The following is a 57,671-nucleotide window of genomic DNA, read 5'->3' as shown; positions in this document are numbered from 1 at the left end:
GTCTCGCTATCCTCAAGGCGCGGCGGGCCGCCATCAGGACGGCGGCGAGACGAGCTTGCGAAGTTGCTCGAGCAAGGGATCAATCTGGCTGTCATCCAGTCCAGAGAGAAGCTTCTGGACTTCCCTCCGCCGCGGGTCGGGGCTCGTTGGCTGCGGCGTTGGCCACCCTCGCCCATCATCACGCTTCCACAGCGCCTTCGCGCCAGCGAGGTTGAATTTGGGCAGATAGACGAGTCGCCGCTTGGAGTACACGTCGCGCGGCAGCTTGCTGGTTGTGCCAGCGACATCGAACTCTTTCGAGTTTGTGGAAAGCACGGCTGCCTCTGGCACGCGATTGAGATCACGATCGGCCAGGATGGCGCTGATGATGTGGAGATCGACGACGTCGGTTCCCCGCATTCCCACGCTGGGGAGGAGCGCATCCAGCGCCGCTTGCTCCTCTTGTGGATGGTGAATCATGAAGGACTTACACCTGGCGGTCAGATTCTCCAGCTCCCGCTGTGGATCGGGAAGGTGGTAGGATGACTCCGCCTTGACGACGTCTCTGGCGACGGCGAGGAGCGCAGGATCGTTCAGGTTCCGTGCGGCGGCGGATAGACCTTCGGACACGGCCTTCACCGCCCTGGCATGATCCTCCGTCTCCCTCTGAACCACATGTCGCGCCTCGAGAAATGCGGCGACTGGGATGCGCAGCTTGCACTCGCCCCGCTCTGCCGCGTCAAGAAGCGAGCGAGCTTCGCCCCTCCACTGATGGTGCGGCAGAATGAACGAAACTAGCCAATTTGTCTCCAGGTACACGAAGAACATGCTCATGAATCTTCGTCACGCTGCGTCAGACAAGTCCTCGTACTCCTCGAGGTCGGCCTCGGCGAGCCCGATCATGGCAGGGAGCATCATCGCAAGCGCCTCGTCCGGCACAGAGCTCCACCATGAGCGCCCCACCGCCTCGAGCCACCGCCTGACCTGAACGTAGAGCCCTTCGCCATGCTCGACGTCATTATCGATTCGACTGAACAGCTTGCCAGTCGGTAGCACCTTGACGTCGTATGACTCGCTGGAAAATTCAACGGATGTAAACGAGTCGCAAATGAAATGCGCAACTCGAGGCGTGATGAGCAGGCCCGCGTGAATGTGACGCTCGTAGAGCCGGTGCTTGAACCGTTCGATGTCGGCAGGAGCCGCCCCGTCGAGCAGGTCGGGTCGCACCTCGATCAATGCCTCGTGCTTGCCCGAGCGCGGGTCGGATGCGATGAAGGTGCGCGCCATTCCAGGCAGTTAGCACGATGGCGCTGTCCCATCAAGAACACCACGGCTGGAAGAGCGCGCGCGCTCGTCGAGGCTCGCCGCGGCGCCGCCAGCGTTATCGCTCTCCTCCGCCGGCCCACGCGGCGACGAGCCGCTCGAGCTCCCGGTCCGGCGCGTCGAGCGGCGCCTTGCCGCGCCACGCCGGCGGGAACAGCGGCATCACCGCGCTCCGGAGCACCGGCGCGAAGCCGGCGATCTCGGCCGGACCGCGCGGGATCCGGATCAGGGGCACGCGCTCGCCCGGGAAGGCCGCGAGGCGCGCGAGCGCGTTCTCGCGGATCGGCGCGAGCTCGCCCTGGCTCACCTCGGCGGCGTGGACGGCCTGGTAGTGGCGCAGGAACGACGCGGCCCGGGCGCGCGGGATGTCGTCGCGCCCCTCCTCGCCGACCTGGCGCACCACCGCGAGCAGCGGCAGCGGCACCGGCGCCACGCCGAGCGCCGCGACGTCGCGGAAGTCGGGCTGCGCGTACGGGAGCACCGCCGGCGGGACGATCGCGAACCCCGCGCGGCCATAGGCGATGAGCCGCACCACCGAGTCGCGGTCGTCCGGGTCGACGGCCTCCATCTCGGCGGCGAGCATCACCTCCGCGCCGCCGCCGCCGAGCCCCGCGCCCTCGAGCGCGCGGCGCGCGAGCGCGACCGGCGCCGCGCGCAGCAGGGCGGCGAGGCCGGTGCGGCGGTACGCCGGCAGGACGAGGGCGTGCGAGAGCAGCATCACGCAGCGCCGCGCGGCGCGATCGAGCGTGACGTAGCCGTCGCGCACGCCGGCGAGGCGCCCGTCGTCCACGCTGCGCGCGAGCAGCATGTGGTACCTCGCCTCGATCGGCGCCGCCGGGTCCGTGTGCCGCCCGGCGAACCACGCCGCGAGCACCTCGCGCCGCTCGAGCTCGCCCTTCGGCCCGAAGACCTCGTCGAGCGCCCGGTAGCCCTCGTCGAACGCCGCCTCGTCCCGCGCCTCGTCCACCGAGAACCGCGCGAGCGCCCACGCGACCTTCTCCGGCCCCTCCCCCGGGCGCACGTCGCGCGGGTCGACGATCATCCGGCCATCTCGCGCAGCACGGCGTCGAACACCGAGGCCGCCTCGTCGACGTCCGCGGTCGTCGTGATGAGGTGCGGCCGGAGCCGCACCGAGCGCGTCCCCGTGTAGCTCGCGAACACCCCGCGGCGGAGCGCGCGCGCGAGGAAGTCGTCGCGCGCCGCGGTCGTCGGCAGGTCGAACGCGAGCAGGAAGCCGCGGCCGCGCGGCTCTGTCGCGAGCGCGGGGTAGCGCTCGCAGAGCTCCTCGAGCCGCGCGAGGAAGTGGCGGCCCGTCGCGCGCACGTTGGCGAGCAGCTGCTCGGACTCGATCGCGCGGAGCGTCGCCAGCGCGACCGCGGCCCGCGCGCGGTCGCCGTTGCGCGTCTGGTACATGCGCCCGAACTGCGCGACGTCGTACGCCGACGTCGCGAAGAACCCGCCCATCTGCATCTTCTTGCCGAAGCACATCAGATCGGGCGGGCGCGGCAGGTCGAGCTGCTCGTGCGCCCACAGCGTGCCGCTGATCCCGAGGCCCGTCTGCACCTCGTCCAGGATGAACGCCGCGCCCGCCTTGCCGGCGAGCTCCTGCGCGCGGCGGAAGAAGACCGAGCTCGCGTGCCGGTCGCCGCCCTCGGACTGCACGGGCTCGACGATCACGGCGGCCACCCTGCCCTGGTGCGCGTCGAGGATCCGCTCCAGGGCGGCGAGCGCCTCGACCTCGGCGCGGTCGTTCTGGTCGGCGAAGCGCGCGAGCGGGAAGCGGCTCGCGGGGAAGGGCGCCGTGGGCCACGGGAACGCGGGCAGGTCGGCCTTGTGGATGACCTTGGAGTGCGTCGCCGACATCGGCCCGAGGCCGCGGCCGTGGAACGCGCCGGAGAACGACACGACCACCGCGTCGGTCCCCGCGTTGTCGAGGATGCGCTGCTGCTGCTCCTCCGGCAGCTCCAGCGGGTTCCTCGGCAGGCCGGCGGCCTCCCGGCGGCGCTCGCCGTGCCGGATGAACGCCGCCTTGAGCGCCGACTCGACGCCCTCGCCCCCCGCGTCCACGCAGAAGACGCGCGCCATGCCGCGCGGGGCGTACCGCTGCTCGAGCGCCTCCACGAACTCGAACCACGCCGGCGTCGTCACGAACGGCGTCGACGTCGGGTTCGCGACGGCGCGGATGAACGCCTCGCCGTGGGCCGCCTCGACGAGCGCGGGGTGGTTGTAGCCGAGCGCGCCGAGCGCGAAGTTCGCGAACAGGTCGAGGAACACGTTGCCGTCCACGTCGACCAGCGAGCACCCCCGGCTCGCGGAGTCGTCCATCACGACGGCGCGGTAGCGCGACTGCATGTCGAAGCCGCCGCGGGCCATGAAGGCGCGGGCCTTCGGCCCCGGCAGCTCGGTGACGACTCTTCGCGGAGGGACGGACGGCAGCGTGGGGCGGTCGGAGAAGTCCATGGGCAGGGCGAGTATCCCGCACGGCAGGGCCCGTGTCATCGCCGCTTGCCGCGCCCGGGTGCGCGGGTTTACGACGAGGGCATGCCCGAGACGCGCGAGACGGTGAAGAAGCTCTGGATCGACAACGCCGACAGGGAGGCCCTCTCCGGCGAGACGTTCGAGACCGCGAACCCCGCGACCGGCGGGGCGCTCGCGCAGCTCGCCCGCGGCCGGCGGGAGGACGTCGACGCCGCCGTCGCGTCCGCGCGCGCGGCGTTTCCGCGCTGGGCGGCGATGGATCCGAACGAGCGCGCGCGCATCCTGTGGAAGGCCGGGGAGCTGATCCTCGCGCGGTGCGAGGAGCTCGCGCGCCTCGAGGCCGTGGACACGGGCAAGCCGATCACGGCGGCGCGGACGATCGACGTGCCGCGGACGGCGGACACGTTCTTCTATTTCTCCGGGTGGGCGACGAAGCTCGGCGGCGAGACGATCCCGGTGCGCGGCCCGTTCCTGAACTACACGGTGCGCGAGCCGCTCGGCGTCATCGGCGCGATCATCCCGTGGAATTTCCCGCTGCTGCTCGCGGCGCGGAAGGTGGCGCCGGCGCTAGCGGTGGGCAACACGGTGGTCGTCAAGCCGCCGGAGGAGGCGAGCCTGACGACGCTGGAGCTCGCGCGCATCCTCGCGGAGGCGGGGGTGCCGCCGGGCGTCGTCAACGTGGTCACGGGGCACGGCGAGGAGGCGGGCGCGGCGCTCGTGGAGCACCCTGGTGTCGCGAAGATCTCGTTCACGGGCGGCACGGAGACGGGCCGGACGATCATGCGCGCGGCGGCGGGCACGCTGAAGAAGCTGTCGCTGGAGCTCGGCGGCAAGAGCCCGAACATCGTCTTCGCGGACGCGGACGTCGAGAGCGCGGCGAAGGCGGCGGTGACGGCCATCTTCTACAACCAGGGCGAGCTCTGCACGGCGGGGAGCCGGCTCCTCGTGGAGCGGTCGGTGCACGATCGCGTGCTGGAGACGGTCACGAGCGGCGCGCGCCGGCTCGTGTCGGGCGATCCGCTCGATCCGTCGACGCAGATGGGCCCCCTCGTCTCCGAGGCGCACTTCACGAAGGTGCTCGGCTACATCGATCGGGGCGCGGCCGAGGGGGCGCGCCGCGAGATCGGCGGTCGCCGCGAGGGGCCGGGGTTCTTCGTGGAGCCGACGGTGTTCTCGGCGGTGTCGCCGTCGATGAGCATCGCCCGCGAGGAGATCTTCGGCCCGGTGCTGGCGGTCATCCCCTTCGACGACGTGGAGGAGGCGGCGCGCGTCGCGAACGCGACCGAGTACGGCCTGGCGGCGGGCATCTGGACGCGCGACGTGGGCAAGGCGCACGCGCTGGCGGGGCGGCTCGCGGCGGGGACGATCTGGATCAACACGTACAACCGGTTCGACGCGGCGAGCCCGTACGGCGGATACAAGCAGTCCGGCTTCGGGCGGGAGAACGGGCGGGCGGTGCTTGACGAGCTCACGCAGCTCAAGTCGGTCTGGGTGGCCCTGGGCTGAGCCGAGGGGGCGGCGTCGCCAGAGCTCTCCTGAGAGAAGCCACCTAGAGAGGAGAGACCGCAAGGGCGCAAGAGGCGCAACCGGACAGAGATGGAGTTGTATTCTTCTCTTCCCCTGCGTCCCTTGCGCCCTGGCGGTCCTCTTCTCATGAATCGATGTTCGCCGAATTTCAACGTGATCGTCGTTTAGTACCGCGGGGCGGAGATCCCGCCAGGGTCTGCCTCGCGAGCGAAGAGAATTTCAACGTAAAGACGCATAACATTTGTTCTTTTTGCCCCTTTGCGTTGGACTCTCTCCGGATCCCTGGCCGGATTCTTGGTGGGTGGACGTCGATGTGGAGAGGAATTCTCCTCTCACGTCTCGTTGTCCAGGTGATTCGACATCGAGTCCGCTCCGGGCCGATACCGCAGAAACGGCGACGCGCGCAGCCGGTCGATGGACCCGCTGCGCGCGTCTCTTCAATCGCCACCCGGGGCGCGCGATCGACGCCGCGCGCCCACCTTCGCGACGCCGTGGGCCGCGGGGACTACTTCGTCCCGGCCGAGGCCCCCTTCATGCCGGCGCCGGCGCCGGCGGCCGGGGTCGCCGCCGGCGGCTGCACGCCGCCCTGGCCGCCCGGGCTCCCCGCCGTCACGCCGGTCTGGCCGGCCTGGTGCCCCGACTGCGCGCCGGCGGCGTGCTGGCCGCCGCTCGCGGCCCCCTGGGCGCCAGCGCCCATCGCGCCGGTCGCCCCCGCGGGGCCGAGCTTCTGCGCGAGCGCCTCCGCGTCCTTCAGGTGCTTCTCGATCGTCGGCCGGAGATCCTTCTCGAGCAGCGCCTTCAGGTCGGCGTTCTTCGCGTCCTGCAGGATGCGCCGGTCGATGAGGTCGAGCGTCGTCTGGTGGTCCTTGACCATGATCTGCACGAACTGCTGATCGAAATCGGCGCCCTGGAGCGCCTTCAGCTGCTCGACAGCCTGCTGCGTGTCGGTGGCGAGCTGCTTGCTCTTGTCCGACTCGGCCGCCGCGATGCCGAGCTTCTTGACCAGCTTGGCCTGCTTCGCCTTCGCGTCGTTGTGGTGCTGGACGATGACCCTGGCGTACGCCTTCACGTCCTTGTTCTTGGCCTTGGTCTGCGCGAGCTGCGCCTCGTCGATCTCCTTCTTGTTCGCGGCGTCGAGCACGGCGACGATCTGCTCGTCGGTGAGCGGCGCCTCGGCAGGCGCGCTCGGCGTCGTGCTCGTGGTGGCATCCGGCTGCGTCGTCCCCGCCTGCGCGTCAGCGCTCGGCGGAGGGGCCGGCGCCGTCTCCGGCGGCGTGGTCGGAGCCGGGGTCGGGGCCGGCGGCGGCGGTGCGTTCACCGTGCTCGGGTCGCTCGCCGCGGGCTGGTTGGAGCAACCGGCGCCGAGAGCAAGACCGAACGCCAAGACGAGAACGTTGCGCGATACGACCATAGATAAGGACCTCCTCAGGTGTGTTCAGGTGCCGGGCCGTGTGCAAGATCGGTGCACAGGACGACACCACGTTTTCCCCGGAAATCCTCACGACGGTTGCCGCCCAACCTGTGGCAACTTGCTACGGCCGTGGCGAATCTGCTTTGGAAGCCGCTTCGAGAGCCGCGCCGTTCATCCCACAGGATGCCGAATTCGCCGAATGGGTGATCCCGGCACGCACAACCGTGCTCTAACCGCGTTCCGCGGCCCCGGAGCTCTGCTTGGCGCTCGCCAGCGCGGGGCTCGGCGAGGGCGTGAGTTGCGGCGGGTTCATCTTCCGGATGCAGTAGCTGAGGGCGGCCCGCAGGTTCCGCTGCGTGACGATCTGCGAGAGATCGAGCCCGAGCGCGACCATCGTCTGGGCCACGTTCGGCTTGATGCCGGCCACGATCCCCTCCGCGCCGAGGAGCCGGATCGCCGTCACGAGCTCGATCAGGTGGCTCGCCACCCGCGTGTCCACCATCTCGACGCCGGTGAGGTCCAGGATGGCGAAGCGCGCCTGCTGCTCGACGATGCGCTGGAGCACGCTGTCCATCACGTCGGCGGTCCGCACGCTGTCCACGATGCCGACCATCGGCAGGGTGAGCACCCCGCTCCACACCTCGATGATCGGCGTCGAGAGATTGCGGATCACCTCCTGCTGCTTCTCGATCTGCCGCAGCCGCGAGCGGAGCTCCTCCTCGGCGGATTTCGCCGGCGAGATGTCGAGCGCCACCCCGACCGCCCCCTCGACCTCGCCGTCGCCGCCGCGGAGCGGGACGACCCAGCTGTCCCAGTGAGCGCCCTGCACCTCATCGCAGGTATGGATCGGCTCCCCGGCGAGCGCTCGCTTCACCTCGCCGGCGAGCTCGCTGCCCTCCTGCGCCTCGAAGAGGCTCACGCCGTCGCACTGGTGCGGCGCGAGGCAGAGCTTCTCGAGCGCCCTGCCGTCCTGGTAGCCGAACCTGCCCTCGCGATCGACCGCCCAGAGCGCGATGGGGAGGTGAGCGACCACCTGATCCAGGATGCGCTCCTTGAGCGACCGGCTCGCCTCCGGCGCGGGCGCGCCCTGGAGCGAGCCGTAGATCGCGTCGCCGTCGGGCGACAGGGTCGCGCTGCACGTCAGGGCGTGCTCGGCGCCGCGCGCGTCGCGGAAGCGCAGGGCGAGCCGGAGCGGCTCCACGCGCTGCTGCAGCCGTGACCAGGCCGCCGCGAGCGGCTCCCGATCGGCCTCGGCGACGAGCGAGGCGAGCGTCGCCCCAGGCGCCGCCGTCGGCCCCAGGGTGCGCCGCAGCGCTCCGCTGACCTGCTGCAGGCTGCCGTCCGGTCCCGCGACGAACAGCATGTCCGGGCAGGAAGCGAAGAATGCTTGAAGTGAATCCTTGGATGATCCCTGGTCCGCCACGTTCCCTCCCAGCGCACGCGAGCGTCGAGGTCGGGTTGTAGCAGAGCCCCGTCTCGCTTGAGAAGCGCGTTCGCTCGGGCGACGCGAGCGCCTCTTCGCCAGTCCGCGCTCCGTCTGTCATCGCGGATGCGACATCGTCGCTCGGGCTACAGCGCTGTCAGGCGACTCAGGATGTGTCTCCGCGGGCGCGGGTCATCGGAGCTTCCGTGCTTCCGTTGCGGCGGCGCGCGCTTGCCGTCACTCAGGTCGAGGCGCCTCGCGGCGAGCTCGACGGGGCGGCAGGAGCGTTGTCGCGCAGGAGCCCCGGGAGCGCCGCGCGGCAGGGGGCGACGACCTCGGCGAGCACCTCGCGGCGCAGGGCCCCGAGCGTGGGCGCGGGGAGCAGGCCGAGCGCCTCGTGCGCGGGGAGCCCCGGCGCCGGGTCGACCGCGAACCGCGCGGCGGCGCGGGAGAACGCCCGCTCCGCCGCGGCGCGCGCCGGCTCGCCGAACGTCGCGAGCATCCACGACAGCGCCCGCCACGAGAGCGCCGCGTGCCGCTCCTCGTCGGCGGCGATGCGCGCGAGCGCGGCCGCGAGCGCGGGGTCCGCGGCGATCCGCGAGAGCTCCCGGCCCTCGGCGGCGCCCAGCGTCTCGCCGACGCAGCCCTCCTCGACGAGCGCCTCCACCACCTCCGCGACCGCGGCGCCGACGGGCGCCGTGGCCGCCTCGAGCAGCGGCCCCGGGCCGAGCGCCCGGCCCGCGAGGCGCGAGGCGATGTCGTAGGCGAGGCGCGCGTGCTCCAGCTCGTCGAGCGCGGCGCGGTGCGCCTCGCCGACGAGGGCGGCCGGCGCGCCGAGCGCGAGGAGCTGCAGGGAGAAGCGGGCGAAGCTCGCGATCGACGCGTGCTCGAGCGCGGCGACGGCGGCGTAGTGCGCCGCGGCGCGCTCGCGCACCTCGGGCGGGAGGGACGCGACGTCGAGCTCCGCGGGCGCCGCGGGCGCGCGCCAGTCGTCGCGCGCGGCGCGCTGCGCGGCGCGCGGCGCTCCCTCGACGACGAGGGGGCGGCCGATGGCGCAGGAGATCCCGGCGCACTCCCAGCGCGCGCTCTCTCCCTCGATGTCGGGGACGACGCAGGCGGCGCCCGGGTTCGCGTCGGACGCGCAGTCGGCGTCGCTCTGGCAGGCGTCGTCCTTGGTCCGGCAGGCGAGCGTGACCTGCTCCCAGCACCCGTTGAAGTACGCCGACAGGCCGCAGGTGCTGCCGGGGCAATCCGCGTCGACCGAGCAGAGGGCCTTCGCGCAGACGGCGTGCTCCTCTCGGAGCGCGCCGGTCCCCTTGCACACGCACACCTCGGACGCGCCGCACTCGGCGTCGGTCTCGCAGGCGTACTCGCAGCCGCAATAGGCGCCGATCTGCCCGAAGGAGCTCACGCACCTGCCGCGGGGGCCCTCCGTGCAGTCGGCGTCGGTCTTGCATTGGAATGATCGCTCGGTGCCGGCGCACGCGCGCTGCGCGATGGTCGCGTCGCAGCGGACCGGCGACGCGCGGTGCACGGTGCCGTCTGCTTCCTGCACCCAGCCCGCGCTGCGCTGCGGCCGGGGCGCGGGCGCCGCCGGGTCGTCCGCGGCGCCGGCGTCGTCCCCCGTGGCCTGCGGCTCGGCGAGCGTGACGACCGCGATGTCGCGGCTCTTCGCGCTGGAGCAGCCGGCGGCGCCGGCGGCGAGGAGGAGGGTCATGCGGAGCGAGCGGTGGCGGTCCATGCCGGGAAGGTAGCAGAGCGGCGCGAGCGGCCGGCGGTCGGGCGCACGGCGCGGCGAGAGGTGCGGTGGACGCCGAGGACGTCGAAGCGCACGGCATGCAGCAAGAGGAGAGACCGCAAGGGCGCAAGGGGCGCAACGGGACAGAGATAAATTTGCATTCTTCTCTTCCCCTTGCGTCCCTTGCGCCCTTGCGGTCCTCTTCCCATGAATCGATTTTCGACGGATTTCGACGCGATCGGTGTTCTCGGGAGAGCAATGCGAGCGAGAGCCGGATCATCTCTTGCCGTCAGCCTGCCGCCCTGTGTGCCTTGGTGGTCTCGCGGCTTTCGTATTCGGCAGAGGCGCGCGCATCGCTGGCTCCTGAAAGCGCGGCTCGTCGACCGAAGGGACCAGCGACGAGTCCTGCACCACCTGCGGCGAAGCCCCGCGCACTTCCCGCAACGTCCTGCACCACCTGCGGCGAAGCCCCGTGCACTTCCCGCAGCGTCCTGCACCACCCGCCGCTAAGCCCCGCGCGCTTGCCGCAGCGTCCTGCACCACCTGCGGCGAAGCCCCGCGCACTTCCCGCAACGTCCTGCACCACCTGCGGCGAAGCCCCGCGCGCTTCCCGCAACGTCCTGCACCACCTGCGGCGAAGCCCCGCGCGCTTCCCGCAACGTCCTGCACCACCTGCGGCGACCCCCCGTGCGACCTCCCCCCGCCATCCTGCAACCGCACGACGATATTCATGAATCGCGTCCTTTTCGTGCTCGCTCGCGGCATTCTCGCCGGCGCGACTTAGTCCTTGCGTCCATGTCCAAACCCAAGAACCCGAACAAATCAGGGACACCCGCCGTCGAGCCCACCCAGCTCCATATCGCGGAGGCGGCCTTCCAGCGCGTGAAGCCCGACCTGGACGCGATACCGCTCGCCGGGCTGGACACGCCGCGGATCGATCTCCAGGCAGCCGCCGTGCAGGCCATCGGCGTGGCCCAGACGCTCGCCGCGCCCGAACTGCGCCAGCGCATCGCGGCCATCGCCGCGGCGGGCGCGCTCGACGCCGCGCTCATCGACGGGCTCGAGAGCGTCGCCTGGGCGACCTGGTTCGCCCGGCACAAGCTCCTCCTCACCTCGGCCACGCACTCCGGGGCGGCGCTCCCGGCCACCCTCGTCGAGCGCGCCTACGAGATGCGCGCGCGCATGCTGAAGACGCTCGAATACCACCTCGACGGCGACGCGGAGGCCACCGCCCAGCTCGCGCACCTGCGCGCGGGCAGCGGCCACCTCGACCTCGCCAACGACCTGTCGGGCGCCGCCGATATGTACCGCAAGCACCGCGACGCCATCCAGGACGATAAAAGGAACTTCCGCAGCGAGGACGAGCAGGACGCGAGCGCCCTCGCGGAGCAGATCCTGCGCCTGCTCGGCGCCACGTCGACGCCCGAACAGATGCTCTGGAAAGGCTACCAGGCGCGCGCCGCCAAGCTGCTCTTCCGCCATTACGACGAAGCCGTCCGCATTGGCCGGTTCCTCTTCTATTATGACGATCCCGAAGGCCGATTCCCCAATCTGTACACGGCGACGCGCGCCACGCACGCGTCCCCTCGGCCCGACAAGAAGCCGGATGCCGGCCCCGTGAAGCCCGAGCCCGCTCCCGTCGAGCCGCCCGTCGCCGGCATCGCCTGATCCGGCCAGACGCTCACGCTTCCCCGCCCGCACCTCATCCCCTCCACCGCGGCCGCTCGCGCCCGCCGGCCGCATGCGCTACTGCGCCCTCATGCGCCTCTACACGTTCCGCCACTCGCCCAACGCGCTCAAGGTGCGGCTCGCCCTCGCCGAGCTCGGGCTCGCGTACGAGCCGGTCGAGGTCGACCTGTTTCGAGGCGAGCAGCGCGCCGAGGCGTTCGCCCGGCTGAACCCGCACCGGAAGGTGCCCGTCCTCGAGGACGGACCGCTCGTGCTCCGGGAGTCGAACGCCATCATCGCCTACCTCGGCCGCACGCACGGGACGACGCGCTGGCCCGACGTGCCGACGTCCGAGGCCAGGGCGCTCCAGTGGCTGTTCTTCGACAGCGCGCACCTGACCCCGCACTGCAGCGCGATCTGGTGGACCAACGTCGTCGCGCCGAAGACAGGCCTCCCCGCCCTCGCCGAGGCGGTCGTCAAGCGGGCCAGCGACGAGGCGACGCGCTCGCTCGATCTGCTCGAGGCGGAGCTCGAGGACCAGTACCTGCTCAAGAGCTCCATGTCGCTCGCGGACTGCTCCGTGGGCGCCGCCCTCTCGCTGCTCCGCGGCTCGCACCTCGACGACGCCGGGCGCTGGCCGAAGGTGATCGCCTACCGCGAGCGGCTGCGCAGCCGCGACAGCTGGACCGAGGCGGGCGGCGACGCGGTCGCCGACCTCGGCTGAGCGACGCGGCAGGCGCGGCGCGCCCGCGGCTAGCGCCTCGCCCTGCGGCCGATCCCGCGCGCGTCCCGCCCGATCGGCTCGCCCAGCTCGAACGCCGGATCGCCGGCCGCGGCGGGCAGCTCCCGCGGCTCTCCCGGCTCGAGCGGGCCGTGCGCCCGCTCGGCTTCGGCGATGGACGGGTAGAGCTCCACGTCGCCGTCGACCCGGAAGCCGCCGGCGCGCGCGGGGCGCACGACGCGGCCGAGGACGAGCCCCTCGTCCCAGATGCCGCCATGCTCCACCGCGATCGCCGCGCCCACGGCCACCTCGGCGAGCCGCGAGAGCGCGCCGTCCGGCCGCTTCGGCGTGGGGCGCCACCGCAGGATCGCGTCCTCGTGGAGCACCACCACCGCGTGCTCCCCGGGCAGCTCGGACACCCCGAGGGCAAAGCGGACGCGGCACCCCGGCGCCCCGGCGCCCTCCGCGCCGCCGGCGGCGCCCTCCGCCTCTTCGACCGCGGCGAGCGGCTCCGCACCCTCCGCCTCCTCGACCGCGGCGAGCGGCTCCGCACCCTCCGCCTCCTCGACCGCGGCGAGCGGCTCCGCACCCTCCGCCCCGCGCTCCGCGCCGGCGGCGCCCTCCGCCTCCTCGAGCGCGGCGAGCGGCTCCGCACCCAGTTCCTCGAGCGGCGCCATGCGAAGTCCTCCCCGGGAGATGTCGGCCGAGCGCACGACGACGTCAAGGCCGCTCGGCCCGTGCCCCGCGCTTGACGGCCGGAGACCTCCGCTGATGCCATCGGCCGATGACGTCGTTCGATCCGTTCCCCGTCCTCGCGACGCCGCGCCTGACGCTCCGCGCGATCGCGTCGAGCGACGCCGAGCGCATCTTCCGCATCCAGTCGGATCCGGAGGTGGTGCGCTACGCCGGCCGCGCGCCCGACGGCTCGCTCGCGGACTCGGAGCGGCGCATCGCCACCATCCTCGCCGGCGTCCGAGAGAACACCTCGATCCGCTGGGGCATCACCCTCGAGGACAGCGGAGAGCTCGTCGGCACGGGAGGCTTCTGGCGCTGGAACAAGCCCCATCGCTGGGCCGAGATCGGCTACGACCTCCTGCCCGCGTTCTGGAACCGGGGGATCATGACCGAGGCGCTGCGCGCCGTGATCCGCTTCGGCTTCGCGTCGATGGAGCTCCACCGCGTCGAGGCGCAGATCGATCCGGAGAACCGCGCCTCCGCGCGCGTGCTCGAGCGCCTCGGCTTCGCGCGCGAGGGGCTGCAGCGCCAGAACTGGTACTACGACGGGCGGTACACCGACACCGCGCTCTACGGCCTGCTGCGCGGCGAGCTCGCGGCCGCCGCGACGTGACCCGCGCTCGCCGGCCTCCGCCGCCGCGGACGCCCTCGCCGCGCCTCCCCGGTCGCCGCGCCGCCGCCCGCCCCCGCGGCTACTTCGCCGCCGGCGCGCTCCCGCTGCCCGGCGGCGCCGCGGCCCCGGGGCCGGCCCCGCCCCTCGGCTCCAGGTCGATCTGGATCCGCGCGGGGGACTCCGACGTGATCTCCACCGTCTGCGAGACACCGTCGCTCGACCGCGCCTCCACCACGAGCGACACCCCCGGCTTCGGCCGGGCGATGACCTGGCTGCCCACGCCGAGCACCACGCCGTTCAGCTTCACCACCGCGGCGCTCGGCTGGGTCTGCACCGCGATCGGATCCACGAGCGGCCGCGGATCCCTCGGCCGGCTCAGCGCGACGAACATGAGCGACGCCACCGCGACGCCCGTGGAGACAGACGCCACGAGCCACGGCAGCGCCACCGGGCGCAGCGCGTCGCTGCCGGCGCGCATCAGCCCGCCGATCCCCCGCCGCGGCGCCGTGCGCGCGTTCCGCGAGCGGCCCTCCGACGGCGGCCCGACGCTCAACGTCGCCCCCGGCTTCGGCCGCCACCCCGGGCGCTGCTGCGGGACGATCGCGTCCGCGATCCGCTGCCGCTCCTCCTCGAGCTTGTCCCCGCAGCGCGCGATCAGCAGCTCCGCCACGTGCGCGGTCGTGATCACGCCCGACCGGCGCATCAGGAAGTCCTCCAGCGCGCTCGCCATCTCGCCCGCCGTCTGGAAGCGCTCGCGCGGGTCGCGCGCGAGCGCCTTCAGGATGATCTCCTCGAGATCCCGCGGGCACTGCGGCGCGATCAGCGTGGGCCGCGGCGGCTCCGACGCCCCGGTCTGCGGCAGCACGAGGTCGTGCAGCACCTGGAACGGGAGCGCCCCCGTCACCGCCTCGAAGAGCACCACGCCGAGCGAGAAGATGTCCGAGCGGCGGTCGACCGGCTGCCCCTGCGCCTGCTCGGGCGACATGTACTCGCCCTTGCCCTTGATCTCGCCGGTCTGCGTCGTGTCGCCCAGCCGCTCGAACGCCTTCACGATCCCGAAATCGGCCACCTTCACCGTGCCGTCGCGATCGATGAGGATGTTCTGCGGGCAGACGTCCCGGTGCACGATGCCGAGCGGCACCCCGCGCTCGTCGTGGAGCTCGTGCGCCGCGTGCAGCCCGTGCGCGGCGTCGGCCACGACCCGCGCGGCCATCGCCGGGGAGATCGGCATCGGGCGCAGGCCCGGCCGGAGCAGCCGCTGCATCGTCTGCCCGTCGATCCACTCCATCACGAGGAAGAGCACGCCGTCGGAGTCGCCGAGGTCGAGGATCTCGACCACGTTGCGGTGGTGGATCTTCGCGGCGAGGTTCGCCTCGTCGAGGAACATGCGCTGGAACTGCGGATCGCGCGCGAGCGCCGGGATGAGCGTCTTCAGCGCGACGACCTTGTGGAAGCCGCGGGAGCCCTCCATGCGCGCGGCCCAGACCTGCGCCATCCCGCCTTCGCCGATGAGGCGCAGAAGCTCATATCGCCCGAGACGCTGCCCCGGTGCGGGGTCCTCGGAGATCCGCATGGCTCACCAGACACTTGTGCTCGGGGAGCCGCGCCGCGGTCCCCAGGAGCAGCCCGGGCCGCGGGTCGCGGCCCCTTCTCTCTCCAGGCGCTCACCATAGCCAAGCGCGACCGCGCAGCAAAGGATCGTGTGGATCGAAGGCCGCCCGCGGCCACCCCCGGACCGTCGCGCCGTCCCTCCTCCGGCCCCCGCACCGCGCGCCCGACGCGCCGCGACGCCGCGCGCCCGGCGACCGCGACGCCGCGCGTCCGGCGCGCGGCGACCGCGGCGCCGCGCGCCCGGCGGCCTCGATCCGCGTCGCTCCCCCGCCCTGCCCCTGCTATGGCCCGGAGCACATGACGAACGAGAAGAGCGCTCCTCCGCCCGCCCGCGGGGGCCGAGCCCCCGCCTCCAAAGCCCTGTTCGACCGCGCCGCCGCCGTCCTGCCCGGCGGCGTGAACAGCCCGGTGCGGGCCTTCCGCGCCGTCGGTGGCGACCCCCTCTTCATCGCCCGCGCGCAGGGAGCGCGGCTGTTCGACGCCGACGGCGCCGAGTACATCGACTACGTCGGCTCCTGGGGGCCGGCCATCCTCGGCCACGCGAACCCCGCCGTGGTGGAGGCCGTCCGCGAGGCGGCCCTCGGCGGCCTCTCGTTCGGCGCCCCGACCGAGCTCGAGGTCCGCTTCGCCGAGAAGATCCGCGAGCTCTACCCGAGCATCGACATGCTGCGCTGCGTCTCCAGCGGCACCGAGGCCACGATGAGCGCCATCCGCGTCGCGCGCGGCTTCACCGGCCGCGACGCCATCATCAAGTTCGAGGGCTGCTACCACGGCCACGCCGACCACCTGCTCGTCAAGGCGGGCAGCGGGCTCGCCACCTTCGGCGCGCCCGACTCCGCCGGCGTCCCCGAGAGCGTCGCCCGCGCCACCCTCTCCCTGCCCTACAACGACCCGGCCGCCCTCGAGGCCGCCTTCGCGGCGCGCGGCGGCGACATCGCCGCGGTCATCCTCGAGCCGGTGGTCGGCAACATGGGCTGCGTCCCGCCGGAGCCCGGCTTCCTCGCCCTCGTGATCGACCTCTGCCGCAAGCACGGCGCGCTCTCGATCTTCGACGAGGTGATGACCGGCTGCCGCCTCGCCCGCGGCGGCGCGCAGGAGCGCTTCGGCCTCCGGCCGGACCTGACCACGCTCGGCAAGATCGTCGGCGGCGGCATGCCCCTCGCGGCCTACGGCGGCCGCGCCGACGTGATGCGCGTCGTGTCGCCGCTCGGCCCCGTGTACCAGGCCGGCACGCTCAGCGGCAACCCGCTGGCGGTCACCGCCGGGCTCGCGACGCTCGAGCGCCTCACGCCCGACCTCTACGCGCGGCTCGAGCAGCTCGGCGCGTCGCTCGAGCAGGGCCTCAGGGCCGCCGCCGAGGGCGCCGGCGCGACCGCGTGCGTCCAGCGGGTCGGCTCGATGATCACGCTGTTCTTCACGAAGGGCCCGGTCCGCTCCTGGGCCGACGCCGCGACCTCCGACACGAAGCGCTTCAGCGCCTTCCACGCGGGCATGCTCGCGCGCGGCGTCTACTGGCCCCCGTCGCAGTACGAGGCGGCGTTCCTGAGCGGCGCGCACACCGAGGAGGACGTCGAGCGGACGGTCGCCGCCTGCCGCGAGGCGCTCGCGGCCTGAGGGCGGGCGGGCCGGAACGGCGAGGGGCCGGCCGCCTGTGCGATCGGCCCGTCGCGCGAGTGCCCGCGCCGGGGCCCGCGCGGGCGCGCGAGGGGCCCGCGCGGGCGGGCCCCGGAGGCGCGCGTCAGTCCGCGCGGACCCAGCCGTTTCTATAGAGGTTGCCGCGGGCGGTCGGCCAGAGCAGGCAGTTCGTCGACGACCGCGGCACCGTGTACACGTACGTGTTCGGCTCCGGGGTCTGGCCGTCGATCCAGCCGATCTCGCGGAGCGAGACGACGATCTCGATCGTGCCGTCGCCGTTCACGTCGGCGAGCGTGGGCACGGGCATCGCGCCGAGCCGCGGCAGCGGGATCTTGTGGAGGAGCTTGCCGCCCGCCTCGAGGACGAAGAGGTGGCTCCTGTTCTCCTCGGTCGAGTAGGTGTTGAACACGACCTCGGGGATGCCGTCGCCCGACAGGTCCCCGACCACGACGCCGCCCGTGAGCACCTGCGTGTCGTCCGTGTACTCGACGTCCCAGTACTCGCTCTTGTCGGCGTAGACCGCGTGGATCCGCCCGTCGAGCCCCGCGAAGATCATCTCGGGGCCGGGGTGCGTCGCGTCGAGGTCGGCCACGGTCACCTGCTGCGTCGCCGCCACGATGTTGCCGCCGAGGTCCTCGCCGCCGGACAGGTAGTCCGGCGCGTAGAACGGGCTCTCCCAGCCCTGGATGCGGCTCGCGTCGTTGCGGACCACCCACAGGCCGACGCCCCGGGACTGGTCCGACATGTCGACGTCCTCGGCCGCCGCGAGCATGATGACCTCCGGCTTGCCGTCGCCGTCCACGTCCGCGATGGCAGGGGCCGAGTTCTTGAAATAGGCTTGCAGGTCGCGGCTGTCGCCGAAGCCCTGCTGCGCGAGCGCGAGGTCGTGCATGTACCGCACGCCCGGCGTCTTCGGGCGGCCCTTGAACATGGGATTCGCGTCGAAGGCCTCCCCCGTGCCGTGGTAGAACCCGGCATAGGAGTTGTCCATCGGCGAGACGATGTCCTGCGCGCCGTCCCCGTCGAGGTCGCCGATGGCCAGGTTCTGGTCGTAGACGCCCACGATCCAGCACTCGGCGTCGTCGCTGCGGCGGGCGTCGCACCCGATCGTCTTGCTCGAGATCGGCGGGAAGCCGGCGACCGGCGCCCCGCTCGCGTGGAAGGCCATCAGGACGTCGGGGGTCCTGTCGGTGCTCGCGGCCACGACGTCGAGCTGGCCGTCGCCGTCGACGTCGCCGGCGGCCAGGGCGCGGATCTCGTCGTTCCAGGCGACGGGCCAGCCGTCCACCACCCGGCCGCTCGCGTCGAGCATGTAGATCCGGGTGCGCGCCGCGAAGACGACCTCGAGCTGCGCGTCGCCGCGGAAATCCGCGACGATCGGGCTCGCCCAGATGCGGCCGTACTCCCGCGAGTCGTCGAACCGCCACTTCTGGGCGCCGTCCGGCCCCCAGGCGACGATGTTGCCGTTGTGCGTCACCAGGATCTCGTTCTCGCCGTCGCCGTCCAGATCGGCGACCGCCGGCGACCCGAGCCACGCGCTCTCGTCGTCGTCGGAGAGCTGGAGGAGGAGCTCTGGCTCCGCGACGTCGGCGGAGCCGCTGCCGGCCGGCGCGCACGACGCGGCGGCCGGCAGGGGCTTGGAGCCCCCGGGCACCGGGCGGGGGTGGGACCAGGAGCCGCTGCTGCCGCCGCCGTCGTCGTCGGGGAGGGTGCCGTCGACGTTGCCGAGCTGGCCCTCGCAGGCCGCAAGGGCGAGGACGCTGGTCAAGAGAGCGATTCTACCGGGAATTACAAAACCTCGGTTGCAGACAAAGGACTTCATCATGGCCTGGGAGCTTACCAGCGCTTCGAGGCCGAAGAAGAGGTGAAGCGGAAATTTGACGCGGTCGCGGATGCGCTGAACGGTACGTTACGCTCCTCCTTCAGGAGGGGAGGTAGGCTGCATGTCCCCGACGTGGCGCGCGCCCGTCGACCTACCGATCATCGTCCTGTTGCCGGTATGGGTGCGGGTAGGTGCTGTGCTAGGCTCCGCCGCCATGAACGTATCGCGACGGCTTTGGATTGCCGGCGCCGCCTGTGCCCTGCTGCTGGGGACGACGGCGCTGGGCTGCAGCTCGACCCCCGCACCGAAGACGGCCAAGGTGGAGGCCGGGGACATGCCCGAAGGAGGCGACTGGACGGGCGTCTATTACAGCGAGCTCTACGGTTACCTGCACCTCGTCCGGGACCCGAACTCCGACTCCATCGAGGGCCGCTGGATCCGTCCCGTCAAGGACCGGTGGGGCGAGCTGCACGGGTCGGTGGCGGGCGACCTCATCAAGTTCACGTGGACCGAGCACGTCATCGGCGCCATCGGGCCCAACTCGACCAAGGAAGGCCGGGGGTACTTCAAGTACACGCGGCCGGAGGGCGAGAACATCGACGACAAGGTCGTGGGCCAGATCGGCCGCAACAAGGATGAGGTCGGCGAGCCGTGGGAAGCCGTCAAGCAGCGCAACATGATGCCGGACCTGCAGTCGATCGGGGGCACCGGCAGCTCCGACATCGGCGGCGGCGACTGGGACGGCGACAACCAGGAGTCCGGGAAGCCCGAGCCGCCCGCCTCCCCCTCCGAAGAAGCACCTGCCGAGCCCCCCGGCCTCTGACATAACTGCCCCCGATGACCCAGCCGCAGCCGCGAGGCATTCAGTTCCGCGAACCCCCCATCTTCGAGCGAGGCACGCCGGGCAGGACCGGCGCGTCGCTCCCGCCGCTCGACGTGCCCGACGTCGATCCCGGCGCCCACTACGGCGCGCTCGCGCGCAAGGAGCCGGCCGGCCTGCCGGAGGTGAGCGAGCCGGAGGCCTTCCGGCACTTCGTCCGGCTCTCGCAGTGGAACTTCTGCATCGACGGGCAGATGTACCCGCTCGGGTCGTGCACGATGAAGTACAACCCGAAGATCAACGAGTGGGCCGCGCGCATCCCGGGCTTCGCGAAGCTGCACCCGATGACGCCCGACGAGCTCAGCCAGGGCTCGCTCGAGGTGATGTGGCGCCTGCAGGAGGCGCTCTGCGAGGTCAGCGGGATGGACGGCTGCTCGCTGCAGCCGTCGGCGGGCGCGCAGGGCGAGCTCGCGGGGCTGATGATGATGCGGGCGTTCCACGAGTCGCAGGGGCGCTCGCCGCGGAAGGTCTTCATCCCGGAGAGCGCCCACGGCACGAACCCGGCGAGCTGCGCGCTCAACGGGCTCGTCGCCGTCAGGATCGAGAAGACCGCCGACGGGATCACCCACCCCGAGCAGGTCCTCGCCGCGATCGAGCGCGAGGGGTCGGACGGCGACGTCTGCGGGCTGATGATCACGAACCCGAACACCCTCGGGGCGTACGAGACGCACCTGCCGGCGATCATCAAGCTCATCCACGACAAGGGGGGGCTGGTCTACGGCGACGGCGCGAACACGAACGCCATCATGGGGCACGCGCGGCCGGGCGACGTGGGGATGGACGTCATCCACATCAACCTGCACAAGACGTTCACGACGCCGCACGGCGGCGGCGGCCCCGGCGCCGGGCCGGTCTGCTTCAAGAAGCACCTGGAGCCGTTCCAGCCCGCGCCGGTCCTCGTGCGGCGCGGCGACGGGCTCGCGTGGGACCGCGATCGGCCCCAGAGCGTCGGGCGGCTCCGGGCCTTCACCGGCAACTTCGGGATGTTCATCCGCGCGTACGCGTACATCCGGGAGATGGGCGGCGAGGGGCTCACGGCGGCGAGCAGCCTGGCCGTGCTGAACGCGCGCTACCTCTGGGCCAAGCTGAAGGACCACTACCTCGCGCCGGTGCCGCAGCCGTGCATGCACGAGGTGGTGCTGTCCGACAGCCAGATCGAGAAGGAGACCGGGGTCAAGACGCTCGACATCGCGAAGCGGCTGCTCGACTACGGCTTCCACGCGCCCACGGTCTACTTCCCGCTGGTCGTGCCGGGCGCCCTGATGATCGAGCCGACCGAGACCGAGACGCGCGAGACCCTCGACGAGTTCGCGGCCGCGATGCTGAGCATCCTCAAGGAGGCGCAGGAGACGCCGGACGTCGTGAAGCAGGCGCCGCACGGCACGGTGGTGGGCCGCCTCGACGAGGCCCGGGCCGCGCGCCAGCCGCGCCTGCGGTGGTCGAGGACGTGACCCGCCCGGAGGAGGCGGCCGGCGCGCGGCCTCCTCCGGCGGGCCGCGCCGGCGGGCCGCGCGCTCCAAATTCGCGAATCTCCGCCGGACGCGTCTACAATGAGCGCCGAGGTTCCGTGGTGCGGGGCCTCACGGGACGAGCGACGCGTGGCCGATACCGTTGAGAACGAGGGCGACATCGAGACGATCAGCCAGACCATCCCGGTCTCGGTTGGAGACACCGTGCGCCTGGTGTTCCGCGCCTACGACGAGGCGACGCCGCCGTTCAACATCAAGATCCGGTCGCCCTCGGGGAAGATCATCATCGAGCGCGTGCTGCGCGACCTGCCCACGGGGAAGCCGCAGAGCGCGTCGCCGGTCGAGTTCAGCGCGTCGTCGCCGGGCGAGTACAAGATCGAGATCAAGCAGCTCTACGGGAAGCAGAGGGGCACGGCCGTCCTCCGCGTGAAGCCCTGACGGGCGAGCGCCCATCCCAGGGCTATCTTGCGAAGCCCGGCATGAGCATGCTCGTCATGCGGTCGGGGCTCACGATGCCCTGATCGTGCATCCAGCCGTTCGCGGCGGCGACGGCGGCGCGGCCCTCGTCGCCCTGGAGCAGCTCGCCGTGGCGGCGGCGCGCCGCCGCGGCGTAGAGGGCCATGCCGGCGGCCTCGAAGCCGCGCACGGCCTCGGCGAGCTGCTGCGCCGCCGGCTCCGACTCGCCGCGGGCGGCGGCGACCGCGGCGCGCACCGCCGCGGCGAACGGGTCGGCCCAGGGCACGTGCTCGGCCTCGATCTTGCGGGCGGCGCGCGTCGCCTCCTCGTAGAGCGGCTCCGCGTCGGCCGGCGAGACGGCGGCGGCGGCGGCCAGCGCGGCGCAGGCCCGGAGGTGGGTGATGATGATGCGCACGGCCTGGATGCGCAGGACGAGCGAGCTCTCGAGGCCCGCGCGCTGCTCGGCGAAGAGGCGGTGCGTGGCCTCGCCGTCGCCCCGGTACAGGCCGATGTGCGCGCGGGCGACGAGGTCGAAGTAGCTCTGCAGCTGGAAGCCCGCCTTGGACCAGCTCCGGATCGCGTCCTGCGCCTGGCGCTGCGCAGCGTCGGGGTCGTCCCCCACCAGCCAGTAGGCGTTGCTCTGCGAGGAGCGCAGGCTCGTGGCGAGGTAACGGTCGCCGCGCTCGTCGGCCGCCTGCAGGTACATCGGGACCCGGCGCATGAACTCGCGCGTCTCGCCGCCGTACCAGAGCGCCCAGGCCGAGAACGTGTGCGTCCAGCTCCGCTCCCACGTGACGCCGGTGCAACGCTCGCGAAAGATGACGTCCGCGCGATCGAGATCCGCCACGCCCTGGTGCCAGCGGCCGAACAGCGTGGACGTGACGCCGCCGACGAACCCGACGAGGCCGAGCGCATGCGGCCGGCCGATGCGCGACGCGATCGCGCTCGCCGTCGAGAGCAGGTCGGCCACGCGGGAGGCGGACGGGCCGCCGTCGATCGCCAGGTAGGTCGCCTCGAAGGCGAGGGCGCGGGTCACGCGGTAAGGCTCCCCCGCCTTGAGCGAGAGCAGCAGGTTGCGCGCCTGGAAGTCGGCGCCGCGCGTGGGATCGACGATCGCGAGCCCCATCGCGGCCGACCAGCAGACGTCGATGCGCATGAGATCCTCCGGCGAGACCTCGTCGGCCGGCCGCTCGACGAAGTTCAGCCCGCGCAGGCGGACCTGCGCGCGCCGCAGCATCAGCGACGCGACCGCGAGCTCCGGCGTCTTCGGCACCTGCATGCCCACCGCGCCGAGCACCGAGCGCAGGCCCGCCATGCCCGCGTCGACGTAGCCGGCGCGGAGGAGGTTCTCGGCGGCGCGGCGCCCGAGATCGATCGCCTCGGCCTCGGGGGCGCCGTCGCTCGCGGCCATGTAGGCCTCCGCGGCCTTGGCGCCGCGGCCGGCGCTGCTCAGCGCGTCGCCGAGCTTGGCGAGCACGACCCGGCGCTCCGCCCCGCCGGGCAGGTGGAGATCGATCGCCATCCGGTAGAGGCGCGCCGCGTGGTCGAACGCGAACGCGGCCTCGGCCTGCTCGCCCGCGCGCACCGCGTAGCCGGCGGCGCGCTCGGAGTCCCCGGCGGCGCGCCAGTGCTCGGCCAGCGCCTCGAGCTCGGCGCGCCCCGAGGCCTCCAGCGCCAGCGCGAGCCGGCCGTGCCAGCTGCGCGCCGTCTGCTCGTCGAGCCGGCTCGTGACGGTCTCCCGGATGCGGTTGTGAAACGGCTCGACGAACTCGTCCTGCCCCGAGCCGCCGGTCCGCACGAGGTTCGCCCCGCGCAGCACCGAGAGCACCCGCGTGAGCTCCGCGAAATCGGCCGCCATGGCGTGCGCGGCCACCGACGTCAGCACCGGCGCGCCGGCGCAGACGACGAGCTCGAGCAGCTGGCGCGCCCGCGGGTCCAGCCGGCTGATCCGCGCCCAGAGGACGTCGTCGAGGCGCACCGGGCCGCCGTCGTTGTCCTGCGCCATCCGGTGGCGCAGCAGGGCGTCGATGAACAGCGGGTGGCCGCCGGCCTCCTGCGCGATCGCCTCGATGCTGAGCGGCCGGCCTACCGGCGCGCCCCGGAGCAGCAGCGCGCAGAGCTCCTGCGCCTCCGCGAGCGACAGGCGGTGGAGGATGATGTGCCCGAGCGCGTCGATCGGCACCCCGAGCTGCCGCGAGACCGGCGGCGCCGTCTCGGAGGCGGTCCGCACCGCCGCGACGAGCATCATCGCCCGCGGGCGCGCGGGATCGACGGGCGACGCGCCCGCGCACACGGGCCCGTCGAGGCCGGCGAACGAGCCCGGGCGGGCCGCGGCGCTGAGATCGGCCTCGGTCCACGGGCGCATCACCTCCGAGAGCAGCGCGACGCTGTCGGCGTCGGCCCACTGGAGATCGTCGATCGCGAGCACGAGCGGCCGCTCGGCCGCGAGCCGGCCGAGCAGCTCCCGCAGCGCGGCGAAGACGAGGGCGCGGATCTCGGGCGGGTCGATCGCCTTACGCCGCGCGCGCGCCTCGGTGATGGCGGGGACCGTCCGGAGCACCGGGAACACCGTGCCGAGCAGGCCCGCGTTGGGCGGCAGGAGCGCCTTGACCTCCTCGGGGGGGCGGCGCACGAGGTGTCGGCTCAGCCCGTCGATGAGCTCGTCCACCGCCTTGTAGGGGACCGCCTCGCGCTCGTAGCAGCGCCCGGCCAGGACGAGCGCCTCCTTGTCGATGCGCTCCAGGAACCGGCGCAGGAGCGCGCTCTTGCCGACGCCCGACTCGCCCTCGAGGAACCGCGTGACGGAGCGGCCCATCTTCGCCTCCGCGAACGCGCCCTCGAGCGCGGCGAGCTCGCTGTGCCGGCCGACGAAGCCGATGCGCTGCGAGAGGACCGGCGGCTCCTCGATGAGCTCCTGCACCCGGAGCCGCCGCAGCACGTCGCGCGCGGTCGGCCGGGCGGCCGGGTCGATGCGGAGCATGTCCACGCAGAGCTCGTCGATGTCCTGCGGCATGTCCTCGACGAGGCGGCTCGGCGGCGGCGGCTCGGCCCGCCGCATCATGTCCATCGTCGCCTTGGGCGCCGTCTGGAACGGATAGACCCCGGTCAGGGCGAGGTAGAGCATGACCCCCGCGCTGTAGATGTCCGCCTCGGGCCCGGCCGCCTTCCCCTCGGCCTGCTCGGGCGCCATGTAGTGGAGCGTCCCGACGACGGCCTGCTCGCGCCCCTGGCCGCTCGCGTCGGCGACGAACCCGAAGTCGAGGAGGACCACCCGCTCTTCGGCGGTGACGAGCACGTTGGAAGGCTTGATGTCGCGGTGGACCTTGTAGGCCGCGTGCACCGCCGCGAGCCCCTGGGCCAGCTGGGCCAGCGCCGAGCGGAGGCGGGCCTCGTGGAAGGGGCGCTTGATGCGGGGCAGTTGCTCGGGCGCGGCGCCCGGCGCGTGCCAGAGGGGGATGGACGGCAGGGTGGAGCGCCGGCCGCCGCCCGCGGGCTCGCCCCGCGGCCCGGCGTCGCCCTCCTCGTGGAGCCGCACGTGCACCACGAAGTCGACGCCCCGGATGAGCTCCATCGTGAAGAAGAGCTGCCCCTCTTCCTCGTGGAGCTCGCCGAGGCTGACCAGGTTCGGGTGCTGGATGTCCTGCAGCGAACGGAACTCGTTCTTGAACCGGAGGCGCGCCTCGGCGCTCAGATTGCGGAGGATCTTGAGCGCGACGCGCCCCTTCCGCTCGCGGTCGAAGGCCTCGTAGACAACCCCCATCCCGCCGACGCCCACCACGCGAACGACCTGGAAGCGACGCGTGCCTCCGAACTCGGGTCTCGCGTTCCTCAGGCCCATGCGTGGACCAAGAAATCACCGGCGCCGAGCGGTGGCAAGCTGCGCGTGGAAGCGCGTGGGAAGCGCGCAAGAAGCGCGGGAAGCGCGTGGCCCGCGCGCAGAAAACGCGCCGACTGCGCGCGGGAGGCGCGGCGAGGGTGCGGCGGAGCGCGCAGCAGCCGCGCGGGGCGCGCCGGGCCTGCGTGGCGCGCCGGGCCTTCGCGGCGCGCGTCCGGCCTGCGTGACGCGCGCGTCACGCCGCGAGCAGGATCGGCAGAAAGGTGGCACGCCCAGGGGAAGGGCGGTAGCGTACCCGGCCTGCGAGCGACAAGAACCCGGTCCGGCGCGCGCCGCTCAGCCGGTCAGCCCGGCGCGCACCCAGTTGACAACGGGAGGGCATCATGGTCTGCGTAGTACGCTCCGAGGCTTCGGAAGCGGTTCCGAGAGCGCCACGCGCAAAGGGTTTGCTGGGGTGATCCAGAGGTTGAGAGACTTCTTCTCGTCGTCGGCGCGGCGCATCACGAGGCCCCCGAGCGAGAGCGCGGCCGAGAGCAACCCGGGATGCAGCCTCGTTGTAGAGAATGTCAGCAAGAGCTTCGGGAAGACACAGATACTGAACGACGTGTCGTTCAAGGCGGAGGCCGGCGAGTTCGTCACGCTCCTCGGGCCGTCCGGCTGCGGAAAGACCACGCTGCTCCGCATCATCGCGGGGCTCGATCGCTCCGATCGGGGGCGCATCCTCCTCGCGGGCAGGGCGGTTGACCACCTGCCGGCGAACCGCAGGCCCGTGAACACGGTGTTCCAGAACTACGCCCTGTTCCCGCATCTCACCGTGTTCGAGAACGTGGCCTTCGGCCTGAGGTCGCGCAGCATCCCTGATCCCGAGGTGCGCGAGCGCGTGCGCTCGAGCCTCTCGATGCTCAAGCTCGATGATCTCGCGGAGCGATATCCGCACCAGATCTCGGGCGGTCAGAAGCAGCGAGTCGCGCTCGCGCGCGCGGTCGTCAACGAGCCTGAGGTGCTGCTGCTCGACGAGCCCATGTCGGCCCTCGACGCGAAGCTGCGCGCCGAGGTCCAGCTCGACCTGCGCCGCCTCCAGCGCGCGCTCGGGAAGACGTTCGTGCTCGTCACTCACGATCAGGACGAGGCGATGACCGTCTCGGACCGCATCGTGCTGATGAACAAGGGCCGCATCGAGCAGCAGGGCGCGACGGCCGAGGTCTACGAGCGGCCGCAGAGCCGCTTCGCCGCCGAGTTCTTCGGCGCGGCCAACCTCATCTCGGCGCAGCGCGTCGGCGCCACGCTCGTCTTCACGACGGTGGGCGCGCTCCGGGTCCAGACCACGCCTCAGTGGGAGTTCGGCACGCTCGCGATCCACCCCGAGTGGATCGAGCTCTGCGACAGCGAGCCGCCGGAGAACGGCGTGCGCGGCGTGGTGCGCGAGAGCTTCTACCGCGGCGACCACGTCGAGCTCATCATCGAGCCCGGGCCGCTGCGCGTGCAGCTCAGCCCCCGCTCGATGCTGAAGCCCGGCTCGTCGGTCTGGCTCGCCCTGCCCGCCGAGCGGCTCGAGGTGCTCAGTGACTGAGCCGACGGTCTGGTATGGCCAGCTGACCACGCGGCGGCGGCTGCTCGCGCGAGGCTTCCTGCTCATCGCGGGCGGCGTCTCGTGGCTGTCGGTGTTCCTCCTCCTGCCGAGCCTCGCCCTGCTCGTCGTGTCGTTCGTGAAGCGCGACGCCGACGGCGCGCTGATCTGGGAGCTGACGCTCGAGTCGTTCGCGCGCATCTTCGGCTCCGCGTCGGGCGAGAACGCGCGCATCCTCATCCGGAGCATCATCCTCGCGCTGGTCGCCACGACCGCCTCGGTGCTCCTCGCGTATCCGATGGGCTTCTTCATCGCCCGCGGCTCGCAGCGCCGGCGGTTCTTCTGGCTGGCGCTCGTCTTCGTCCCGCTCTGCACGAACCTCGTCATCCGCACGTTCAGCTGGAAGCTCCTCCTCTCGGCGCAGCTGCCCCCCGCCAAGCTCGCCGCGTGGCTCGGCTGGGTCGACCCCGGCCGCGACATCTACCCCAGCTGGGTCGCGGTCACGCTCGGCCTCGTCGCGGCCTCGCTGCCGTTCGCGGTGGTCCCCCTCTACACGAGCATCGACCGCCTCGACTGGTCGCTCGTCGAGGCGGCGCAGGACCTCTACGCCTCGCGGCTCCGCGTCTTCTTCGCCGCGATCTTGCCCCAGACCCTCCCCGGCCTCAGCGTCGCCGTGATCCTGACGTTCGTCCCTGCGATGAGCGTCTTCGTGGTGAGCGACATGCTCGGCGGCGCGAAGCACTGGCTGATCGGCAACCTGATCCAGCACCAGTTCGGCCCCGGCCGGAACATCCCCTATGGCGCGGCGCTGAGCCTCCTGCTCATCGCCATGACCCTGGGCGGCGTCTCCCTGTATCGCCGCAACGGGCGCTCCGTGGAGCTCCTGTGAACAGCGATCGCGGTCCCTGGCGCGCGCTGACGACGATCGCCGCCTTCCTCGGCTTCGGGCTGCTCTACGTGCCGCTGCTCGCGGTGGCCATGTACTCGTTCAACGCCGCGGAGCGGGGCCTGGTCTGGACGGGCTTCTCGGTGCGCTGGTACATCGATCTCTTCGCCGATCCGGAGACCAGCCGGCGCGCCCGGGAGATCCGCGAGGTGGCCGTGAATACGCTGCTGCTCGGCGGCGCCTCCACGCTCGTCTCGACCGTCCTCGGGACGCTGCTCGCGCTCGGGATGCGCTTTCCATGGACGAGCTCCGTGAGCCGCCTGCTCGAGTCGATCGTGGACATCCCGGCGGTCGCGCCGGACATCACCTTCGCGGCGGTGCTGGTCATGGCGTTCAACCTGCTCCGCCGGCTGGTGGACTGGTTCGACCTGGGCATGACGACGATGATCATCGGCCACGTGACGTTCGAGATCGCGTTCGTCACGCTCATCGTCCGCAGCCGCCTCATATCCATTGGACCGACGCTGAGCGAGGCCGCGATGGATCTCTACGCCTCGCCCTGGATCCACTTCCGGAGGGTCACGCTCCCCCTCCTCTGGCCGGCCATCGTGGGGGGCGCGATGCTCGCATTCACGATGTCGCTCAACGACTTCGTGATCAGCTTCTTCACGTCCGGCCCCCGCTCGGTCACGCTCCCGCTCTTCGTCTATCACTCTCAGGTGCGGGGGATGCGGACGGACCTGTTCGCGATTTCGACGATCCTCGTGTTCGGGGTGATCGTGTTCATCATGGTGCTGGAGCGGCTGACCCGCTGGCGGAACGATTGAGCCGCCGCCGCCGCCCCACGGCCGAGGTCGAGTCGCGCCACCGATGAGGGCGCGCGCCGCCGCGCCGCGCGAGCGCCGGCGCCTCACGAACACTTATGCATGTGGCGGCGGCGCGAGCCGGCGCGCCGCGGCCCGGCGCGGGCGCGGCGGCGCGCGGCGCGCGAGCGAGCCCGAGCTCGGACGCTTGCCTTCCGGCGCGGAAAGCGCGCGCTGTTCCCGGGAGATCCGCGCGCGCGGCGAGCTCCGCGCGCGGGGCTCGACCGCGGCCCGCTCACGCTGTCACGCGGCCCGCGCAGAAGCGCCTACACAGCGGCGGCGACGTGGACGCGGGGGCGTCCGCCGCTTGTGCGAACAGGTTGGATCGGCTCACGGCTTACGGTAAGCTGACCCGGCAATGCGGCTGTTCGTCCGAAGCTCGCCGTGTCTCAGCGTGACTGCTAGGCCACGGCGGACGGCGCCTTGCGCTCCACTACGACCGCTGGGAATCGAGATCGAAAGATGAGCTTTCGTCGTTCCGCACTCCTACTCATACTCGTTTCACTCCTCACATTCTCCGGTCGGCCTGCCTGGGCGGACGATCTGGCCGATGAGGCCGATCTACACTTCAGGATCGCCACGGAGCGTTACGCCAAAGCCGATTACCGGAGCGCCCTGGAGCACTTCCTGGTGTCGAACCGGCTCGTGCCGAACCGCAACGTCATCTTCAACATCGCACGAACGTACGAGGCGCTCGGGGAGTACCCGGACGCGTTCCGCTACTACGTTCAGGCGCTCGAGCAGGAGCCCAACGCGGCGCGCCGGCCCGCCATCGAGGAGGCGCTCGCGCGCATACGGCCGAACGTCGCCGTCATCAAGGTGACGACGGACCCGCCGGGAGCGACGGTGTACATCAACCGCCGTGATCTCGGCGGCCGCGGCAACACGCCCCGCCTCCTCGGCTTCCCGCCGAACACAAAGCACAAGATCATCGTCGATCTCGAGGGGTACGAGCCGGCGGAGGTCGAGAACGTCGAGGCGAAGCTCGGCGAGCAGACGAACGTCGAGGTCAAGCTGAAGCGCATCATCGGGACGGTGCGCGTGGTGGGCGAGACGGCGGGCACGACGGTGCGCGTCAACGACGCGAGCGGCCCGCCGGCGTGCACCGCGCCGTGCGACCTCACGCTGCCCCCGGGCCGGCACCGCCTGTACCTCTCGCAGGAGGGGTATCAGCCGTCGGAGCAGGACGTGAACGTCGCGGCCGCGAGCACGGTGACCGCGCGCTACCGCCTGAACCCGCTCACGGGCAGCCTGGTGGTCAACGCGGACGAGCGCGACGCGCTCGTCGAGGTCGACGGCAAGCCGATGGGCTTCACGCCGGCGGTCCTCAACGTGCAGAGCGGCCAGCGCCGGGTGCGCGTCTCGCTCCGCGGCTTCCGCCCGGTGGAGCAGGTCGCGACCGTCGTGGCGAGCCAGCAGACCCGGATCGACATCTCGCTCCGGCAGCTCGAGGAGGTCGAGGCCGCGTCTCGTTCGACGGAGGCCGTCGAGGACGCCCCCGGCTCGGTCACCATCATCCCCGGGCAGGAGCTGCGCGCGATGGGCTATCCGACCGTCGCCGAGGCGCTCCGGGGCGTGCGCGGCGTCTACACGACGTACGACGGCGTGTACACCTTCGCGGGCATCCGCGGGATCAACCTGCCGGGCGACTTCGGCAACCGCATGCTGACGCTGCTCAACGGTCACTCGATGAACGACAGCTGGGTCAACCTGTCGTACTTCGACTACCTCGCCCGGACGGACCTGGAGGACGTGGAGCGGATCGAGATCGTGAGGGGCCCCGGCTCGGTGCTCTACGGTACGGGCGCGTTCTCCGGCGTCGTCAACATCGTGACCAAGGGCCGCCCGACGGCGAGCAGCGTGGGCTTCGGCGTGGGCACGGCCGACAACTCGCTGATCCGCGGGCGCGCGTCGTTCCAGCTGCCGCTCGGGCGCGACTCGGGCGTCTGGGCGTCCGTCGGCGCTGCGCGGAGCCTCGGGCGGGATTACTTCTTCGATGGTTACCAGGATCACTTCACCTCCAGTTATCCGCGGCCCAAGGGACCGGATCCGGACAACCCGCCGGCGGACGACCCGCTCCGTTACAAGTTCGACGGTCACTCCCGGAACAACGACAAGTTCACCGTGGGGACCTTCCAGGGGCGGCTCTGGCTGAAATCGTTCTCGGCGCAGTGGTACCTGAACTCCCGCGACAAGACGGTCCCCAACGGCGTCGCGACGACGCAGCTCGGCGTCGACAAGACGTACTACAAGGACACCCGTGGGTTCCTCGAGCTCTCGCTCTCGCCGCGCTTCGGGGACAAGCTCGCGACGTTGACCCGCGCGAGCATCAACATGTACCAGTTCAGAGACAGGCTCTGGTACTATCCTCCGTTTATCGCGGACGGCCTGTACCAGGTCTATGACAAGGAGGCCTTCGATGATGTCTGGTTGCTCGCCGAGCAGCGGGTCGAGTTCAGCCCGATCCCGCAGCTGAAGATCACCGCGGGTGCCGAGGCGCAGCTGCACTTCCTGGCCGCGCAGCAGGGCGTCGACACGGCCATCGACGGCACCGGTCAGTATGACTTCGTCTACCTCCCGCTGGGCGCCGGCGACGATACGAACGCTCTCGACAAGCACCCTTACCGGATCTTCGCTGCGTATGCGCTCGTCGACATCACGCCGTCGGAGCGGCTCCGCATCTCGGCGGGCTCACGCTTCGACTACTACTCGACGTTGGAGGATGCGACGCCGGTCCCGAGCCCCAGGATCGCGCTCATCGTCAAGCCGTACGAGCAGGGCAACCTGAAGATCACCGGCGGCCGCGCGTTCCGCGCGCCCTCCATCCAGGAGTTGTTCTACGGGTATGCTCTTCCTCCGGCCCCGGGGGAAACAGAGCCGCACGTGACCTACAGGCCCTCGCCGGATCTCCGACCCGAGAACGTCTGGTCGGGCGAGGTCGAGTTCACCCACCGGCTCTCCTCCACGGTCTCGGTGCTCGGCGCGGGGTACGTGAACCACCTGAGCAACCTGATCTTCCAAGAGGGGAGCAACGTTGAAGGCGACCCGACCGACTACAACAACACCGATGTTCCGATCTTGGTCGTCGGTGGCGAGGCCGAGCTGCGCCGCGAGTGGCGCCAGGGGTGGATGGCGTCGCTCTCGTACTCCTATGCGAAGGCGCGATACCTGGAGGACAGCGGCGTCAACGAGCGGCGCGAAGTCCCGAACTCGCCGGAGCACATGGCGTCGGCCCGCGGCGCGGCCCCGCTCTTCGGCAAGGCGGTCGTCCTGGCGTCGCGCTTGACGGTCGAGGCGCCACGGTTCGACCGCAACATCAGCACGGCCAGCTCGGCTCCCCCCCAGACCAAGACGGAGCCGGCCATGATCTGGGACATCGTCGTCTCCGGGCAGCTGGACGTCGGCAACCTCCGGTACAACGTCGGCGTCTACAACGTCGCCGACTGGCGCTGGACGGCGCCCACGGCCGCGCAGTACACCATCGCGAAGTTCCCGCAGAGCGGCCGTACGTTCCTCGCCTCGCTCAACATGAGCCTCTGAGCAGCGCCGGCGCTGGCGGCCGCCAGCGTCGCAGGGCGCCCCTCCCCGTTCGGCGAGGGGCGCTGTCCTTTTGTCCCCCCCGAGCTCGTCAGCGGCCTCGCCGCCACGTAGCACCCACCGTCAGGCGGCGCGCTCCGTCCGGCGGCCCCCGCCGTCAGGCGGCGCGCTCCGTCCGGCGGCCCCCGCCGTCAGGCGGCGCGCTCCGTCACGCGGCGCGCTCCGTCACGCGGCCTCACGCTCGTCGACGCGTTCCAGCGCAGAAGCGCCTCTCTTCATGGACAAACGAAGGCCCCCGGGGCGGGGGGTCGTCGCGCGGGGTGGAGGATGGGCTGATGTTTGAGCCCGAGTGGCGTCCTGTCTCCGTCGTGCTCCGCACGACGGGGACAGGACGCCCCAGGCGAGTTCAGCCCATCCCCCGCCCCGCGCGACGACCCCCCGCTCCGGGGGCCGGGCAGCTCGGGAGGACCTGGAAGCCTACGAGACCCGCAGAAGCCCCGTCACTTGTTGTACGGCCGCTGCGCCGGCTTGGGGCTGAACATCGTACACAGGATGGTGTCGTAGAACTTCCCCTGGAAGAAGTAGTTCTCCCGGAGGTACCCTTCGCGCTGGAAGCCGACCCGCTCCGCGACCCTGAGCGATGGCCCGTGCTCGGGGTCGATGCCCGCCTCAATGGTGTGCAGGTCGAGCTGCTCGAACCCGAACCGCACGACCGCGCGCAGCGCCTCCGTCATGTACCCCTTGCCGCTGGCCGTCTTCGCCTGCTCGTACGTGATCTCGGCGCGGTAGTGCGGCGTCAGGAAGCGGAAGAACCCGGCGGCGCCGATCAGGTGGTCCGACCCCCGGACGCTGATGCCCCATCGCAGCTGCGACCCCTCCTGGTGCGCGCGCTTGAGCATGACGATCATCTTCCTTGTGTCGGCGACCGTCTTGTGGACGGGAGCGCCCCACAGCCTCAACCACTCATCGTCGGAGCAGACGGCGAACAGGGCTTCTGCGTCGGACTCCGTGATCTCGCGCAGGATCAGGCGCTCTGTCTCGAGTCGAGGATGAACGGCGAACGGAAGGTCGAGAGGGCTACTCATCAGGGGCTTCTCCCAGGTATAACGCCCAGCCTATCATCGTTCCGCGGCGCGCCGCGCAGCAATCTGGCGTGTGCGCGATCGGATTGTGTCCGCCGCGCATGCTGACGCGCCGCGCATCGCGCGCCGCGCCTCACACGAGGTCGCGCTCCGCCTCACATGAGGAGTGTCCGGGGGAGAGCCAGCGCGCCGCCGGTCACGCAGGGTCAGACAGGCGACCTCACGGCAGGTGCGTGTCCGTCCACGTGGGCAGAGGTGCTTCCGTGAGCCCGCGGTCGCGCATCGCGCCACCATCGATGGTGACGGCACGACGGCGTTACTGTGACTTCACTTCCGTCCAGACCTCGTCAAACACCTTCGCCGCCTCGCCGAGGTCGCGGTGGTGCTCTAGGCGATCCGCCACCTCCTTCGTCGGATAGATGAGCGTGTTCGTTCGGTCGGCGTCCGGCAGCTTCCCCTGCGCGGCGGCGTTGGGCGTCGCGTACTTCGTGTACATCGACAGCTGCGCGCCGCCCTCCGGCGTGAGCACGTGATTGATGAACTTGTGGGCCAGCTCGGGGTGAGGCGCCTTCGCCGCGATCGTCATCACGTCGACCCAGATGACCGAGCCTTCCTTGGGGATCACGAACGCGAGGCGATCCTTGTCCTGCTCGATCTGCTTCTGCGCGTCGCCGTTCCAGACGACCGCCATGTCGACGGAGCCCGCCCTCACGTCCTCCATGGCGCCCACGCCGCCCTTGAAGCCGAGGCACTTCGGCTGCTTCTTCACTTCCTTGAGGACGCGCCCGGCCTCCCGGATCTCGTTCGCGTTCGTGGTGTTGCTCGAGTACCCCTTGTACTTGAGCACCGAGCCCAGCATGTCCCGCTGCTCGTCGAGCAGCACGAACGTGCCGGCCAGCTTCTGCGGATCGAGCAGCACCGACCAGGACGGGTCGAGGTTCGGCAGCTTCTTCTTGTTGTAGACGATGCCGACGGTGCCCCACTGGTACGGCACGCCGTGCTTGTTGCCGTCGTCGAACCCGGGCCCGGCGAACCGCGACTCGAGGTTCTTGAGGTTCGGGATCTGCGCGTGATCCAGCGGCCTGACCAGGCCGCGCCGCACCATCCTGGGCAGGATCTGGCTGGCCATGATCACGACGTCGTACTGGCTGTCCGCGCCCGCGTATGCCAGCTTGCTCTCCATCTCCTCGGTGGAGTCGTACCTGGTCAGCCGCACCTGGGCCTTGGTCTGAGCCTCGAACTCCTTGATGATCTTCTCGTCGATGTAGTCTGGGAAGATCAGCAAGTTCAGCTCGCCTACTTCGGCGGGCGCGGCTGGTTTGGCGCCGGCGGCCGGCTCCTGCCCCGGAGGCGGGGACTCCTTCTTGCCACAAGCCATAAGCGAAAGGACCCCCAGCAGCAGCGAAGCAAGCACCAGGGGTCTACGTCGGTATTGCATTAGTCCGTCCTTTCTCCTTCTTGTTCAAGGCATCTCGCGGTGACGCGGCATGACTGGACGTTCTTCGCTCTAGTTGAACAATGATTTGACAGGACCAGTCGAGTGGACGATTCGACGCGCGAGCAACGTGACCACGAAGTGGTGGAACGCGGCCGCCAGCTCGGGCGCCTCGTCGGTGAGCCGCCGCAGCGCCTCCTCCGAGAGCCTGTAGAGCGTGGCCTGGCGGCTCGCGGTCACCGTCGCGGAGCGCTTCTCGCCCATGTAGAGCCCAGACTCACCGACCACGGAGCCCGGCCCCATGGTGCGAAGCCGCTTGATCTTCTTCCCGTCGATCTCGAGCCACGCCGTCAGCTCACCGCTCTCGATAAGGTAGAGATCCTTGGAGACGTCCCCCTGCCGGAACAGGTCGAACCCCGCCGGGGCCTCGACGCGCTCCAGGTAGCCGAGGAAGCGCAGCATATCTTCCCTGCCGTTGAAGACGTCCTGGAGATCGTAGAAGAGCATGGGCGGCGGCAGCATGCTCGGAGGCGCCTCCTGGATGATCTCGTTCTCACACGCCTCCAGGCCGCGGTCCAGATCCGGGTAGATCCGGCACACGTCGTCGTTCTCGATCACGACCTCGCCGCGCTCGAGGTGGTTCCTGATGTCCGCCGGGACCTCGGTGAGGATGAGCCTCACGCCGTTCGCCTTCGCGAGCCGGCGGAGCCGGAGGAAGCTGGCGATGGCCGAGGAGTCGAGCCCGTTCACGTGCCGGAAGTCGAGGAGCAGATACCGAATCTCCGCGTCCGTGCTCTGGATGCGCTGCTGTGCGCTGGTAAGGAGGTTGTACGCCGTACCGAAGAACACATAGCCCTGGAGCTGGAGGATGTACAGCTGCTTGGCGCGCTCCATCAGCGTCATCTCCTCGCCGTCGCTGCGCGCCACGTTGCTGCGGAGGTGCACGCCGGAGATGGCGTTGCGGATGACCTCGATGCGGCTGTAGCTGAGCGCGAACAGGATGAGCGAGACGCCGAGCCCCACGGCGACGCCGAGGAGGAAGCCCCAGACGGCGACGACGAGGAGGATGACCACCACGACGAGGTACTCGGTCCGGCGCAGCCGGAAATAGCCCTCGTACAGCGTGTTGATCAGGAAGTGGAAGCCGAGGTACGCGATGAGCCCCCCGAGCACCGGGCGCGGGTAATAGCTGATCGCGTCGGCGCCGATGATCAGCACGAGCGCGCTGACCGACGCCGCGAAGAGGCCGGCGAGCCGGGTGTTCGCGCCGGTCTTGAAGTTCATCGACGACTCGGGCATCGACATGTACCCGACGACGCACCCGAACATGCTCCCGACGATGTTCGCGACCCCGGTGGCCCTGAGCTCCCGATCGAGATCGATCTCCTGCTCGGTGGCGAGCTCCACGCCCGACGCGCTCAGGAGCACGGTGATGGCCGCCATGACGGTCACCGCCACCATGTTGCCGCCGCTGTCGAACAGGACGGGCCAGTTCACCTTCTGGAGATCCGAGACCTGGACGGGCGGCCAGAGCCCCTCGCGCGGGAACGGCCCGAGGAGCCACCCCTCCGAGAACGCCTGCGCCACGCTCGAGTTGGCGAGGGTGAGGATGAGGTAGAAGACGCCGGTCGACCCGACGAGCAGGATCGGCAGCAGCAAGAGGTTCGTGTAGCGCCGGAGGAGCGCCACGAGGAGCAGGCCGAACAGGAGCCCGGTGAGGACCTTGTCGAGCGAGCTCGCGAACAGCTCCGGCAGCATCGGCAGCGTGGCCGGCTTGCCGGACATGACCGAGAGCGACCCCTGGACGAGCAGCCAGCCGGCGCCGGCGAGGAAGCCGCCGGCCACCGGGTAGGGGATGAAGCGGACCAGCACCCCGAGGCGGAGGATGCCGAGCAGCAGGAAGAAGCCGCCGGCGACGACCGACGTGAGCGCGATCGCGACGATCACCGTCGGGAACGCGTCGGCGTTCGGATCGACCTTGTGGACGCCCGCCGCGATGGCCGACGCCATCGAGGCGAAGATGACGGCGGCGTCCTCCTGCGGCGCGGCGATGACGGGGCGGAAGGAGCTGAGCAGGGCGACGATCACCCCGACGATCACGGAGCTGACAAGGAAGATCCCGATCCCCTTCGACAGCCGGTCCGCGAAGTCGTGCGTGAACACGAGCGCCGCCAGCGAGATGTCGAAGGTGACGACCAGCGTCCCCGAGACCGCGGCGGCCAGGGCCGCCTGGACCAGCTTGAGCCGCTTCGCCGACCCGCGCTGCTCCTCACGCACCGGCTCCGCAACGTCCCCTGCTTCCTGCTGTGTCATGCTCTTGAGAGACCTCTCGGACGATGTGGCGAAATCCGCGCCGCGCTAGGCCCGAGGGGGCGCTAGCGTCGACCCGCAGGCGAGCCGAGCATAGCGATTCTGCAGCCGGGCAGGTATGCGGCAGCGAGGGTCGCGACGACGATGTTGGCGGCGTGGCAGGCGGGGGGCGCCGCGGCCCCCCGCCCCGGCTCAAGAGGCGCCCAGCTCACGCTCGATCGCCGCGGCCTGCTCCTGCAGGGCCTCGGCCTCGCCGAGGTGACCGCTCAGCCGGTGCAGCTTCGCGAACTCCGCGAGGAGCCTCGCCTCCTCGCGCCGGTTGCCGATCTGCCGCTCGATGGCGATCGCGCGCGAATAGAGCGTGCGGGCGGCGTCGTACCGGCCCTGGACGGCGTAGGCCATCCCGAGGCTCGCGAGCGTGAGCCCCTCGGCCGGGAGGTTGCCCGCCTCACGCGCGGCGCGCAGCCCTTCCTCCCAGTACGTCCGCGCGTCGTCCGGCTGCTGCATCGCCCAGTGCGTGCGGCCGAGGCCGAGGAAGCCGAGCGACTCGGACGCGCGGTCGCCGAGCTTCTGCGCGTCGGTGAGCACGCGGATGTGCTCCTGCCGGGCCTCCTGGTACCGCCCCCTCGCCTCGAGGACGTCGCGGGCGAACTCGTAGCGCACGACGACGCTCTCGGGCGTCGGCTCCGGCGAGAGCTTGAAGTAGACGCGGTAGAGGCGCGTCGCCTCCTCGTGGGCGTAGCGCGCCGCCGCCTTGCGGGCGCCCGCGAGGAAGTAGCGGCGCGCGTGGTCGACCTTGCCCGCGCGGCGCCAGTGCCGGCCGAGCGCCACGAGCTGGTCCTCGAGGTCGTCGCCGTACAGGCTCTCGATCGCCTCGGCGGCGAGCCGGTGGAGCTCCTGCAGGCGCGCGCGCGACTGCATCTCGTAGGCCGCGTTGCGGAGGAGCGCGTTGCTGAACTGGAAGCGCCGCTCCGTCATCTGCGACCAGATGCACTGCGCCTCGCCGATGCGCACGTGCTCCTCGAGCACGGAGGCGTCGGGGAGCATCAGCGCGAGCACGCGCAGGTCGAACTCGCGCCCGAGGACCGCCGCGGCGACGATCGTCTGCTTCACCTTCGCGTCGAGCCGATCGAGCCGCGAGATGAGCAGGCTGTTCACGTTCTTCGGCGGCATGAACGTGTTCGAGATCGAGATGGAGCTCGAGCTCGAGCCGTAGCGCCCGTCCTCGAGCCAGTAGGCGAGGATCTCCTGCGCGAAGAACGGGTTGCCGCCCGCGGTCTCGCAGAGGAGCGTCGCGAGCATGTCCGGCATCGGGCCGCCGAAGAACGGGACCGCGAGCGCGAGCAGCTGCTCGCGCGGCAGCGGCTTCAGCTCGATCACCTTCTCGGAGATCCCCGGGTCGAGCGGGATGCGCACCGGCGTGCCGTCGTCCTTGCGCCGCGTCGTGCAGATGATCGCGATGGGCAGCCCCCGGCACGCGCGCGCGATCACGCGCACCGCCTCGAGCGAGTCCTCGTCGGCCCAGTGCGCGTCCTCGAGGTGCAGGATCACCGGCTGGAGCGACGCCTCGGCGAGGAAGACGAAGGAGAGCGCCGAGAGCGTGCTCGTGTACCGGAGCTTCGGGTGCAGGCGCTCGTACGGCGAGTCCTCCCAGCGGATGCCGATGAGCGCGGCGAACACCGAGCGCGCGCGGTCGAGCTCGCGCTTCAGCGCGCTCTGGCTCTCGGGCAGCCGCTCGAGGAGGTACTCGAACGCGTCGTCGAAGTTCGTGAGCTTCTCTTCCTTGCCGAGCGCGGAGGACTCCCAGAAGTACTCCTTCAGCGCGAACTCGAACGCGTTCAGCGAGCTCTGGAGCGTCTGGTCGCAGCGCGCGTCGATCCACAGGAAGGGCCGGTCGCTCTGGTGCTCCTCGCACCGGTGGCGGAAGCGCTGCACGAGGTAGCTCTTCCCGAGCCCCGGCTCACCGTCGATGTAGATGATCCCGGCCGGCTTGCCCTCGAAGATCGGCCCGACGTAGCGCGCGAGCTGCTCGATCTCCGCCTCGCGGCCGATGAGGCCGAGGTCGTAGAACTCCTTCTGGACCGAGATGCGGCGGCGCTCGAGCGAGTAGACGAGGATGGGCAGGTCGAAGCCCTTGAACCGGAAGATGTTCTCCGTCGTCCACTGGTAGCTCGTCTCGCCGGCGCGGAAGACCTGCTCGTCGGCCCAGATCGCCGACCAGGGGGCCTTCGCGACGAGGCGCGCGGCGAGGTTCGTCGCGCGGCCGATGCACGCGAACTCGTGCCGCTCGGTGCCGCCGTTGAAGCCGGCGTAGCGGACGTCGCGCGTGATGCCCGCGCGGAGGCGCATCTGCCGGAGGCCGCGCTTCTTCAGCTCGAGGGCGAAGTCGAGCGCGCGATCGTTGTCGTTCTCGTGGGTGATCGGCGCGCCGAAGTGGATCAGCGCGGCGATGCCGAGATCGCCCGCGTCGATGCCGGTGAAGGTGCCGCCGTAGAGCTCCGAGAGCTCGTGCAGGAGGCGCGTGAGCTCCGCGAAGCTCGGGATCTGCTCGAACGAGAGGAAGACGCTCGTGACGTTGCGGAACTCGCCCTCCGGCGGCATGTCCGCGACGCCCCTCGCCACGAACGCGGCGCCGTCGCCGCGCGGCGGGTTGCGCGGGACCTGCGGCAGCCGGGGCGCGGGCACGTCGCCGAGCTTGTAGACGCCCTCGCCGTGGTACTTCGCGCTCGCGGGCGGGATGCGATCGCAGAGCGCGCGGTCGAGGAGGATGTCCCCCTTCTGCGCCTGCCGCTCGATCGCGACGCACGCGGCGAGCGCCTGCCCGTGGAAGTGGTAGTACGCGCGCTCCGGGGAGATGCGGACGATGCCCCACTCGACCGAGCCCCACGCGAGCCCCATCCGGAACGAGAACGGGAAGCTGCCGAAGGGCGTGTCGCGCTCGGGGTGCTCGGCGAAGAGGTCGCGCATCGAGAGCGCGGCGCCGAGCACGTACTCCGCGACCTTGCGGTCGGGCGTGTCCTGGAACAGCGCCGTGAACGCGTCGCCCGCGAAGTTCGTGATGAAGCCTCCGGCGTGGTGGACCGCGGCGATGAGCGGGTCGAAGTAGTACCGGAGCGTGCCCGCGAGCGTCTCCGCGCCCGCGCGCCCGTGCTGCATCAGCTTCTCCGTGAGCTCGGTGAAGCCGGGGATGTCGATCATCAACACCGCCCCCGTGAAGCTGCCCTCGGTGTTGCCGAGAGCGTCTTGCTGGATGATGAAGTCGGGGACGAGCGGGTTCATTTCCTTGCTCCTCAGCAACGGATCCCGCTTGGAATCGGCCTGGGAAGCGCGTCTGCGGGACGCAGAGCCTGGAGTCTACTGCCGGCGGGAACAGATGAATACCGGGATCTTCGATCGATGGCGACGACGACGGTGCCCGCCGATGCGATGCCGGCCTGGCGCCGCGCGGGCGGGCGAGCGTGCGCCCGTTCCGCAGAGCGCAGCACACCGGCGCCTCGCGGGCGGCGGCCCGCCGCGGAGAGCCTGGAATACTGCGCCTCCACGTCGGCTGGGACATCCGCCCAGAGCGGTCGCGCGGCGAGGACAGACGGGGAGGCGACGAGGAGGCGTGCGGGGCGCTTTCGGGTCATCGCTCGATTTGAATGTCCAGCGGCCGGGGAGACGGAGCAGCAGGGGGCGGCGCGTCGGGCGCCGGCGTGGGCCGCGCGGCGGGCCGCCCGGAGTAGGACCGCGGCGCCGGGGCGGCGGGGGGCGGCGGCGTGGGCGCGGCCGGCGAGCTCGTCGGCGCGGCCGCGTGCTTCGTGAGCGTGGCGACCAGGCGAACCGACTGATCCGAGGGGCCCTGGACGATCGAGTACGGCTCGTACCCCTCCTGCCGGACGGTCAGCCGGCGGGGGTTGGCGCGCACCGAGCTGTTCGAGATCGAGAGCTGGAGCGGCGTGGTCCCGAGGGGCTTGCCGTCTTCGAGGACCTCGGCGCCGGAGGGCATGGACTCGACCATCAGCACGAACGTCCCGACGTCGGCGGGCGGCGGGGCCGGGGCGACCTGCGGCTTCTCCGGCTGGGCCGGGGCCGGCGGCGGCTCGCTCGGGCGCATCTGCGACATCGCGACCCCGATGCCCGCGACCGCGAGGACCCCGACCGCCACGAGCACGATGCCCTTGCGGCCCTGCGGCGCCGCGTCGGCCGGGCGCGAGGCGGCGCCGAGCGACGCGTCATCCACCGGCGAGGCCGCGCCGCCGGACGACGACGGCGGCGACGGGCTCGCGGGGATCGCCGTCATCACGCGCACGGGCGGCATCGGCGTCGGCATCCTGCCGGTCCCGGTGGAGTCCATGGTGACGAGGCCCGTCGAGCCGAACGCCGGGGACAGGCCCATCGCCTGCGCGCACTCGCCGAGGCCGCGGATGAAGGCCTCCATGTTGGCCGGGCGGCCCTCCGGATCCTTCGACAGGCAGCGCAGCACGAACGCCTCGAGCGGCTCGGGCACGTCGGCCTCGGGGTTGCGCTCGCGCATCCGCGGGACGGGCTGCTGGAGGTGGGCGATCAGGATCTGGACCGAGTTCTGCGCCTCGAACGGGACCTTCCCGCAGAGCATCTGATACACGATCACGCCGAGCGAGTAGACGTCCGTCCGGAGATCGACCTTGCCGTGCGAGATCTGCTCGGGCGACATGAAGCGCGGCGAGCCGAGGAACGAGCCCTGCTGCGTGAGCTCCTCCGAGTCGTCCGCGAGCACCTTGACGAGGCCGAAGTCGAGGATCTTGACGAGCTCCCCGGTGTCCTCGCCGGGGACGAGCATGACGTTCGACGGCTTCAGGTCGCGGTGCACCACCCCGTGCTTGTGCGCCTCGCGCAGCCCGCGCGCGATCTGCCGGGCGACGCCCATCGCGTCGGGCGCCGACAGGCGGCCGGCCTTGCGCAGCCGCCGGAAGAGCGTCTCGCCCTCGAGGAACTCCATGGCCATGAAGTACCGCTCGGGCTCCATGTTCTCGACTCGGCCGTAGTCGAAGACCGTGACGATGTTCGGGTGCTGGAGCCGGGCGAGGATGCTCGCCTCGAGGAAGAAGCGCTTATGAAAGTTGGGGTCGATTTGATTCGATGAGTTCGTCGGCGTCAGGACCTTGATCGCGACCTGGCGCTCGAGGGCGATCTGCTCTCCGCGATAGATGACGCCCATGCCGCCCGTCGCGAGCAGGGAGTGGATCTTGAACTTCTGATTCAAGACCTTTCCCAGCAGCGGGTCGGACTCTCCGCTGGCCGAGGCACCGTCCGAAAGCTTCTCCGCCGTGCTCATGGCCTCTGTCTCTTTCCCCTTCCCATCCCGCTGGCCCCCACTGCTGGCACTCGGGGAAAGCGTACCCCGTGCCCGTCCCGCGCCGCCCTACGTTCGGCTGACGTTCGACCTATGCGCCACTTCCGTTCTGGTTGACGTGCTGGTGTCCGTTCTGGCGCAAATTCTGGGACCTACCTTCGCTGCGGTACCGCCCGCGCTCGTCGGCTTGGCTTCCGGACCGGCTGCGGCACGTTTGAGCTCAGCCTACCGTAAGCTGCGAGCCGATCCAACCCAGCTGCTGAAGATGACATTCGTTGGCTACCCGACCACACGCTGTGGGCGGGCGCCCCCGGCCGGGACGCCGGGTCCCGGAACGAGCTTGCTGCATGGGCGGATGTACCCGTACTCTGACCGGGTCCCCGATGCCGCCGCAGCACTTCATCCGATGCCAGGCGTGCGGGTTGCCGCACCCGTCGGACACCGAGAGGTGCCCGGTGCACGGCACGGCGGTCACGCCGAGCGTCGCCCCGCCCTCCTCGACGCGGGTGCCGCCGACGAGCCGGGGCGAGTCGCTGTGGCCGGTGGACGGCCCGCTGCCGCCCGACATCGATCCAGATCAGCCCCGGCCGACGAAGGAGGCCCCGCTCGTCGGCCGGCTGCTGCACGATCGCTACCGCATCCTCGGCGTCATCGCCAAGGGCGGGATGGGGATGGTCTACGACGCGATCCACATCGGCCTGCGGCGCCGGGTCGCGATCAAGACGCTCCGCGCCCAGTACGCGCAGAGCAAGACGGCGATCGCCCGCTTCCACAACGAGGCGGCCGTCGCCGGCCGCTTCGGCCACCCGAACATCGTCGAGGTGTACGATCTCGGCGTCCTCGAGGACGGCACGCCCTACCTCGTGATGGAGCGGCTCGAAGGCGAGACCATCACCGAGCGGCTCGGGCGCGAGCGCCCGATGCCCATCCCCGTCGTGCTGGACGTGGCGGTCCAGGTCCTGAGCGCGCTCGTCGTCACGCACAACGAGGGCATCCTCCACCGCGATCTCAAGCCGGACAACATCTGCCTCGTCGGCGGCGATCGCGGCCCGCTCACCGTGAAGGTGCTCGACTTCGGCGTCGCCGAGGCGTTCAGCACCGGGCCCGCGGCGTCGTTCCTCGTCTCGACGGGCGCCGCGGGGAGCCACTCGGTGGCCGGCACGCCCGCTTTCATGGCGCCGGAGCAGGCCCAGGGCGTCCGCGACCTCGACGCGCGCGCGGACCTCTACTCGGTGGGCATGCTGCTCTACGTGATGCTCACCGGGCAGCTGCCGTTCAAGGCGCCGACGCCGGCGGCGCTGCTCGCCGAGATCCAGCGCGTCAAGCCGATCCGCCCGCGCATGCTGCGGCCGGAGGTGCCGCACTCGCTCGACGTCGCGACGATGCGCGCGCTCGCGCTCGACCGCGACGAGCGCTTCCCGAGCGCGGCCTCGATGATGGACGCGCTCGAGCAGGTGCAGATCGAGGCGGCGATCGGCGGCGGCGCGCCGACCGAGCCGGCGGGCGAGCCGGTCGATCCGGACTCGGAGAAGGTGGAGTACTTCTACCGGAAGAGCGTGCTCCCGCCGCCCATGGAAGACTGAGCGGCACACCGATCATGCGAGCCGTCGTCATTCGCGAGCCGGGCGGTCCCGAGGTCCTCGAGGTGCGCGAGGTGGACGCGCCCGACGTGCCCGAGGGGCACGTGCGCGTCGCCGTCCGCTTCGCCGGCGTGAACCGCGCCGATCTGCTGCAGCGGCTCGGCATGTACCCGGCGCCGCCCGGCGCGCCGCCCGACGTGCCGGGGCTCGAGTACGCCGGCGTCGTCGAGGCCGCGGGCAAGGGCGCGCGCCGCTTCGCGCCCGGCGATCGCGTCTTCGGCCTGGTCCCGGGCGGCGCCTACGCCGAGCGGATCGTCGCCCACGAGCGCGAGGTCGCGCCGGTGCCGGACGGGCTCTCCGACGAGGAGGCGGCGGCGGTCCCCGAGGCGTTCGTCACCGCCTACGACGCGCTCGTCACGCGCGCGCGGCTCGCCCCCGGCGAGCGCGTGCTCGTGCACGCGGCCGGCAGCGGCGTGGGCACGGCCGGCCTCCAGATCGCCCGCGCGCTCGGGTGCTTCGTCGTGGGGACGTCGCGCACGCAGGACAAGCTCGACCGCTGCCGGGAGCTCGGGCTCGACGCCGGGATCGCGGCGCCCGGCGGGAAGTTCGCCGACGAGGTGCTGAAGGCGACGTGCGGCGCGGGCGTCGACGTGGTGCTCGACCTCGTCGGCGGCGCCTACGTCGCCGAGGGCCTCAAGGCGTGCGCGCCCCGGGCGCGCATCGCGCTCGTCGGGCTGACGGCCGGCGCGTCCGCGGAGCTCGACCTGCGCGAGCTCCTGCGCAAGCGCGTCGAGCTCATCGGCACCGTGCTCCGCTCGCGCCCGCTCGAGGAGAAGATCGCCGCGGCGCAGGCGCTCGAGCGGAACATCTCGCCGTGGCTCGCGCGCCGCGCCGTGCGGCCCGTCGTCGACCGGGTCTTCTCGATCGACGATGCCGCCGCAGCGCACATTTACATGGCCAGCAACGCCTCGTTCGGGAAGGTGCTGCTCCGCATCGGCGCGTGAGCGGGCGGGTGCGGCGTCACCCGCCGGGGCCGAGCAGCTTCGCCAGCGCGCCGGCCTCGGCGTCGTGCGCGTCGGCCTCGGCGGCCGGCGTCCACGACATGTCGAGCTCGAGCCGGTACGAGCCCTCGAACGCGTGGGGCGGCGCGCCGCCCCACTCCTCGGGCGAGAGCATCGAGAGGTAGCGGACGCCGTCGCCGCGCCGGTAGAGGTGGTAGACGTGGCCGGGCCGCTTCTTGAAGTTGCACGCCGCCCGGTGGAGCTCGCCGTCGCGCTGCGCCGCCTCGAGGACCTGCCGCGCCTGCTCCTGCAGCGACCGGATCTGCCGGGCGATCTGCGCGAGCTTGCCGCCGGTGACCGCGCCGAGCAGCGCGTCGGCCTGCTGGATCTCGCGCGCCACGTCGACCAGCTCGTGCGGCGCGGAGAGCCGGCTCAGGGGGTACGGCGAGGTGCGGGCGGGCCCCTCGTGGCGGCCGCCGCCGTGCTTCGTGAAACCGTCGTCGCTCATGCGGAGACCCTGAGCTTAGTGCAGCGCGCCCCCGCGCTGTAGCGATGACGTCACGGGTCGGGGCAGCCGTCCTCGTCCTCGACGCCGTCCTCGTCTTCCTTCTGCGCCGGGCAGCGGTCCTCGTCGTCGAGGACGCCGTCCTCGTCGTTGTCCCCCTCGGGGCAGCCGTCCTCGTCCTGGAAGCCGTCGCGATCCTCCGCGAGCTCGCGGCACTGGTCGACGTCGTCGTCCACGCCGTCGCCGTCGGCGTCGTGGACGCGCGGCGTCCACGCGACCGAGAGGACCGCGCGCAGCGGCGCGGTGCCGACGCCGCCCACGAGCGCGGTGCCGACGCCGCCCAGGAACGAGACGTCGCCGAGCGCGTAGCGCGCTGCCAGGCCGAGCTCCAGCGCGGCCGTCTCCTGGTTCTCGAACGGCGCGATCGGCGAGAGCGGCAGGTGCCCGTGCGCCTCCAGGAAGAGCGTGGCGCGCCCCTCCGGATCGATGCCCAAGATCTGCGGCCGGAACGAGAGGCCCAGGCCGAAGGGGAGCTCGTGGCCGAACACCGTCGGGCACGGGTCCCCCGCGGCGGTGACCGGGGTCGCCCGGCACGCGAAGCGGGCCTCGTCGGCGCGGAGCTTGAGCCCGGCCGCGAGGTGCGCGCCGAACGCGATCAGGCGGTACTCGGCGAGGAGCCTGAGCTCGTTCGTGATGCTCCCCTCGCCCACGAACGACGCCTCGTCGCCCGTGGGCAGCGTGAGGCGCTCGTGCAGCGCGAGCGCGAGCCCGCCGAGCTCGCCGCCGGTGGGCTGCACGAGCGTGAGCTTGCCGACGAGGCCGAGATCGCCGAGCGCCTGCGCCGGGACCCACGTGTCGCCGAGCACCCGCGTGGCGTCGGACGTGGGCGCGTCGCCGGACTGGTAGAGGACCACCGGCAGCGTGAGCCCCACGAGCAGGCGCCGCGCGATGCCCACGCCGGCCGCGAAGTCCGCGCTGACCTGGTGGCGGAGGACGTCGAAGCGGGCCTCATCCGAGGCCGGATGGCGGAGCACGATGGGGCGGTAGGCGTAGGAGGCCCAGAGGCTCGCGCTCCACTCGCCCGTGTCCGGGGTGGAGGCGGGCTCCGAGTAGACGCCGGACCCGGGGTCGATCGAGGCGCGGAACCCGCGGAGGTCCGCCGACGGCTGGGCGGCGGCGGGCGAGGCCACGGAGACGGCGAGCAGCGAGGACAGGGCGATGGCGCTCGGTCGCATGGCCGGAGGAGACTAGACCAGCGCCGGGGAAAGTGGGGCTCGAGTCGCCCGCGGCGCGCCGCGCCGCTCCCGCCAGCGCGCGGCGCCCCCGCCCGCGCCGGCGCGGCGGACAACCGACGAGCGGCCGGCGGCGTCCCCCGAAACATCGCGTTCCGCCGCGGGTTGTGCGATAGCGGGGGCATGGACTCCATCCGGATCCGGGGCGGCAAGCCGCTCTCCGGCAAGATCCGCATCAGCGGCGCGAAGAACGCGGCGCTGCCGATCCTCTGCGCGACGCTGCTCTCCGACGGCGAGAGCCTGCTCCGCAACGTGCCCGCGCTCCGCGACATCGACACGACCTCCGCGCTGCTCCGGTTCCTCGGCCGCAACGTCGAGGTCGCGCCGCCGCTCGTCAAGGTCGGCGCCGGCGACAACGTGCGGCCCGAGGCCCCGTACGAGCTCGTCAAGCAGATGCGCGCGAGCGTGATGGTCCTCGGCCCGCTGCTCGCGCGCTTCGGCCGCGCCAAGGTGTCGCTCCCCGGCGGCTGCCAGATCGGCACGCGCCCGGTCGATCAGCACCTCAAGGGGCTCGAGGCGCTCGGCGCGACGATCCGGCTGTCGCGCGGCTACATCGTCGCGGAGTGCAAGCGGCTGCGCGGCGCCGAGGTGGTGTTCGATCTGCCGACGGTGACCGGCACCGAGAACCTGATGATGGCCGCCGCGCTCGCGAAGGGCCGCACCACGCTGGTGAACTGCGCCCGCGAGCCCGAGGTCGAGGAGCTCGGCCGGGTGCTCAACAAGATGGGCGCGCGCGTGAGCGGCGCCGGCACGGACGTCATCCACATCGAGGGCGCCGACGAGCTCGAGCCGTTCGACCACGCGATCATCTCGGATCGGATCGAGGCCGGCACGTACATGGTCGCGGCGGCCGCCGCCGGCGGCGACGTGCTGATCGAGAACGCGCCGCTCGAGGACCTCGAGGCCGTCGCGGCCAAGCTCCGCCAGGCGGGCGTCGAGGTGGGCCGCGAGGGCGACTGCGTGCGCGTCCGCCGCGACGGCCGGCCGCTGCGCGCCGTCGACGTCACGACCGCGCCTCACCCCGGCTTCCCGACCGACATGCAGGCGCAGTTCATGGTCCTGATGTGCCTCGCGCAGGGCACGTCGCGCATCGTCGAGACCATCTTCGAGAACCGCTTCATGCACGTGCCCGAGCTCGCGCGCATGGGGGCGCACATCGACGTGGACGGCCACACGGCGCACGTCCACGGCGGCGCGCCGCTGTCGGGCGCGACCGTGATGGCGACGGATCTGCGCGCGAGCGCCTCGCTCGTCATCGCCGGGCTCGTGGCGACCGAGGGCGAGACCGAGGTGCTGCGCGTCTACCACCTGGACCGCGGCTACGAGTTCATGGAGCGCAAGCTCGCGCAGCTCGGCGCCGACACGGTGCGGGTCGAGGGGCGGGCCGGATGACGAAGCCGCTCACCATCGCCGTGCCCAAGGGGCGGATCCTGAAGGATCTGATCCCGCTCGTGCAGCGCGCCGGCCTCGACAGCACGCCGCTCCAGGAGAACGATCGCCGCCTGGTCCGGCCCACGGCGGACGGCGCCTTCCGGTACGTGTTCCTGAAGCCCGACGACGTGCCGACCTACGTCGAGTACGGCGCCGCCGACCTCGGGGTCTCCGGCCGCGACACGCTCCTCGAGCGCCGCCACGATCTCTACACGCCGCTCGATCTCGGGATCGGCCGCTGCCGCCTCGTCGTGGCCGGGCCGGAGGGGACGCCGATCCCCGACCTGCCGCGCGTCGCCACGAAGTACCCGCGGATCGCCGGGGATCACTTCGCGAGCAAGGGCGTGGTGGCCGAGATCATCCCCGTCCACGGCTCCGTGGAGCTCGCGCCGCTCGTCGGCCTCTCCCACCTGATCGTCGATATCGTCGAGACGGGCGCCACGCTCCGCGAAAATCGCCTCGAGGTGCTCGAGACGGTCACCGAGGTGAGCACCCTTCTCATCGCGAACCGCGCGTCGTACAAGCTGCGGAGCGACGCCGTGCGCCCGCTGGTCGAGCGCCTGCGGGCCGCGACGGCCGGCGTGGCGCGGTGACCGCCGCGGGCGCGCCCGCCGCCGCCGGCGGATGAGCCCGCCGATACCCGGGACACGAGAGAGAGGAGGCCCAGCTGCTACCGCTATTCGCCGCGCTCCCGGCCGACATCGACGCGTGGGTGGGCGGGGGGACCAGCATCGTCGCCGGCGTGCACCGCGATCCCCCGGGGACCCGCCGCCTCGACGCCATCGCCCAGGCCGAGGTCGGGCTGCGGCTCGCGAGCGAGTCGCTGTATTTCCGGCTCGATCTCGACATGCAGGCCACCTCGGCGCCGCTCGGCCTGCCGGCGTTCGGCCTGCCGGCGTTCGTCTACCCCGAGTGGTCGCTGCCCGCGCAGGAGCTCAAGATCGGCCCGCCCGAGTGGGCGATGCTCCAGATCGGCCGCGAGGACTACCACCTCCGGCTGGGCATCGTCTCGCACGCGATTGGCATCGAGGACTGGGACAGCTGGACCAACTACTTCCCGACCTTCTCGACGATGATCAGCACGGTCCCCGGCCGGATGCTCGGCGTCGAGCCCGGGCTCGTCCTCGGCGAGGGATACGAGATCAACGTCTTCGGCGGCTTCGACCTCGACGTCGACGCGCCGACGTTCGGCGCCGGCCTGACCACGATGCAGGCGCTCTGGTCGACCTGGTCGGGCGTGGCGTTCTATCCGACGATCGATTTCTACTCGGCGGTCGTGGCCCTGGAGCTCTACCCGGCCGAGGCGCTGTCGGTGTCGATCGACGGCAGCGTCGGGCTGGTCGGCGCGGCGGACGAGGCCGGAGCGATCGAGCTCAAGCCGTGGGTGGGCGGCGAGGTCATCGCCAATATCCTTCCGAGCATGCCAATCCATCCGCTCGTCCGAGTCCAGGCTCTCCACGAGCACGAGGGCGCGCTCTCTGCGTTCCTGTTCGCGCCCCAGCCGAGCGTCTCCGCGAGCGCCGGGCTCACCTTCACGCCGTTCGACGAGCTCAAGATCAGCCTCGAAGGCAAGGCCTCCAAGGTCGGGGACGACATCCTGCCCGGCCTGTTCGCCCTCGTGGCCCTCCGCCGGCCCGAGCCGCCCCCGTACGCCGCCAAGTGACGAGAAGACGGCAGCGGCGCTGTGGGCGCGGGACGCCGTCGCCGTCAGCGCCCGTCGCCGCGCGCCTGACAGCGACGGAGGCAGATGGCGTCGAGCGCCGCTGCGTCGCACTTTTCCATCGATGCGGCGGGCGACACGAAACACTCGAAACGGAGCGAGCGCGCAACCACGTCACCACGTAACCACGTCACCACGCGACCAGCGCCGGCGGCCCTGTTTTTCGCGTCTCGCGGGGCTCGCCCTTGTGATAGGGTTGCGGCCCCTCTCATGAAAATCCACGAGTATCAAGGCAAGCAGCTCTTCGCGCGCTACGGGGTGCCGGTACCGAAAGGGGAGCCCGCTTTCCAGGCGAGCGAGGTGGCGCCGATCGCCGACCGGCTGATCGCGCAGACGGGCAACCCGGTCGTCGTCGTGAAGGCGCAGATCCACGCGGGCGGCCGCGGCAAGGGCGGCGGCGTGAAGGTCGCGAAGGGCGGCAGCGCCGAAGCGACCGCCCTCGCCGAGAAGATCCTCGGCATGCAGCTCGTCACCAAGCAGACGGGCCCCGAGGGGCAGAAGGTCCGCCGGCTCTACATCGAGCAGGGCCTCGACATCGCGCGCGAGCTCTACTTCGCGATGCTGGTCGATCGCGAGCGCCGCCGCATCGCGGTGATCGCCTCGACCGAGGGCGGCATGGACATCGAGGAGGTGGCCCACAGCACGCCGGAGAAGATCTTCAAGCTCTTCATCGATCCGGTGCTCGGCCTCGCCCCGTACCAGGGGCGGCAGCTCGCGATCGCGCTCGGGCTCACCGCGAAGGAGACGCAGCGCCAGTTCCTCAAGCTCGTGGCCTCGCTCTACGCGTGCTTCACCGCGGAGGACTGCTCGCTGCTCGAGATCAACCCGCTCGTCGTGACCGGCGCGGGGGACGTCTTCGCGCTCGACGCGAAGGTGAGCTTCGACGACAACGCCGAGTTCCGGCACCCCGAGTGGAACGCGATGCGCGACGTCGACGAGGAGGATCCGGTCGAGCTCCAGGCGAAGCGGTCCGGGCTCTCCTACGTGTCGCTCGACGGCGACATCGGCTGCCTCGTGAACGGCGCCGGGCTCGCGATGGCGACGATGGATATCATCCTCCATTACGGCGGCAGGCCGGCGAACTTCCTCGACGTCGGCGGCGGCGCCTCGCAGGAGCAGGTCAAGACCGCGTTCCAGATCATCCTCCGGAGCGAGCGGGTCCGCGGCATCTTCGTGAACATCTTCGGCGGCATCATGCGCTGCGACGTCGTCGCGGCCGGGGTGATCGCCGCGGCGAAGGAGCTCGGGCTCAAGGTGCCTCTCGTGGTCCGCCTCGAGGGGACCAACGTCGAGGCCGGCCGCAAGCTGCTCGACGAGAGCGGCCTGACCATCCAGTCGGCGAGCTCCATGGCCGACGGCGCGCAGAAGATCGTCGCCGCCACGCGCGGCAAGGCCCAGGGCGGCGCCTAGGCGCCCGCGAGCACCGAGCCCCGAACCCAGTTGAGCAGCGAGCGACCGGCGATAGCCGAGCTCCTGTCCACGTTGAAGGTAGAGTAATCAAGCGATGAGCATCCTCGTCAACAAGGACACGCGGGTCGTCTTCCAGGGCATCACGGGCGCCTACGGGTCGCAGCACGCCCGCGCCTGCATCGAGTACGGGACCAAGGTCGTCGCCGGCGTGACGCCCGGTCGCGGCGGCCAGCGCTTCGAAGACAAGGTGCCGATCTTCGACACGGTCGAGCAGGCCGTGCGCAACGAGGGCGCCGATGTCTCGTGCATCTTCGTGCCGCCGGTCGGCGCCGCGGACGCGATCACCGAGGCCGTGGACGCGGGCTGCAAGCTCGTCATCTGCATCACCGACGGCGTGCCGGTGCTCGACATGGTGCGGGTGCGTCGCTTCCTCGAGGGGAAGCCGGCGCGCCTCATCGGGCCGAACTGTCCGGGGGTGATCACGCCGGGCGAGTGCAAGATCGGGATCATGCCGGGCCACATCCACAAGAAGGGGAACATCGGCGTGCTCTCCCGCTCGGGGACGCTGACCTACGAGGCGGTCGGCCAGCTGAGCGCGCTCGGCATCGGCCAGTCGAGCTGCGTGGGCATCGGCGGCGATCCGGTCGGCGGCATGGACTTCATCGACGTGCTCGAGCTCTTCAACCAGGATCCCGAGACGCACGGGGTCGTGCTGATCGGCGAGATCGGCGGCACGGCGGAGCAGCGGGCCGCGGCGTGGATCAAGAAGAACATGAAGAAGCCGGTGGCCGCGTTCATCGCCGGCCGCGCGGCGCCTCCGGGCAAGCGCATGGGCCACGCCGGCGCGATCATCGCGGGCGGTGAGGGCACCGCGGCCGAGAAGATCGCGGCGCTCGAGGCGGCGGGGGCCAAGGTGGCCACCACGCCGGCCGAGATGGGCATCGCCATGCAGGCGGCGCTGGCGGCGGCACGCTGAACCCACGCAAGGGCAGAGCCCGTCCCATGCGGACGGCGCTCTGCTCCTGGGAAATATTCTGCCTTCACCGGCTCCCCTGCTCGGGCAGCGCACGCGGCGAGCAGCGCGCGAGGTGAGCTCTTCCGGGATGGCAGTGGCCGGGATGGATTCCTGATCAGCGCAGCGCTCCGCGCGGCGAGCGGCGAGCGGCCTCGACATGCGGCTGTTGCGCCGCGAAACTGGCTCTTATAGCGTGGCCGTCCACGCGTGCTCGGCCAGGTCCTCGACGGGAAGTACACCATCGTCCGCCTCCTCGGGCAGGGCGGTATGGGCTCGGTGTATGAGGCGATCGAGCTCGTCTCTGACCGGCGCGTCGCGATCAAGGTCATTCGCGCGGAGAAGAAGCTCAGCGACGATCTCGTACGCCGCTTCCGGCGCGAGGCGAAGGCGGCCATGGCCGCAGCCTCGCCGCACATCGCTCAGGTGCTCGACGCCGGGGTCGAGCCGGCGACGGGAGCCCCGTATATGGCGATGGAGTACCTCGCCGGAGGAGATCTGGAGGATCTGCTCCGTCGCCTGGGGCCGCTTCCGCCCGACCTGGCGCTCCGGATCGTCGGCCAGGCGTGCATGGGCGTGCAGCACGCCCACGGGGCGGGCATCGTGCACCGGGACATCAAGCCGGCGAACCTGTTCCTTGCCCGCGGCCATGGCGGGGAGATCGTGGTCAAGGTCCTCGACTTCGGGATCGCCAAGATCCGGACGGATCCCGCCTACGGCATCGATACGACAGGACTGACGAGCTCGGGGACTTTGCTCGGATCGCCGGTTTACATGTCGCCCGAGCAGGCGCGGGGCATCAAGACCATCGATCACCGGACCGACATCTGGTCGCTCGGCGTCGTGCTCTATCGCGCGCTCACCGGCCGCACGCCGCATCAAGGGGCCGACGCGATCGGCGCTCTCATCCTGGCCATCTGCACCAGACCGCCGCCGCTCGTGCAAGATCTCGCGCCCTGGGTGCCGACCGAGGTCGCGTTCCTTTGCCATACCGCGCTCAGGATCGAGGCCGACGGTCGCTTCCGGAGCGCCGAGGCGATGCTGCACGGTATCCGGGCGCTCACGCCCGAAGGCCTCGGCCTGCGCGAGGACATGCTCGCCCCGCTCACCGAGGCGGAGCGCACGGCCGTCGCGCATCGGCTCGACTGCGCCACGACGCAGATCCTATCGAGTCCGTCTGCCGCCGCCAGCGTGCAGCCCGATCTCCCCCCGCGCGACACGGCCGTCGCGAGCCAGGCGCTCCAGGCGGCCTCCCCAGGCGAGGCTCGCGTGAACCCGGCGCCAGGGCCCGTCCAACCCGGCGCGACGCCGCGGGAAGCCGGCGGCAGGATCCGACGCATGGGAGCGCTCGGCGCCGCGCTGACGCTGGCGCTGGGCGGCGCGGCGGTCGCAGCGATGGCGCTCCGCGAGGCAGGCGCGCGCGCCGGCGCGCGGCCCGAGGAGCAGCAGCACGAGGCGCAACCCCCGGCTGCGCAGCCCGAAGCCGTCGCGCCGGCGAGCGTGTCGAGCGTCGCCGTCCGGATCTCGCCGCAGGATGCGTCCGTGGAGGTCGACGGCGTGAGGAAGGATCCGAACGACGGAGCCATCGAGCTCACGGGCGCGCTCGGGACAGTGCGCCGCGTCCGTCTCTTCAAGGATGGATCCGAGCTGGTCGAGGAGGTCGTGATCACCCCACAGGGCGCGCAGCCGGGAGCCCTGGAGCTCGCCGCAGCCGCGCACAGGCGGCGCGACGCCGTGGAGAACGCGCCGCCCTCCTCTGCCGTCGTGCGCAGCGGCATTGCGCCTCAGAATCGTAAGAAAAAGAGGGTGACGGTCACCCGATCGCCGCCGGCGCCCACGGCCACTGCAACTGCGGCGCCCCCGCCCAGGGAGATCACCGCCCCGGCGATCTCGGACATCGTCGAACCCTACAAGTAGGGAGCGCGCCCGCGCGTCGCAGCGCTGACTGCGCGCGCGGACGCCCTCGCGCTCACTCGAGCGGGATCGTCCGCCGCTCGGCCGAGCTCCTCATCGCGGCCTCGATGATGCGGATCACGTCGCGCGCCTCCTCGGCGCGCACCGGCGGCGGGGCGCCGTCGAGGATCGCGTCCGCGATCCCTTCGTAATAGGCCTCGTAGGCGCCGGGCAGGCTCTCGATCGCGCGCCGCTCGCCGCTCGCCGTGACCAGCGTGCCGAACCAGCGCGGATCCTCCCTCCCCCACTCCGGCGTGCCGGGGCGCTTGCCCGCCTTCAGGGCCTCCTCCTGGCCGTCGATGCCGTACTTGAGGAAGCTCCCGCCGTCGCCGTGGACCGCGAAGCGCGGGCCCGGCTCGCACGCCAGCGTGGAGGAGCGCACGACCACCCGGCGCCTGCCGTAGTCGAGCGTGAGGTGGAAGTAATCGACGGCGCGCGCCTCGGGCCGCTGGGCCAGGAGGTCGGCGGTGACGGCGCGCGGCGGGCCGAAGAGCACCAGGGCCTGATCGATCAGGTGCGCGCCGAGGTCGTACAGGATGCCCGAGCCCGGGGCCGCCTCCTCTCGCCAGCCTTGCTTGATGGCGGGGCGGAACCGGTCGAAGTGCGCCTCGTACGAGGCCACCTGGCCGAGCAGGCCCTGCTCGACGCAGTGGCGCACGGTGCGGAAGTCCGCGTCCCAGCGGCGGTTCTGGAACACCGAGAGGAGCCGGCCGCGGCGGGCGGCCAGCGCGATGAGCTCGTCCGCCTCGGCGCTCGTGATCGTGAACGGCTTGTCGACGACCACGTGCTTGCCCGCCTCGAGCGCCGCGCGCGCGAGCGGGACATGGGTCTCGTTGGGCGAGGCGATGACCACGAGGTCGATCCCGGGCTCGGCGATCAGCACCTCGGGCGTCGGATGCACGGCGACGCCCGAGTGATCGGTCATGACCTGGCCCTCCCGTCGGGTCGCGATGGCGGCGAGGCGCAGCCGCGGGATGGCCCGGATCAGCGGGGCGTGAAAGACGGCGCCGGCGAGGCCGTAGCCGACGAGGCCGACATAGACGCGCTGGGACATGGCTGGCGAGCTCGCCGCGGACGCTAGCCCGAAGAGCCACTGGGGGGAAGCCCGGCGGCGCAGGCGGGCCGCCAGGGGCGTCCGCAACGCTCGCGCTCGTGACGGGCGAACCGCCGAGCGCGTCCGCAACGCTCGCGATCGCGCCTGGCGAACCGCCACGAGCGTCCACAGCGATCGTGATTCCAATGTGTCGCACTGCCAAAGGCCCCTTCGACGCTCACGATCTCACCGCAGAGGCCCCGCGCGACCGAGGATCGCGGGGGAGGTGTGGTTGCCGCGCTCCCGATGTCGCCGCCCCTACCCCTCATCGCCGCGGCGCGCGCGCGTCCGTACAGACGCAGCGGAGCGCTTGCGATAGCCTGCTCCGCTTGGAGGCTTTGATGCACGCCAAGCGCGTCGTTTCTGCGGTCGCCCTGACCGCTCTGATCGCCGGCAGCTCGCTCTCGGCCGGCTGCAAGAGCAGCGCTGAGGCCAGCGTGACCGAGGAGTCGGTCGAGGCGGCCCCGGTCGCCCTCGAAGAGCCACTCACCGAGGAGCACGACGGCGGCTCGGTCGCGTGGGAGATCGCCCCCGACGGCGCCGTGCGGGCGCTCGTGAAGGCGCCCGACGGCAAGCCCATCGACAAGGACGTGAGCGGCACGCTCACCTGGAGAGGGCCGAACGGCGAGGAGAAGGTCCCGCTCGCGCTCGACGCGAAGACAGGGCTCCTCGTCGCGGCCGGGCCCAAGCTCGAGGCCGACCTCACCGAGGTGCAGTACAACGTCGTCGTCGCCGGGAAGCCGTGGAATGGCACGCTCCACGTGCCCGCCGGGGGCACGAGGGTCATCGTCGAGGGCGCGCGCAAGGCCGAGAAGAGGCCCATCCCCGCGGGCAAGACGGGCCCGAACGGCGGGATCATCCAGGTGGTCGGCGACGACACGATCGAGGTGGTCGCGGACAAGGCCTCCGGTCAGGTGCGGGTGTACGTCCTCGACGCGAACCTCAAGCCCATCCCCGTCGGCGACCGCAAGATCAAGCTCGGCTTCGTGGGCTCGAGCTCCGAGGTCGTCGTGCTGACCCCCGGCCCCGGCGGCCTCTACTGCGTCGGCACGGTCGCGGCCAAGGTGAACCCCGTGAAGCTCACCGTCGTCGTGGCGCACCCGACCCACGCCGACGTGGTGCTCGTCGGCTACCGCCCCGGCGTGCACGTCGTGGTCGGCCCGGCCGCGCCGGCCCTGAACGTGATCGTGGCGACGACGTGGAGCGTGGGCGTCAAGGTCAATGCGGCCCCAGGCGTGGTGGTGGTCCACGACGACGATGACGACGATGACGACGGGCGAGCGGTCCACATCCACGTGCACGGCAAGCACAAGCACAAGCACAAGCACAAGCACCACCACCACCCCCACCACCGCCACTAGGGCCCTCGCGCGGCGCTGGGCGGCCTACCTCTCCGCCGAGGTCGACGCCGCCTCGCTCGCCGTCTTCCGCATCGCCTATGGCTCCCTGATCGCGTGGGAGGTCGTCCGGTACGTCCTCCACGACCGGATCTACCGCTATTACATCGAGCCTGGCTTCTACTTCAGCTTCGTCCCCTTCATCCGCCCCTGGGGCGGGACGGGGATGTACTGGCACTTCGCCGCCCTCTTCGTCCTCTCGCTCCTCTGCGCCGCCGGGCTCTTCTACCGGGTGAGCGCCGCGCTCCTCTGCGCCGCGCTCGCGTATGTCTTCCTCCTCGACAAGGCCCAGTACCTCAACCACCTCTATCTCCTCTGCCTCCTCGGCCTGCTGCTCGCCGTCGCCCCGGCGCACCGCGCCCTCTCGCTCGATCGCCTCCGCGCGCGCCGCGCCTCGCCGGCCGGCGCGCCCGCCGAGACGGCGCCGCGCCTCTACCTGTTCGCCCTCAAGGCCCAGATCGCGATCGTCTACTTCTACGGCGGCGTCGCGAAGCTGAACGGCGACTGGCTCCGGGGACAGCCGCTCACCATGTGGCTCGCCGAGCACCGCGGCGCGCCCCTCGTCGGGCCGCTCCTCGCCACGCCGGCCGCGGGGCTCGCGCTCTCGTGGGCCGGGCTGCTCATCGACCTCTCGATGGGCTTTCTGCTCTTCTCCCGACGCACCTTCCCGATCGGCGCGGCGCTCGCCGTGGTCTTCAACCTCTCCAACGCTCTCCTCTTCAAGATCGGGATCTTCCCCTACGCGATGATCGCCTCGCTCGCGCTCTTCGCCGATCCCTCGTGGCCGAGGCGGCGTCTCCCGTTCCTCTTCCGGAGCGCGGACCGCCCGGGCGATGGCGCCGAGGTCCCCTCGCCCGCGGCGGGGCGGCGGCGCGGCCTGCCGCTCGCGCTGCTCCACGGGTATCTCCTGGTCCACCTCGCGGTGCCGCTCCGCCACTGGGCGTATCCGGGCGACGTCG

42 protein-coding genes (1 of these 42 only partly in view) are annotated in these 57,671 nt (G+C 71.6%); 23 read left to right on the top strand and 19 right to left on the bottom strand.

Going from position 1 to position 57,671, the window contains the following annotated elements; translation table 11 throughout:
- Positions 1-33: 33 nt before the first annotated feature.
- From WMF20_RS50140 to WMF20_RS50125, 4 genes are all read right to left on the bottom strand, one after another.
- Positions 34-813 carry a hypothetical protein gene (locus tag WMF20_RS50140; protein ID WP_437609275.1) on the bottom strand — a complete coding sequence of 260 codons (780 nt, stop codon included), beginning with the start codon at positions 811-813 and terminating at the stop codon, positions 34-36.
- 9 nt (positions 814-822) lie between these two features.
- Complete coding sequence (locus tag WMF20_RS50135; RefSeq protein WP_129580895.1) at positions 823-1,266, bottom strand: hypothetical protein; 444 nt, start codon at positions 1,264-1,266, stop codon at positions 823-825.
- A gap of 94 nt (positions 1,267-1,360) precedes the next feature.
- Positions 1,361-2,344 carry a hypothetical protein gene (locus tag WMF20_RS50130; protein ID WP_129580894.1) on the bottom strand — a complete coding sequence of 328 codons (984 nt, stop codon included), beginning with the start codon at positions 2,342-2,344 and terminating at the stop codon, positions 1,361-1,363.
- Positions 2,341-3,762, bottom strand: coding sequence for an aminotransferase class III-fold pyridoxal phosphate-dependent enzyme (locus WMF20_RS50125; RefSeq protein ID WP_437609272.1), 1,422 nt, complete (start codon positions 3,760-3,762; stop codon positions 2,341-2,343). Before WMF20_RS50125 ends, WMF20_RS50130 begins: the two co-directional genes overlap by 4 nt.
- A gap of 81 nt (positions 3,763-3,843) precedes the next feature.
- On the opposite strand from WMF20_RS50125, the gene WMF20_RS50120 reads away from it, so the two are divergent.
- Positions 3,844-5,286, top strand: coding sequence for an aldehyde dehydrogenase family protein (locus WMF20_RS50120; protein ID WP_437609270.1), 1,443 nt, complete (start codon positions 3,844-3,846; stop codon positions 5,284-5,286).
- 526 nt (positions 5,287-5,812) lie between these two features.
- Here the strand turns inward: WMF20_RS50120 and WMF20_RS50115 are convergent.
- On the bottom strand, positions 5,813-6,718 hold the full coding sequence (locus WMF20_RS50115) for a DUF4142 domain-containing protein (RefSeq protein ID WP_437609268.1): 906 nt from the start codon (positions 6,716-6,718) through the stop codon (positions 5,813-5,815).
- 38 nt (positions 6,719-6,756) lie between these two features.
- On the opposite strand from WMF20_RS50115, the gene WMF20_RS50110 reads away from it, so the two are divergent.
- The gene (locus WMF20_RS50110) at positions 6,757-6,951 is read left to right on the top strand and encodes a hypothetical protein (RefSeq protein ID WP_165374602.1); all 195 of its coding nucleotides are present in this window, start codon (positions 6,757-6,759) and stop codon (positions 6,949-6,951) included.
- On the opposite strand, the gene WMF20_RS50105 is transcribed toward WMF20_RS50110, so the two are convergent.
- Both WMF20_RS50105 and WMF20_RS50100 read right to left on the bottom strand, forming a co-directional pair.
- Positions 6,948-8,081 carry an STAS domain-containing protein gene (locus tag WMF20_RS50105; RefSeq protein WP_437609266.1) on the bottom strand — a complete coding sequence of 378 codons (1,134 nt, stop codon included), beginning with the start codon at positions 8,079-8,081 and terminating at the stop codon, positions 6,948-6,950. The two genes, WMF20_RS50110 and WMF20_RS50105, sit on opposite strands and share 4 nt — an antisense overlap.
- Before the next feature lie 301 nt (positions 8,082-8,382).
- Positions 8,383-9,882 (bottom strand): ferritin-like domain-containing protein, encoded by a 1,500-nt coding sequence (locus WMF20_RS50100; RefSeq protein WP_437609264.1) that lies wholly within the window; start codon positions 9,880-9,882, stop codon positions 8,383-8,385.
- A gap of 684 nt (positions 9,883-10,566) precedes the next feature.
- On the opposite strand from WMF20_RS50100, the gene WMF20_RS50095 reads away from it, so the two are divergent.
- Together WMF20_RS50095 and WMF20_RS50090 are read left to right on the top strand one after the other, a co-directional pair.
- Positions 10,567-11,547, top strand: a complete 981-nt coding sequence (locus WMF20_RS50095) for a hypothetical protein (RefSeq protein ID WP_437609262.1) — start codon at positions 10,567-10,569, stop codon at positions 11,545-11,547.
- A 73-nt stretch (positions 11,548-11,620) separates the two neighbouring features.
- Positions 11,621-12,271 (top strand): glutathione S-transferase family protein, encoded by a 651-nt coding sequence (locus WMF20_RS50090; protein ID WP_129580880.1) that lies wholly within the window; start codon positions 11,621-11,623, stop codon positions 12,269-12,271.
- A gap of 29 nt (positions 12,272-12,300) precedes the next feature.
- On the opposite strand, the gene WMF20_RS50085 is transcribed toward WMF20_RS50090, so the two are convergent.
- Positions 12,301-12,945, bottom strand: coding sequence for a hypothetical protein (locus WMF20_RS50085; RefSeq protein WP_437609260.1), 645 nt, complete (start codon positions 12,943-12,945; stop codon positions 12,301-12,303).
- A gap of 107 nt (positions 12,946-13,052) precedes the next feature.
- On the opposite strand from WMF20_RS50085, the gene WMF20_RS50080 reads away from it, so the two are divergent.
- On the top strand, positions 13,053-13,616 hold the full coding sequence (locus WMF20_RS50080; RefSeq protein ID WP_437609258.1) for a GNAT family N-acetyltransferase: 564 nt from the start codon (positions 13,053-13,055) through the stop codon (positions 13,614-13,616).
- Positions 13,617-13,695: 79 nt separating this feature from the next.
- On the opposite strand, the gene WMF20_RS50075 is transcribed toward WMF20_RS50080, so the two are convergent.
- The gene (locus WMF20_RS50075) at positions 13,696-15,189 is read right to left on the bottom strand and encodes a serine/threonine-protein kinase (protein ID WP_437609255.1); all 1,494 of its coding nucleotides are present in this window, start codon (positions 15,187-15,189) and stop codon (positions 13,696-13,698) included.
- A gap of 335 nt (positions 15,190-15,524) precedes the next feature.
- On the opposite strand from WMF20_RS50075, the gene hemL reads away from it, so the two are divergent.
- Positions 15,525-16,841, top strand: coding sequence for a glutamate-1-semialdehyde 2,1-aminomutase (hemL, locus tag WMF20_RS50070; protein WP_437609254.1), 1,317 nt, complete (start codon positions 15,525-15,527; stop codon positions 16,839-16,841).
- Between the two features lie 124 nt (positions 16,842-16,965).
- Here the strand turns inward: hemL and WMF20_RS50065 are convergent, their stop codons facing one another.
- A complete protein-coding gene (locus WMF20_RS50065) occupies positions 16,966-18,630 on the bottom strand; it encodes an FG-GAP repeat domain-containing protein (protein WP_437609252.1) in 1,665 nt (554 codons plus the stop codon).
- A gap of 268 nt (positions 18,631-18,898) precedes the next feature.
- Between WMF20_RS50065 and WMF20_RS50060 the strand changes: the two genes are divergently transcribed.
- The 3 genes from WMF20_RS50060 to WMF20_RS50050 all read left to right on the top strand — a co-directional run bounded on the left by WMF20_RS50060 (position 18,899) and on the right by WMF20_RS50050 (position 21,471).
- The gene (locus WMF20_RS50060; RefSeq protein ID WP_129580875.1) at positions 18,899-19,507 is read left to right on the top strand and encodes a hypothetical protein; all 609 of its coding nucleotides are present in this window, start codon (positions 18,899-18,901) and stop codon (positions 19,505-19,507) included.
- 14 nt (positions 19,508-19,521) lie between these two features.
- Complete coding sequence (gene gcvPB / locus WMF20_RS50055; protein WP_437609250.1) at positions 19,522-21,015, top strand: aminomethyl-transferring glycine dehydrogenase subunit GcvPB; 1,494 nt, start codon at positions 19,522-19,524, stop codon at positions 21,013-21,015.
- 147 nt (positions 21,016-21,162) lie between these two features.
- Positions 21,163-21,471 carry a hypothetical protein gene (locus WMF20_RS50050; RefSeq protein ID WP_129580873.1) on the top strand — a complete coding sequence of 103 codons (309 nt, stop codon included), beginning with the start codon at positions 21,163-21,165 and terminating at the stop codon, positions 21,469-21,471.
- 22 nt (positions 21,472-21,493) lie between these two features.
- Here the strand turns inward: WMF20_RS50050 and WMF20_RS50045 are convergent, their stop codons facing one another.
- Positions 21,494-25,327 carry a serine/threonine-protein kinase gene (locus WMF20_RS50045; protein ID WP_437609247.1) on the bottom strand — a complete coding sequence of 1,278 codons (3,834 nt, stop codon included), beginning with the start codon at positions 25,325-25,327 and terminating at the stop codon, positions 21,494-21,496.
- A 451-nt stretch (positions 25,328-25,778) separates the two neighbouring features.
- Here WMF20_RS50045 and WMF20_RS50040 point away from each other — a divergent pair, with 451 nt between their 5' ends.
- The 4 genes from WMF20_RS50040 to WMF20_RS50025 all read left to right on the top strand — a co-directional run bounded on the left by WMF20_RS50040 (position 25,779) and on the right by WMF20_RS50025 (position 32,180).
- Complete coding sequence (locus tag WMF20_RS50040; RefSeq protein ID WP_129580871.1) at positions 25,779-26,894, top strand: ABC transporter ATP-binding protein; 1,116 nt, start codon at positions 25,779-25,781, stop codon at positions 26,892-26,894.
- Positions 26,887-27,780, top strand: a complete 894-nt coding sequence (locus tag WMF20_RS50035; RefSeq protein WP_437609244.1) for an ABC transporter permease — start codon at positions 26,887-26,889, stop codon at positions 27,778-27,780. The genes WMF20_RS50040 and WMF20_RS50035 overlap by 8 nt, the downstream gene beginning before the upstream one ends.
- Complete coding sequence (locus WMF20_RS50030; protein ID WP_437609242.1) at positions 27,777-28,604, top strand: ABC transporter permease; 828 nt, start codon at positions 27,777-27,779, stop codon at positions 28,602-28,604. Before WMF20_RS50035 ends, WMF20_RS50030 begins: the two co-directional genes overlap by 4 nt.
- Positions 28,605-29,270: 666 nt before the next feature.
- A complete protein-coding gene (locus WMF20_RS50025; protein WP_437609240.1) occupies positions 29,271-32,180 on the top strand; it encodes a TonB-dependent receptor domain-containing protein in 2,910 nt (969 codons plus the stop codon).
- Positions 32,181-32,677: 497 nt separating this feature from the next.
- Here WMF20_RS50025 and WMF20_RS50020 read toward each other — a convergent pair whose 3' ends face one another.
- The 5 genes from WMF20_RS50020 to WMF20_RS50000 form a co-directional block, all read right to left on the bottom strand.
- A complete protein-coding gene (locus tag WMF20_RS50020; protein WP_437609238.1) occupies positions 32,678-33,262 on the bottom strand; it encodes a GNAT family N-acetyltransferase in 585 nt (194 codons plus the stop codon).
- A 313-nt stretch (positions 33,263-33,575) separates the two neighbouring features.
- Positions 33,576-34,544 carry a polyamine ABC transporter substrate-binding protein gene (locus WMF20_RS50015; protein WP_437609236.1) on the bottom strand — a complete coding sequence of 323 codons (969 nt, stop codon included), beginning with the start codon at positions 34,542-34,544 and terminating at the stop codon, positions 33,576-33,578.
- Between the two features lie 222 nt (positions 34,545-34,766).
- Complete coding sequence (locus tag WMF20_RS50010) at positions 34,767-37,007, bottom strand: SLC26A/SulP transporter family protein (RefSeq protein ID WP_437609234.1); 2,241 nt, start codon at positions 37,005-37,007, stop codon at positions 34,767-34,769.
- A gap of 189 nt (positions 37,008-37,196) precedes the next feature.
- Positions 37,197-40,283, bottom strand: a complete 3,087-nt coding sequence (locus WMF20_RS50005) for an AAA family ATPase (protein WP_020742163.1) — start codon at positions 40,281-40,283, stop codon at positions 37,197-37,199.
- 346 nt (positions 40,284-40,629) lie between these two features.
- Positions 40,630-42,300: a serine/threonine-protein kinase gene (locus WMF20_RS50000; protein WP_437609232.1), complete on the bottom strand. Its 1,671-nt coding sequence runs from the start codon at positions 42,298-42,300 to the stop codon at positions 40,630-40,632.
- Between the two features lie 473 nt (positions 42,301-42,773).
- On the opposite strand from WMF20_RS50000, the gene WMF20_RS49995 reads away from it, so the two are divergent.
- Both WMF20_RS49995 and WMF20_RS49990 read left to right on the top strand, forming a co-directional pair.
- On the top strand, positions 42,774-43,901 hold the full coding sequence (locus WMF20_RS49995; RefSeq protein ID WP_437609230.1) for a serine/threonine-protein kinase: 1,128 nt from the start codon (positions 42,774-42,776) through the stop codon (positions 43,899-43,901).
- Positions 43,902-43,915: 14 nt separating this feature from the next.
- Positions 43,916-44,902, top strand: a complete 987-nt coding sequence (locus WMF20_RS49990) for an NAD(P)H-quinone oxidoreductase (protein WP_437609228.1) — start codon at positions 43,916-43,918, stop codon at positions 44,900-44,902.
- A gap of 16 nt (positions 44,903-44,918) precedes the next feature.
- On the opposite strand, the gene WMF20_RS49985 is transcribed toward WMF20_RS49990, so the two are convergent.
- Positions 44,919-45,407, bottom strand: a complete 489-nt coding sequence (locus tag WMF20_RS49985) for a DUF2452 domain-containing protein (RefSeq protein ID WP_437609226.1) — start codon at positions 45,405-45,407, stop codon at positions 44,919-44,921.
- 50 nt (positions 45,408-45,457) lie between these two features.
- Positions 45,458-46,639 (bottom strand): hypothetical protein, encoded by a 1,182-nt coding sequence (locus WMF20_RS49980; protein WP_437609224.1) that lies wholly within the window; start codon positions 46,637-46,639, stop codon positions 45,458-45,460.
- A gap of 180 nt (positions 46,640-46,819) precedes the next feature.
- On the opposite strand from WMF20_RS49980, the gene murA reads away from it, so the two are divergent.
- The 6 genes from murA to WMF20_RS49950 all read left to right on the top strand — a co-directional run bounded on the left by murA (position 46,820) and on the right by WMF20_RS49950 (position 54,186).
- Complete coding sequence (gene murA, locus WMF20_RS49975) at positions 46,820-48,088, top strand: UDP-N-acetylglucosamine 1-carboxyvinyltransferase (protein WP_129580859.1); 1,269 nt, start codon at positions 46,820-46,822, stop codon at positions 48,086-48,088.
- Positions 48,085-48,720, top strand: coding sequence for an ATP phosphoribosyltransferase (hisG, locus tag WMF20_RS49970; RefSeq protein ID WP_129580858.1), 636 nt, complete (start codon positions 48,085-48,087; stop codon positions 48,718-48,720). The genes murA and hisG overlap by 4 nt, the downstream gene beginning before the upstream one ends.
- Before the next feature lie 119 nt (positions 48,721-48,839).
- Positions 48,840-49,790, top strand: a complete 951-nt coding sequence (locus tag WMF20_RS49965) for a hypothetical protein (protein ID WP_129580857.1) — start codon at positions 48,840-48,842, stop codon at positions 49,788-49,790.
- Between the two features lie 267 nt (positions 49,791-50,057).
- The gene (gene sucC / locus WMF20_RS49960) at positions 50,058-51,257 is read left to right on the top strand and encodes an ADP-forming succinate--CoA ligase subunit beta (protein ID WP_437609221.1); all 1,200 of its coding nucleotides are present in this window, start codon (positions 50,058-50,060) and stop codon (positions 51,255-51,257) included.
- A gap of 94 nt (positions 51,258-51,351) precedes the next feature.
- The gene (gene sucD / locus WMF20_RS49955) at positions 51,352-52,233 is read left to right on the top strand and encodes a succinate--CoA ligase subunit alpha (RefSeq protein ID WP_437609219.1); all 882 of its coding nucleotides are present in this window, start codon (positions 51,352-51,354) and stop codon (positions 52,231-52,233) included.
- 246 nt (positions 52,234-52,479) lie between these two features.
- Complete coding sequence (locus WMF20_RS49950) at positions 52,480-54,186, top strand: protein kinase domain-containing protein (RefSeq protein ID WP_437609217.1); 1,707 nt, start codon at positions 52,480-52,482, stop codon at positions 54,184-54,186.
- A gap of 52 nt (positions 54,187-54,238) precedes the next feature.
- Here WMF20_RS49950 and WMF20_RS49945 read toward each other — a convergent pair whose 3' ends face one another.
- Complete coding sequence (locus tag WMF20_RS49945) at positions 54,239-55,276, bottom strand: oxidoreductase (protein ID WP_437609215.1); 1,038 nt, start codon at positions 55,274-55,276, stop codon at positions 54,239-54,241.
- Between the two features lie 380 nt (positions 55,277-55,656).
- Between WMF20_RS49945 and WMF20_RS49940 the strand changes: the two genes are divergently transcribed.
- Together WMF20_RS49940 and WMF20_RS49935 are read left to right on the top strand one after the other, a co-directional pair.
- Positions 55,657-56,676, top strand: a complete 1,020-nt coding sequence (locus WMF20_RS49940; RefSeq protein WP_437609212.1) for a hypothetical protein — start codon at positions 55,657-55,659, stop codon at positions 56,674-56,676.
- Positions 56,582-57,671 carry the 5' portion of an HTTM domain-containing protein gene (locus WMF20_RS49935; RefSeq protein ID WP_437609210.1) on the top strand. Its footprint extends 353 nt past the window's final position, so 1,090 of the gene's 1,443 nt are visible here — the first part of the coding sequence; the start codon lies at positions 56,582-56,584; its stop codon lies beyond the right edge, outside the window. The genes WMF20_RS49940 and WMF20_RS49935 overlap by 95 nt, the downstream gene beginning before the upstream one ends.

This window comes from Sorangium sp. So ce834, from assembly GCF_051521425.1.
Classification (GTDB): Bacteria; Myxococcota_A; Polyangia; order Polyangiales; family Polyangiaceae; genus Sorangium; species Sorangium cellulosum_D.
Note: the sequence above shows the minus strand (reverse complement) of the source record. Positions and strands in the feature narration are given on the sequence as shown.

Coding starts and splice junctions, on each gene's coding strand:
- sucC (WP_437609221.1), top strand. CDS start 50,058: ATGAAAATCCACGAGTATCAAGGCAAGCAGCTCTTCGCGCGCTACGGG.
- WMF20_RS50125 (WP_437609272.1), bottom strand. CDS start 3,762: ATGGACTTCTCCGACCGCCCCACGCTGCCGTCCGTCCCTCCGCGAAGA.
- WMF20_RS49980 (WP_437609224.1), bottom strand. CDS start 46,639: ATGCGACCGAGCGCCATCGCCCTGTCCTCGCTGCTCGCCGTCTCCGTG.
- WMF20_RS50060 (WP_129580875.1), top strand. CDS start 18,899: ATGAACGTATCGCGACGGCTTTGGATTGCCGGCGCCGCCTGTGCCCTG.
- hisG (WP_129580858.1), top strand. CDS start 48,085: ATGACGAAGCCGCTCACCATCGCCGTGCCCAAGGGGCGGATCCTGAAG.
- WMF20_RS50100 (WP_437609264.1), bottom strand. CDS start 9,882: ATGGACCGCCACCGCTCGCTCCGCATGACCCTCCTCCTCGCCGCCGGC.
- WMF20_RS50135 (WP_129580895.1), bottom strand. CDS start 1,266: ATGGCGCGCACCTTCATCGCATCCGACCCGCGCTCGGGCAAGCACGAG.
- WMF20_RS50105 (WP_437609266.1), bottom strand. CDS start 8,081: ATGCTGTTCGTCGCGGGACCGGACGGCAGCCTGCAGCAGGTCAGCGGA.
- WMF20_RS50085 (WP_437609260.1), bottom strand. CDS start 12,945: ATGGCGCCGCTCGAGGAACTGGGTGCGGAGCCGCTCGCCGCGCTCGAG.
- WMF20_RS50010 (WP_437609234.1), bottom strand. CDS start 37,007: ATGACACAGCAGGAAGCAGGGGACGTTGCGGAGCCGGTGCGTGAGGAG.
- WMF20_RS49985 (WP_437609226.1), bottom strand. CDS start 45,407: ATGAGCGACGACGGTTTCACGAAGCACGGCGGCGGCCGCCACGAGGGG.
- WMF20_RS50140 (WP_437609275.1), bottom strand. CDS start 813: ATGAGCATGTTCTTCGTGTACCTGGAGACAAATTGGCTAGTTTCGTTC.
- WMF20_RS50120 (WP_437609270.1), top strand. CDS start 3,844: ATGCCCGAGACGCGCGAGACGGTGAAGAAGCTCTGGATCGACAACGCC.
- gcvPB (WP_437609250.1), top strand. CDS start 19,522: ATGACCCAGCCGCAGCCGCGAGGCATTCAGTTCCGCGAACCCCCCATC.
- WMF20_RS50005 (WP_020742163.1), bottom strand. CDS start 40,283: ATGAACCCGCTCGTCCCCGACTTCATCATCCAGCAAGACGCTCTCGGC.
- sucD (WP_437609219.1), top strand. CDS start 51,352: ATGAGCATCCTCGTCAACAAGGACACGCGGGTCGTCTTCCAGGGCATC.
- WMF20_RS50080 (WP_437609258.1), top strand. CDS start 13,053: ATGACGTCGTTCGATCCGTTCCCCGTCCTCGCGACGCCGCGCCTGACG.
- WMF20_RS49990 (WP_437609228.1), top strand. CDS start 43,916: ATGCGAGCCGTCGTCATTCGCGAGCCGGGCGGTCCCGAGGTCCTCGAG.
- WMF20_RS50045 (WP_437609247.1), bottom strand. CDS start 25,327: ATGGGCCTGAGGAACGCGAGACCCGAGTTCGGAGGCACGCGTCGCTTC.
- murA (WP_129580859.1), top strand. CDS start 46,820: ATGGACTCCATCCGGATCCGGGGCGGCAAGCCGCTCTCCGGCAAGATC.
- WMF20_RS49945 (WP_437609215.1), bottom strand. CDS start 55,276: ATGTCCCAGCGCGTCTATGTCGGCCTCGTCGGCTACGGCCTCGCCGGC.
- WMF20_RS50090 (WP_129580880.1), top strand. CDS start 11,621: ATGCGCTACTGCGCCCTCATGCGCCTCTACACGTTCCGCCACTCGCCC.
- WMF20_RS50075 (WP_437609255.1), bottom strand. CDS start 15,189: ATGCGGATCTCCGAGGACCCCGCACCGGGGCAGCGTCTCGGGCGATAT.
- WMF20_RS50000 (WP_437609232.1), bottom strand. CDS start 42,300: ATGAGCACGGCGGAGAAGCTTTCGGACGGTGCCTCGGCCAGCGGAGAG.
- hemL (WP_437609254.1), top strand. CDS start 15,525: ATGACGAACGAGAAGAGCGCTCCTCCGCCCGCCCGCGGGGGCCGAGCC.
- WMF20_RS50130 (WP_129580894.1), bottom strand. CDS start 2,344: ATGATCGTCGACCCGCGCGACGTGCGCCCGGGGGAGGGGCCGGAGAAG.
- WMF20_RS50115 (WP_437609268.1), bottom strand. CDS start 6,718: ATGGTCGTATCGCGCAACGTTCTCGTCTTGGCGTTCGGTCTTGCTCTC.
- WMF20_RS49940 (WP_437609212.1), top strand. CDS start 55,657: ATGCACGCCAAGCGCGTCGTTTCTGCGGTCGCCCTGACCGCTCTGATC.
- WMF20_RS50020 (WP_437609238.1), bottom strand. CDS start 33,262: ATGAGTAGCCCTCTCGACCTTCCGTTCGCCGTTCATCCTCGACTCGAG.